Origin of the sequence: Rhizobium sp. OAE497 (assembly GCF_040546565.1) — a bacterium.
In the GTDB taxonomy this organism is placed as follows: Bacteria; Pseudomonadota; Alphaproteobacteria; order Rhizobiales; family Rhizobiaceae; genus Rhizobium.
Genome location: NZ_JBEPOA010000001.1, coordinates 1,555,781 through 1,609,677, shown reverse-complemented (window position 1 = coordinate 1,609,677; position 53,897 = coordinate 1,555,781). Strand labels below are relative to the sequence as shown.

At 60.8% G+C, this 53,897-nt stretch carries 61 protein-coding genes, 3 tRNA genes and 1 pseudogene (1 of these 65 cut by a window edge); 44 read left to right on the top strand and 21 right to left on the bottom strand.

Annotated features, from left to right (window positions below; genetic code table 11):
- Positions 1–143 precede the first annotated feature (143 nt).
- Together ABIE40_RS08385 and ABIE40_RS08380 are read left to right on the top strand one after the other, a co-directional pair.
- Entirely contained in the window at positions 144–368 is a 225-nt protein-coding gene (locus ABIE40_RS08385) for a hypothetical protein (protein ID WP_112711562.1), read from the top strand.
- Between the two features lie 69 nt (positions 369–437).
- Positions 438–581 (top strand): hypothetical protein, encoded by a 144-nt coding sequence (locus tag ABIE40_RS08380; protein ID WP_165402571.1) that lies wholly within the window; start codon positions 438–440, stop codon positions 579–581.
- Between the two features lie 29 nt (positions 582–610).
- Here ABIE40_RS08380 and ABIE40_RS08375 read toward each other — a convergent pair whose 3' ends face one another.
- Positions 611–844: a hypothetical protein gene (locus ABIE40_RS08375; protein ID WP_199629395.1), complete on the bottom strand. Its 234-nt coding sequence runs from the start codon at positions 842–844 to the stop codon at positions 611–613.
- Between the two features lie 148 nt (positions 845–992).
- On the opposite strand from ABIE40_RS08375, the gene ABIE40_RS08370 reads away from it, so the two are divergent.
- From ABIE40_RS08370 to ABIE40_RS08350, 5 genes are all read left to right on the top strand, one after another.
- Positions 993–1,066 (top strand) — tRNA-Cys (locus ABIE40_RS08370).
- 200 nt (positions 1,067–1,266) lie between these two features.
- Positions 1,267–1,500 carry a hypothetical protein gene (locus ABIE40_RS08365; RefSeq protein WP_130278454.1) on the top strand — a complete coding sequence of 78 codons (234 nt, stop codon included), beginning with the start codon at positions 1,267–1,269 and terminating at the stop codon, positions 1,498–1,500.
- Between the two features lie 56 nt (positions 1,501–1,556).
- Positions 1,557–1,724 (top strand): hypothetical protein, encoded by a 168-nt coding sequence (locus ABIE40_RS08360; protein ID WP_199629396.1) that lies wholly within the window; start codon positions 1,557–1,559, stop codon positions 1,722–1,724.
- A gap of 146 nt (positions 1,725–1,870) precedes the next feature.
- Complete coding sequence (locus ABIE40_RS08355; RefSeq protein WP_112711559.1) at positions 1,871–2,512, top strand: DUF47 domain-containing protein; 642 nt, start codon at positions 1,871–1,873, stop codon at positions 2,510–2,512.
- Positions 2,512–3,516, top strand: a complete 1,005-nt coding sequence (locus ABIE40_RS08350; protein WP_112711558.1) for an inorganic phosphate transporter — start codon at positions 2,512–2,514, stop codon at positions 3,514–3,516. The genes ABIE40_RS08355 and ABIE40_RS08350 overlap by 1 nt, the downstream gene beginning before the upstream one ends.
- Before the next feature lie 9 nt (positions 3,517–3,525).
- Here ABIE40_RS08350 and ABIE40_RS08345 read toward each other — a convergent pair whose 3' ends face one another.
- Entirely contained in the window at positions 3,526–3,825 is a 300-nt protein-coding gene (locus ABIE40_RS08345; protein WP_199629455.1) for a hypothetical protein, read from the bottom strand.
- A 117-nt stretch (positions 3,826–3,942) separates the two neighbouring features.
- Between ABIE40_RS08345 and ABIE40_RS08340 the strand changes: the two genes are divergently transcribed.
- Positions 3,943–4,017, top strand: a tRNA-Asn gene (locus tag ABIE40_RS08340).
- Between the two features lie 116 nt (positions 4,018–4,133).
- Positions 4,134–4,364, top strand: coding sequence for a hypothetical protein (locus ABIE40_RS08335; protein ID WP_199629397.1), 231 nt, complete (start codon positions 4,134–4,136; stop codon positions 4,362–4,364).
- Here ABIE40_RS08335 and ABIE40_RS08330 read toward each other — a convergent pair whose 3' ends face one another.
- A complete protein-coding gene (locus ABIE40_RS08330; RefSeq protein ID WP_199629398.1) occupies positions 4,365–4,661 on the bottom strand; it encodes a hypothetical protein in 297 nt (98 codons plus the stop codon).
- Between the two features lie 210 nt (positions 4,662–4,871).
- Between ABIE40_RS08330 and ABIE40_RS08325 the strand changes: the two genes are divergently transcribed.
- The 6 genes from ABIE40_RS08325 (at position 4,872) to ABIE40_RS08300 (ending at position 11,666) form a co-directional block, all read left to right on the top strand.
- Positions 4,872–5,183 (top strand): hypothetical protein, encoded by a 312-nt coding sequence (locus ABIE40_RS08325; protein ID WP_199629399.1) that lies wholly within the window; start codon positions 4,872–4,874, stop codon positions 5,181–5,183.
- A gap of 153 nt (positions 5,184–5,336) precedes the next feature.
- On the top strand, positions 5,337–6,788 hold the full coding sequence (locus ABIE40_RS08320; protein WP_199629400.1) for a cryptochrome/photolyase family protein: 1,452 nt from the start codon (positions 5,337–5,339) through the stop codon (positions 6,786–6,788).
- Positions 6,785–8,131 carry an NAD(P)/FAD-dependent oxidoreductase gene (locus ABIE40_RS08315; RefSeq protein ID WP_199629401.1) on the top strand — a complete coding sequence of 449 codons (1,347 nt, stop codon included), beginning with the start codon at positions 6,785–6,787 and terminating at the stop codon, positions 8,129–8,131. Before ABIE40_RS08320 ends, ABIE40_RS08315 begins: the two co-directional genes overlap by 4 nt.
- Before the next feature lie 2 nt (positions 8,132–8,133).
- On the top strand, positions 8,134–8,982 hold the full coding sequence (locus ABIE40_RS08310) for a DUF1365 domain-containing protein (RefSeq protein WP_199629456.1): 849 nt from the start codon (positions 8,134–8,136) through the stop codon (positions 8,980–8,982).
- A gap of 80 nt (positions 8,983–9,062) precedes the next feature.
- Positions 9,063–10,322 (top strand): SAM-dependent methyltransferase, encoded by a 1,260-nt coding sequence (locus ABIE40_RS08305; RefSeq protein ID WP_199629457.1) that lies wholly within the window; start codon positions 9,063–9,065, stop codon positions 10,320–10,322.
- 9 nt (positions 10,323–10,331) lie between these two features.
- The gene (locus ABIE40_RS08300; protein ID WP_199629402.1) at positions 10,332–11,666 is read left to right on the top strand and encodes an MFS transporter; all 1,335 of its coding nucleotides are present in this window, start codon (positions 10,332–10,334) and stop codon (positions 11,664–11,666) included.
- Here the strand turns inward: ABIE40_RS08300 and ABIE40_RS08295 are convergent, their stop codons facing one another.
- Together ABIE40_RS08295 and ABIE40_RS08290 are read right to left on the bottom strand one after the other, a co-directional pair.
- Complete coding sequence (locus ABIE40_RS08295; protein ID WP_199629403.1) at positions 11,667–12,503, bottom strand: SDR family NAD(P)-dependent oxidoreductase; 837 nt, start codon at positions 12,501–12,503, stop codon at positions 11,667–11,669. It abuts the gene before it with no gap.
- A 100-nt stretch (positions 12,504–12,603) separates the two neighbouring features.
- A complete protein-coding gene (locus tag ABIE40_RS08290) occupies positions 12,604–13,254 on the bottom strand; it encodes a ChrR family anti-sigma-E factor (RefSeq protein ID WP_199629404.1) in 651 nt (216 codons plus the stop codon).
- Between the two features lie 218 nt (positions 13,255–13,472).
- Between ABIE40_RS08290 and ABIE40_RS08285 the strand changes: the two genes are divergently transcribed.
- The 5 genes and pseudogenes from ABIE40_RS08285 (at position 13,473) to ABIE40_RS08265 (ending at position 17,309) form a co-directional block, all read left to right on the top strand.
- Positions 13,473–14,513 carry a cysteine synthase A gene (locus tag ABIE40_RS08285; RefSeq protein ID WP_199629405.1) on the top strand — a complete coding sequence of 347 codons (1,041 nt, stop codon included), beginning with the start codon at positions 13,473–13,475 and terminating at the stop codon, positions 14,511–14,513.
- A gap of 6 nt (positions 14,514–14,519) precedes the next feature.
- Positions 14,520–15,258, top strand: a pseudogene (locus tag ABIE40_RS08280) (alanyl-tRNA editing protein).
- A gap of 43 nt (positions 15,259–15,301) precedes the next feature.
- Positions 15,302–16,171 carry a 3-mercaptopyruvate sulfurtransferase gene (gene sseA / locus ABIE40_RS08275; RefSeq protein WP_199629407.1) on the top strand — a complete coding sequence of 290 codons (870 nt, stop codon included), beginning with the start codon at positions 15,302–15,304 and terminating at the stop codon, positions 16,169–16,171.
- Positions 16,172–16,176: 5 nt separating this feature from the next.
- Entirely contained in the window at positions 16,177–16,737 is a 561-nt protein-coding gene (locus ABIE40_RS08270) for a GNAT family N-acetyltransferase (RefSeq protein ID WP_199629408.1), read from the top strand.
- Between the two features lie 71 nt (positions 16,738–16,808).
- A complete protein-coding gene (locus ABIE40_RS08265) occupies positions 16,809–17,309 on the top strand; it encodes a DUF1203 domain-containing protein (RefSeq protein WP_199629409.1) in 501 nt (166 codons plus the stop codon).
- Between the two features lie 16 nt (positions 17,310–17,325).
- Here the strand turns inward: ABIE40_RS08265 and ald are convergent, their stop codons facing one another.
- Complete coding sequence (gene ald / locus ABIE40_RS08260) at positions 17,326–18,444, bottom strand: alanine dehydrogenase (RefSeq protein WP_199629410.1); 1,119 nt, start codon at positions 18,442–18,444, stop codon at positions 17,326–17,328.
- Between the two features lie 157 nt (positions 18,445–18,601).
- Here ald and ABIE40_RS08255 point away from each other — a divergent pair, with 157 nt between their 5' ends.
- From ABIE40_RS08255 to ABIE40_RS08240, 4 genes are all read left to right on the top strand, one after another.
- Positions 18,602–19,063 carry an Lrp/AsnC family transcriptional regulator gene (locus ABIE40_RS08255; protein ID WP_199629411.1) on the top strand — a complete coding sequence of 154 codons (462 nt, stop codon included), beginning with the start codon at positions 18,602–18,604 and terminating at the stop codon, positions 19,061–19,063.
- 72 nt (positions 19,064–19,135) lie between these two features.
- Positions 19,136–20,017: a DMT family transporter gene (locus ABIE40_RS08250; RefSeq protein WP_199629412.1), complete on the top strand. Its 882-nt coding sequence runs from the start codon at positions 19,136–19,138 to the stop codon at positions 20,015–20,017.
- A gap of 86 nt (positions 20,018–20,103) precedes the next feature.
- A complete protein-coding gene (locus tag ABIE40_RS08245) occupies positions 20,104–20,439 on the top strand; it encodes a PilZ domain-containing protein (RefSeq protein WP_112711541.1) in 336 nt (111 codons plus the stop codon).
- Between the two features lie 140 nt (positions 20,440–20,579).
- Complete coding sequence (locus tag ABIE40_RS08240; protein ID WP_199629413.1) at positions 20,580–22,568, top strand: bifunctional 2',3'-cyclic-nucleotide 2'-phosphodiesterase/3'-nucleotidase; 1,989 nt, start codon at positions 20,580–20,582, stop codon at positions 22,566–22,568.
- A 36-nt stretch (positions 22,569–22,604) separates the two neighbouring features.
- Here the strand turns inward: ABIE40_RS08240 and ABIE40_RS08235 are convergent, their stop codons facing one another.
- Entirely contained in the window at positions 22,605–23,567 is a 963-nt protein-coding gene (locus ABIE40_RS08235) for a LysR family transcriptional regulator (protein ID WP_199629414.1), read from the bottom strand.
- Between the two features lie 136 nt (positions 23,568–23,703).
- On the opposite strand from ABIE40_RS08235, the gene ABIE40_RS08230 reads away from it, so the two are divergent.
- On the top strand, positions 23,704–24,318 hold the full coding sequence (locus ABIE40_RS08230; RefSeq protein WP_112711538.1) for an FMN-dependent NADH-azoreductase: 615 nt from the start codon (positions 23,704–23,706) through the stop codon (positions 24,316–24,318).
- Between the two features lie 51 nt (positions 24,319–24,369).
- Here ABIE40_RS08230 and ABIE40_RS08225 read toward each other — a convergent pair whose 3' ends face one another.
- Complete coding sequence (locus tag ABIE40_RS08225; RefSeq protein ID WP_199629415.1) at positions 24,370–24,954, bottom strand: TetR/AcrR family transcriptional regulator; 585 nt, start codon at positions 24,952–24,954, stop codon at positions 24,370–24,372.
- Positions 24,955–25,061: 107 nt separating this feature from the next.
- Here ABIE40_RS08225 and ABIE40_RS08220 point away from each other — a divergent pair, with 107 nt between their 5' ends.
- Complete coding sequence (locus ABIE40_RS08220; protein ID WP_112711536.1) at positions 25,062–25,838, top strand: SDR family NAD(P)-dependent oxidoreductase; 777 nt, start codon at positions 25,062–25,064, stop codon at positions 25,836–25,838.
- A gap of 2 nt (positions 25,839–25,840) precedes the next feature.
- Here ABIE40_RS08220 and ABIE40_RS08215 read toward each other — a convergent pair whose 3' ends face one another.
- From ABIE40_RS08215 to ilvA, 3 genes are all read right to left on the bottom strand, one after another.
- Positions 25,841–27,109 (bottom strand): GGDEF domain-containing protein, encoded by a 1,269-nt coding sequence (locus ABIE40_RS08215; RefSeq protein WP_199629458.1) that lies wholly within the window; start codon positions 27,107–27,109, stop codon positions 25,841–25,843.
- 157 nt (positions 27,110–27,266) lie between these two features.
- On the bottom strand, positions 27,267–27,599 hold the full coding sequence (locus ABIE40_RS08210; RefSeq protein ID WP_199629416.1) for an HlyU family transcriptional regulator: 333 nt from the start codon (positions 27,597–27,599) through the stop codon (positions 27,267–27,269).
- A gap of 38 nt (positions 27,600–27,637) precedes the next feature.
- Positions 27,638–28,894, bottom strand: a complete 1,257-nt coding sequence (gene ilvA, locus ABIE40_RS08205; protein ID WP_199629417.1) for a threonine ammonia-lyase — start codon at positions 28,892–28,894, stop codon at positions 27,638–27,640.
- A 178-nt stretch (positions 28,895–29,072) separates the two neighbouring features.
- Here ilvA and ABIE40_RS08200 point away from each other — a divergent pair, with 178 nt between their 5' ends.
- The 4 genes from ABIE40_RS08200 to ABIE40_RS08185 all read left to right on the top strand — a co-directional run bounded on the left by ABIE40_RS08200 (position 29,073) and on the right by ABIE40_RS08185 (position 32,639).
- The gene (locus ABIE40_RS08200; RefSeq protein WP_199629418.1) at positions 29,073–29,468 is read left to right on the top strand and encodes a VanZ family protein; all 396 of its coding nucleotides are present in this window, start codon (positions 29,073–29,075) and stop codon (positions 29,466–29,468) included.
- Between the two features lie 1,270 nt (positions 29,469–30,738).
- Positions 30,739–31,344 carry a hypothetical protein gene (locus tag ABIE40_RS08195; protein WP_199629419.1) on the top strand — a complete coding sequence of 202 codons (606 nt, stop codon included), beginning with the start codon at positions 30,739–30,741 and terminating at the stop codon, positions 31,342–31,344.
- 48 nt (positions 31,345–31,392) lie between these two features.
- Positions 31,393–32,211 carry a glycosyltransferase family 2 protein gene (locus ABIE40_RS08190; RefSeq protein WP_354540987.1) on the top strand — a complete coding sequence of 273 codons (819 nt, stop codon included), beginning with the start codon at positions 31,393–31,395 and terminating at the stop codon, positions 32,209–32,211.
- Between the two features lie 342 nt (positions 32,212–32,553).
- Positions 32,554–32,639: transfer RNA gene (locus ABIE40_RS08185), tRNA-Leu, on the top strand.
- A 5-nt stretch (positions 32,640–32,644) separates the two neighbouring features.
- Here ABIE40_RS08185 and ABIE40_RS08180 read toward each other — a convergent pair.
- From ABIE40_RS08180 to wrbA, 4 genes are all read right to left on the bottom strand, one after another.
- The gene (locus ABIE40_RS08180; protein ID WP_199629421.1) at positions 32,645–33,052 is read right to left on the bottom strand and encodes a GFA family protein; all 408 of its coding nucleotides are present in this window, start codon (positions 33,050–33,052) and stop codon (positions 32,645–32,647) included.
- A gap of 70 nt (positions 33,053–33,122) precedes the next feature.
- Positions 33,123–33,389, bottom strand: a complete 267-nt coding sequence (locus tag ABIE40_RS08175; RefSeq protein ID WP_199629422.1) for a hypothetical protein — start codon at positions 33,387–33,389, stop codon at positions 33,123–33,125.
- 329 nt (positions 33,390–33,718) lie between these two features.
- Positions 33,719–33,880 (bottom strand): hypothetical protein, encoded by a 162-nt coding sequence (locus ABIE40_RS08170; RefSeq protein WP_199629423.1) that lies wholly within the window; start codon positions 33,878–33,880, stop codon positions 33,719–33,721.
- A gap of 134 nt (positions 33,881–34,014) precedes the next feature.
- Entirely contained in the window at positions 34,015–34,611 is a 597-nt protein-coding gene (gene wrbA, locus ABIE40_RS08165; protein WP_112711518.1) for an NAD(P)H:quinone oxidoreductase type IV, read from the bottom strand.
- Between the two features lie 223 nt (positions 34,612–34,834).
- On the opposite strand from wrbA, the gene ABIE40_RS08160 reads away from it, so the two are divergent.
- From ABIE40_RS08160 to ABIE40_RS08120, 9 genes are all read left to right on the top strand, one after another.
- Complete coding sequence (locus ABIE40_RS08160; RefSeq protein ID WP_199629424.1) at positions 34,835–35,611, top strand: competence/damage-inducible protein A; 777 nt, start codon at positions 34,835–34,837, stop codon at positions 35,609–35,611.
- A gap of 111 nt (positions 35,612–35,722) precedes the next feature.
- Positions 35,723–36,565: a universal stress protein gene (locus ABIE40_RS08155; RefSeq protein ID WP_130278479.1), complete on the top strand. Its 843-nt coding sequence runs from the start codon at positions 35,723–35,725 to the stop codon at positions 36,563–36,565.
- 159 nt (positions 36,566–36,724) lie between these two features.
- Positions 36,725–37,219 carry a xanthine phosphoribosyltransferase gene (gene gpt / locus ABIE40_RS08150; RefSeq protein WP_112711515.1) on the top strand — a complete coding sequence of 165 codons (495 nt, stop codon included), beginning with the start codon at positions 36,725–36,727 and terminating at the stop codon, positions 37,217–37,219.
- 197 nt (positions 37,220–37,416) lie between these two features.
- The gene (locus tag ABIE40_RS08145) at positions 37,417–38,010 is read left to right on the top strand and encodes a hypothetical protein (protein ID WP_130278480.1); all 594 of its coding nucleotides are present in this window, start codon (positions 37,417–37,419) and stop codon (positions 38,008–38,010) included.
- Positions 38,011–38,600: 590 nt separating this feature from the next.
- Positions 38,601–42,425, top strand: coding sequence for a vitamin B12-dependent ribonucleotide reductase (locus ABIE40_RS08140; protein ID WP_199629425.1), 3,825 nt, complete (start codon positions 38,601–38,603; stop codon positions 42,423–42,425).
- 97 nt (positions 42,426–42,522) lie between these two features.
- Positions 42,523–43,515 (top strand): DUF4062 domain-containing protein, encoded by a 993-nt coding sequence (locus tag ABIE40_RS08135; protein WP_199629426.1) that lies wholly within the window; start codon positions 42,523–42,525, stop codon positions 43,513–43,515.
- A 275-nt stretch (positions 43,516–43,790) separates the two neighbouring features.
- A complete protein-coding gene (locus tag ABIE40_RS08130; protein ID WP_112711510.1) occupies positions 43,791–44,003 on the top strand; it encodes a hypothetical protein in 213 nt (70 codons plus the stop codon).
- A 90-nt stretch (positions 44,004–44,093) separates the two neighbouring features.
- On the top strand, positions 44,094–44,687 hold the full coding sequence (locus tag ABIE40_RS08125; protein WP_199629427.1) for a carboxymuconolactone decarboxylase family protein: 594 nt from the start codon (positions 44,094–44,096) through the stop codon (positions 44,685–44,687).
- Between the two features lie 113 nt (positions 44,688–44,800).
- Positions 44,801–44,980: a DUF1508 domain-containing protein gene (locus tag ABIE40_RS08120; RefSeq protein WP_130282445.1), complete on the top strand. Its 180-nt coding sequence runs from the start codon at positions 44,801–44,803 to the stop codon at positions 44,978–44,980.
- Between the two features lie 107 nt (positions 44,981–45,087).
- Here ABIE40_RS08120 and ABIE40_RS08115 read toward each other — a convergent pair whose 3' ends face one another.
- From ABIE40_RS08115 to ABIE40_RS08100, 4 genes are all read right to left on the bottom strand, one after another.
- Positions 45,088–45,279 (bottom strand): hypothetical protein, encoded by a 192-nt coding sequence (locus ABIE40_RS08115; protein ID WP_199629428.1) that lies wholly within the window; start codon positions 45,277–45,279, stop codon positions 45,088–45,090.
- 19 nt (positions 45,280–45,298) lie between these two features.
- Complete coding sequence (locus ABIE40_RS08110; protein WP_354540986.1) at positions 45,299–46,294, bottom strand: alpha/beta hydrolase; 996 nt, start codon at positions 46,292–46,294, stop codon at positions 45,299–45,301.
- Between the two features lie 116 nt (positions 46,295–46,410).
- Entirely contained in the window at positions 46,411–47,256 is an 846-nt protein-coding gene (locus ABIE40_RS08105) for an oxidoreductase (protein ID WP_199629430.1), read from the bottom strand.
- An 89-nt stretch (positions 47,257–47,345) separates the two neighbouring features.
- Positions 47,346–48,233 (bottom strand): LysR family transcriptional regulator, encoded by an 888-nt coding sequence (locus tag ABIE40_RS08100; protein WP_199629431.1) that lies wholly within the window; start codon positions 48,231–48,233, stop codon positions 47,346–47,348.
- A gap of 128 nt (positions 48,234–48,361) precedes the next feature.
- Between ABIE40_RS08100 and ABIE40_RS08095 the strand changes: the two genes are divergently transcribed.
- On the top strand, positions 48,362–49,195 hold the full coding sequence (locus ABIE40_RS08095) for an oxidoreductase (RefSeq protein ID WP_199629432.1): 834 nt from the start codon (positions 48,362–48,364) through the stop codon (positions 49,193–49,195).
- A 56-nt stretch (positions 49,196–49,251) separates the two neighbouring features.
- Here the strand turns inward: ABIE40_RS08095 and ABIE40_RS08090 are convergent, their stop codons facing one another.
- Positions 49,252–50,241 (bottom strand): zinc-dependent alcohol dehydrogenase family protein, encoded by a 990-nt coding sequence (locus ABIE40_RS08090; protein WP_210341220.1) that lies wholly within the window; start codon positions 50,239–50,241, stop codon positions 49,252–49,254.
- 101 nt (positions 50,242–50,342) lie between these two features.
- Here ABIE40_RS08090 and ABIE40_RS08085 point away from each other — a divergent pair, with 101 nt between their 5' ends.
- A complete protein-coding gene (locus tag ABIE40_RS08085) occupies positions 50,343–51,200 on the top strand; it encodes a LysR family transcriptional regulator (protein WP_199629434.1) in 858 nt (285 codons plus the stop codon).
- A gap of 15 nt (positions 51,201–51,215) precedes the next feature.
- On the opposite strand, the gene ftsZ is transcribed toward ABIE40_RS08085, so the two are convergent.
- The gene (ftsZ, locus tag ABIE40_RS08080) at positions 51,216–52,238 is read right to left on the bottom strand and encodes a cell division protein FtsZ (protein WP_112711502.1); all 1,023 of its coding nucleotides are present in this window, start codon (positions 52,236–52,238) and stop codon (positions 51,216–51,218) included.
- 201 nt (positions 52,239–52,439) lie between these two features.
- Here ftsZ and ABIE40_RS08075 point away from each other — a divergent pair, with 201 nt between their 5' ends.
- The 3 genes from ABIE40_RS08075 to ABIE40_RS08065 form a co-directional block, all read left to right on the top strand.
- A complete protein-coding gene (locus ABIE40_RS08075; protein ID WP_130282461.1) occupies positions 52,440–52,658 on the top strand; it encodes a hypothetical protein in 219 nt (72 codons plus the stop codon).
- 87 nt (positions 52,659–52,745) lie between these two features.
- Positions 52,746–53,747: a ketopantoate reductase family protein gene (locus ABIE40_RS08070; protein WP_199629435.1), complete on the top strand. Its 1,002-nt coding sequence runs from the start codon at positions 52,746–52,748 to the stop codon at positions 53,745–53,747.
- Between the two features lie 102 nt (positions 53,748–53,849).
- Positions 53,850–53,897 carry the 5' portion of a hypothetical protein gene (locus ABIE40_RS08065; RefSeq protein ID WP_199629436.1) on the top strand. It continues 108 nt past the right edge of the window, so 48 of the gene's 156 nt are visible here — the first part of the coding sequence; its start codon is at positions 53,850–53,852; its stop codon lies off the right edge, out of view.

Genomic DNA, 53,897 nt, shown 5'->3' with positions numbered 1-53,897 from the left:
TTCGTACATTTGACGTTCTTCGACCTTTTCATCGCTGTGGCGCTCGTCGGCGTACTTTGCTGCGGGCTCGTCAACAGCCGGACGAGTTGAAGATAAACACAGCGCAGCAGGCAGGAATCAGACGGCCCGCTCTTTAGGTTTGAATGCGAAGCACGGGTTTTACGATTTTCATTCTGCTGCTGATCGCCGCCGCGAGCGTCATCCTCGCGGGCGTGCTGTCCTTGCGGCTATCCGTGGCGGGAACGCTCGGAGATTGCTTCGAAGGCGCTTGCGGCTACACGACCGTGTTCGTGGCCTGGCCGGGCTTTACGCTGATCTTTTTCGCCGTCGGCAGCTATCTCTACCTGAAATCCGGCCCGAAGCGCTGATGCAGCCTTCAGGAATCCGTCAGCTTTGTACAGCATAAGCTAAAAAACAAAGGCAGAGACGGAGCCCGCATGAACAGATCCCTGATGCTCGGCGCCTGCTTCATCGGCGGGCTCATCGTCATCATTCTCTGCATTCCGCTGATTGCGTCGAGCGCGCCCGGTGTGATCACCGGCGGCATCTCGCCCCTGCCCTCGCTCAGAAGCGTGAATTGAAAACCTGCCCTCGCCTACGGGCGGCAGAATCAGCGCATCGTCTTCAGAAGCGCCATGAGAGCGGCGGAATCGGCGCGCGCCATAAGGTCCTGGATATGGCCCTCGACCAGTTCGCCGACGGCATCCACGGATTCCTGCTCGCTCCACCCCGCCTCAACCGCGGCCTCGATCAGATCGCGGAACGCATATTGAAGCGCATCCTGACAGCGTATGTGCCGGTCCGGATCATCCCTGGTGACAAAGGGTTTTGAGATATTCCTCATATAAGGATAATGAGCGGATTCGCCGAATGATCAAGCGCATTGAATGCGACGGCCTGATGACGGCCCGATTTTTTTCGGAAAACACCTCTTGCGGTTTCCTTTGGATCATTCTAAATCCGCGCCACCACTGAACAAGTCGTTCACGGATGGCCTCGTGGCGGAGTGGTGACGCAGAGGACTGCAAATCCTTGTACCCCGGTTCAATTCCGGGCGAGGCCTCCAACTTCAAACAATCCCCGCTTGAATGATTCCGAATATAATCGCGATGATTTCATCGCGCGGGATCGTATTGCCCATTTTTGGGATAATGCTGTTTTAGGCTTATCTTATTTGTGAATAGACCAATCCTCAACTTCTGATAATATAGACAGATATAAGATCCCATGTGACGTTGTATCTTGCGTATAGCGGCAGGATAACACATGGCGAAAACACGATATATTTTCGATCATCGATCCGAAAAGGCCGTTCTCTATCAAGCCGGCAAGTTTCTCTTCCCGATCGGCGGCAGCAAGGCCGAGCATTGGGTGGATGGCGACTATGTCTTTTCTCTTGCGACGCAGAAGATCACCTACTGGATTCTCGGCAAGGATTTGTACGGCCATCTCGGCAATGGCGAATTAACGCGCGATCCGGTTTTCTACTTCGGTGAGTGAAGCTCTTGACATTTGCATTCATGAGAACAAAATAGGAACAAGCGACGGAGGTTCCTATGACGCATGCCGAGCAGGTTATCGCAAATGCCCTCGCGACCGTCGCCGCCAGCCGGGCGGAACGGGAGAAGGACGAGGAACGCCGCAGGCGGGTTTTCGGCAAGATCGAGATCGGCCTGCCACTGCCACAGATCAAGAACAGGCAGCTGACGCTCGATCTTCACTGAGACTGTGACAGCTGCGGCCGCCTGTGTGATCTCAGCCGCAAACGCGTGGAAAAGCCCGAGGCTGCAGCCCTTCCCGGCCAGCTTTTATTGCAACAGGACCCCATTTGTGACAGTTGCGTGACAACTCAAGCATCCACGGGGTCACCATGTTAAGCTGGTTTCGCAAACTTCTTCCGCGCGAAGACCGATTCTTCGATCTCTTCGCTCAGCATTCCCGCACCGTCGTCGGCGCCGCAGAAGCGCTGAACGAACTTCTGGCCGGGAATGATCCGGAGCGCCATTGCGAGCGCATCGTCGCGCTCGAAAACGAGGCGGACGATATTACCCGCGACGTTCTGCTCGCGGTCCGCCGCAGCTTCATCACGCCCTTCGACCGCGGCGACATCAAGGATCTGATCCAGTCGCTCGACGATGCGATCGACATGATGCACAAGACGGTCAAGACCATCCGGCTGTTCGAGCAGAAGAGCTTCGATCCGGGCATGCAGGAGATGGGCAAGGAAATCGTCAAGGCGGCGCATCTGATCGCCGAGGCCGTCCCGCTGCTCGACCGGATGGGCGCCAACGCGCCGCGGCTGACGGCGATCGCCGAAGAGGTGACGCGCGTCGAGGGCCGGTCCGACGAGCTCTACGACCTCGGCCTCAAGGATCTCTTCCGCCGCCACGGCGCCTCGAACCCGATGGCCTATATCATCGGCAGCGAGATCTATGCCGAGCTCGAGAAGGTCGTCGACCGTTTCGAGGACGTCGCCAATGAAATCAGCGGCATCGTGATCGAGAACGTCTGATGGATGCCACCCTCGCCTTTCCGCTGCTTGCCGGGCTGATCGCCGTCGCGCTGTTCTTCGACTTCCTGAATGGACTGCATGACGCGGCGAACTCGATCGCCACGATCGTCTCGACACGCGTTCTCAGGCCGCAATATGCGGTGATGTGGGCGGCGTTCTTCAATTTCATCGCCTTCCTGTTCTTCGGCCTGCATGTCGCCGAGACACTCGGCACCGGCATCATCAATCCTGAGATCGTCAGTCCGATGGTGATCTTTGCGGCGCTGATGGGCGCGATCATCTGGAACATCGTCACCTGGGTCTTCGGCATACCGTCAAGCTCTTCGCATGCGCTGGTCGGCGGCCTCGTCGGCGCCGGGCTTGCCAAGGTTGGTTTCAGCTCGATCGTCTGGGGCGGCCTGTTGAAGACGGCCGGCGCCATCGTGCTGTCGCCGATGATCGGCTTCCTGCTGGCACTGTTCCTGGTGCTCGCGGTCTCCTGGATCTTCGTGCGCCAGACGCCCTTTGCCGTCGACAGCACCTTCCGCATCCTGCAATTTGTCTCGGCCTCGCTCTATTCGCTCGGCCATGGCGGCAATGATGCGCAGAAGACGATGGGCATCATCGCCGTGCTGCTCTATTCGCAGGGCTATCTCGGCGGCAGCTTCCATGTGCCGCTATGGGTGGTGCTGTCCTGTCAGGCGGCGATGGCGCTGGGCACGCTCTTCGGCGGCTGGCGAATCGTCCATACGATGGGCTCGAAGATCACCAAGCTCAATCCGATGCAGGGCTTCTGCGCCGAGACCGGCGGCGCGTTGACGCTGTTCGGCGCCACATGGCTCGGCATTCCGGTCTCGACGACGCACACGATCACCGGCGCGATCATCGGTGTCGGTGCTGCCAAGCGCGTCTCGGCCGTCCGCTGGGGGCTTGCCGGCAATATCGTCGTTGCCTGGGTCGTCACCCTGCCCGCGGCAGCGCTGATCTCGGCGCTGTTCTATTGGGCCGCCAGCCTCTTCGCCTGATGTGAGGCCTCAGTTACCGGCGGGCTTGCCCCGCCGGTGCCACCAGACCGACAGCCTGCGGCGCCAGCGCCGGGCGATCGGCAGGTCGTGCGACAGCACGATGAAGCCCAGCGGCAGCATCCAGAAGCCGAGGATGGGCAAAAATCCCAGCAAACCGCAGATGATCAGCAACAGGCCGATGGCCATGCGTGCGATGCGCGAGCGCGGCAGCGGTATGCGCCATGACCCAAGAATGAGTTCTCCGGTCGCGTGATCGATGCCGAAACGCTTTTCGCGCTTTTTATCCGTGTTGTTTTTCCCGTCAGTCATCCACAGGAGATGGGGATAAGTCCAATAATTGCAAGGAGATGTCATTTTTTTGAAAAAACCGCTTGGCAAATCGAACAAGCATTTGTATTAGCCCACTCACACCGCGGCAAGCGGTGATCCCTGGTAGCTCAGCGGTAGAGCATTCGACTGTTAATCGACAGGTCGCCGGTTCGAATCCGGCCCGGGGAGCCAGTTTCGTCAGCGATAAGCTGACAGATTGAATGAGCCGGTTCGACCACGAACCGGCTCTTCTTTTTTCCACGACATCGAAACTCGGAACAATCATCCGCCTCGCCTCTTAGAGCTTTATGGCAGATGACTTTTCAGAACGTTGCGAGCAGGCGCTCCACGCCTTCATGCGGGAGTTCGGTATCACCGACCGCGACCGGGCGATGCGCCATATCGTCAAGGACTGGCTGATCAGCCACGGCTATACGAAGCCCGCAGATGAGGCTGACGGCACGCAAGAGCGCGCGGACGGCCGCGATCCTGAATTCGTGCAATACCCAAGCTATTACAAGGATGGCGGCAACCTGTGATCAGAGCGCCGAGGCGCCGATCAGGTCGCAATCGATTCTGAGGCCGATATTGCTGACGCAGGCGGCTCCGGCATCGGCGGCGACCTGCGCCGGATCATTGGCGGCGAAGCGGAAGGGTGCGGGCACCCGTGTCGGCTCGGACGGCCAGAGGACCGGCCGGGAAAGGTCGAGGCGGGTGGTCTCCGTCGCCTCGGTCTTCAGCATCGCGGTGGCGGCCATCATGCCGCCGATCGTCACGGCGACCGACAGGGCTGCCTTGAACGACATATCCGCTGCTTCGAAAAAAGAAATGACCATTGGAGACCCCGGCACTGCATCATGCGGCTGAGGGCTTCCTAGCGGCGCCCAGACGCGTCTGCCAGCGGCTTTGCCTGTTAAGGTTTACGCGTAACCACGCTGCCCTGCGGCGCCTGAAACCTCTGCGGGAAAGTTCGGAACAATGACGCGGCCCGCGGGTTCCGTTTCTGTCACCCCTAGAGAAAAAGCAGACCAAGGAGGAGTTTCTCCATGCGTAAGACATTTGCCGCAGCCTCGCTGCTCGCCCTCGGCCTTGCCGCTCCGGCCTTCGCCCAGTCGGCACCGGCTTACGACACCACGGCGCCCGATGCGCCGCTCTATTCTTCTGACGCGAGCAACGACAGCAACGGCTCCCATCCTGTCCGCATCGAGCGCGTCGATCCGACAACGACACAGAGCATTGCGGAGCCCCGCGGCGTTCTGGAATGCCCGAACATGCCGCGTCAGGGCCAGGGTGTGGATAGTCGCGCCGGCCAGGGCGGCGCTTCGATCAGCGAGCGCTGCCGCGAATACGACAACTGATCTCCGGATCAGCCAAGCGAAAAGGCCGGTTCTCACCGGCCTTTTTCATGTGCGCGGCAAGGCGAATAAAACTGTCTTCCCAACTGAAACTTTTGATCCAAGCCTACCGTAGATACGTAGCAGACCAAAAGAACGGGACAGGGAACGAAAGCATTGGCGAAGGCAGCGGAAAAACCGGTTATTCTCTGGTTTCGCAAGGATTTGCGTCTCGACGACAATCACGCGCTGCACGAAGCCTGCGCCTCCGGCCGCCCGATTATCCCCCTTTATATCCGCGAGCCTGAAACGTCGGGCAACGGGCCTTTGGGTTCGGCCCAGGCATGGTGGCTGCACCATTCGCTGGAGGCGCTGGAGACCTCGCTGCACAAGCACCACGGCAGGTTGGTGCTGATCACAGGAAATGCGCTGGAGGTGCTCCAGGCGCTGGTCAAATCCACCGGCGCGGAGACGGTGCTCTGGAACCGGCGCTACGATCCGCCGGGCATTGCCGTCGATATGAGGATCAAGCACGAGCTGGAGCGGCAGGCCGTCGAGGCGCGCAGCTTTGCCGGGCAGCTGCTGCATGAGCCTTCGAAGCTGAAGACCGGCGGCGGTACGCCCTATCGCGTCTACACGCCGTTCTGGCGGGCACTCGAAGGCTCGGGCGAGCCGCCGCATCCGCTCGATGCACCGAAGAAATTCTCTTTCCCCAGCCATTGGCCGCATTCGGAGCCCCTCGCCTCCTGGAAGCTGCTGCCGCTCAAGCCCGACTGGGCATCGGAATTCAGCGATATCTGGACGCCGGGCGAAGATGCGGCGCTGGAGAAGCTGCAGGATTTCGTCGACGAGCGGCTGAACGGCTACAAGAGGGATCGCGATTTCCCGTCGGTTGCCGCGACCTCGATGCTCTCGCCGCATCTTGCACTCGGCGAAATCTCGCCGGCGCGAATCTGGGAGGCGACGCGCGGTCTCTCCAAGCGGGTACCGTCAGACGATCTCGTGCATTTCCGCAAGGAGCTTGCCTGGCGCGAGTTCTGCTACCACCTGCTCTTCCATTTCCCGAAGCTTCCCTATGCCAACTGGAACGACCGTTTCGACGGCTTCGAATGGCATAATGACAAGGGACATTTCAAAGCCTGGACGCGTGGCCTGACCGGCTACCCGATCGTCGATGCCGGCATGCGCCAGCTCTGGCGTCACGGGATCATGCACAATCGCGTCAGAATGATCACCGGCTCGTTCCTGATCAAGGACCTGATGATCGACTGGCGGCGCGGCGAGAAATGGTTCCGCGACACGCTCGTCGATGCCGATCCGGCAAGCAATGCCGCCAACTGGCAATGGGTGGCGGGATCGGGCGCTGATGCCTCGCCGTTCTTCCGGATATTCAATCCGATCCTCCAGGGCGAGAAATTCGATCCCGATGGAGATTATGTGCGGGAGTTCGTCCCGGAGCTCGCAAAGCTCGACAACAAATATATCCACCGCCCCTTCGAGGCGCCGGCGGCCGTGCTTGAAAAGGCCGGCATCGTGCTCGGCGAGACCTACCCGAAACCGATCGTCGATCACGCCAAGGCCCGCGACCGGGCGCTGAAGGCCTATAACGCCATAAAGGACGCTGCATGAACGCGCATTTTCATCTCGCCCGGCCGCCCGAAAGCCGCTTGAAGATCGCCGTCATCGGCTCGGGAATATCCGGGGCATCGGCTGCCTGGGCGCTGAACCCGGTGCATGACGTCACGCTGTTCGAAAAGAGCAACCGGCCCGGCGGGCACACGGCAACGGTCGATATCGACTATGATGGACAGCCTGTTTCAGTCGACACGGGCTTCATCGTCTATAATGAACATTGCTATCCCAATCTGACCGCGCTGTTTGCCGAACTCGGCGTCGCCACGCATGCCAGCGACATGAGCTTCTCGCTGTCGCTGGATCAGGGCCGCCTCGAATGGAGCGGCTGCGGGCTCTCCTCGCTATTCGCCCAGAAGCGCAACCTGCTGCGTCCCTCCTTCCTGCTGATGATCCGCGAGATCCTGCGCTTCAACCGGACCTGCCTCGAAGACCGGGCGGCCGGCCACCTCGCCTCGCGCTCGATCGGCGACTATCTCGACTGGCGCGGTTTCTCGCCGGGGTTCACCAACAATTATCTGGTGCCGATGGCGGCAGCGATCTGGTCGACGCCGTCGCAGCGGATGCTGCAGTTCCCGGCCGAGCATTTCGTCAATTTCTTCGACAATCACCGGCTGATCTACAGCAAGCAGCATCAGTGGCGCACGGTGACTGGCGGCAGCCGCAACTATCTCGAAAAGCTGCTGGCGCCGCTCGGCAGCCGCCTGAAGCTTTCCTGCGGCGTGCGCGGGGTGATGCGGCATGCCAATGGCGCGACCGTCATCGACGAGAGCGGCAACGAGCAGCATTTCGACAAGGTGATCTTCGCCTCGCATAGCGACCAGACGGCGCGGATGCTCGTCGATGCCAGCGACCGCGAAAAGCGGCTGCTCGCCGCGGTTCCCTACCAGCCGAACCGGGTCGTGCTGCATCGCGACACGGCATTGATGCCGAAGCGGCAGAAGGTCTGGGCCTCCTGGAACTACCTGCGCTCCAGCCAGGAGGATGGCCGGGCCGATGTCGCCGTTAGCTACTGGATGAACCGTCTACAAGGGATCGACCAAAAACTGCCGCTGTTCGTGACGCTCAACCCGGACCGCGAGCCCGATCCTTCCAAGGTCTTTGCCGAGTTCAGCTACGAGCACCCGCAATTCTCCGCCGATGGCATGAAGGCGCAGCAGGAGATCGGGGCGATCCAGGGCAAGAACAATTGCTATTTCGCGGGCGCCTGGACCGGCTACGGGTTCCATGAGGACGGGCTCGTATCCGGCCTGGCGGCGGCAGAGGCTCTGGGCGGGGTCATTCCCTGGCGGACTACCGGAGCCTCCTCCCGCGCCCCTCTCCTGGAGGCCGTTGCGTGACGATGCGGCCGCAGAGTTCTGGTGCCAGCATGGAGCGGAACGGTCCGCCACCCGACGCGCCTGCCGTGCTCTATTGCGGCCATGTCATGCACCAGCGGATGAAGCCGTTCGGCCACCGGTTCCGCTACAGCGTCTTCTCGCTGATGGTTGATCTCGACCGTCTCGATGAGGCTGACGGTCTCTCGCCGCTCTTCTCGGTCAATGGCCGCAACCTCATTTCCTTTCATGAGGCCGATCACACCGGCGATGCTGCTGTCGCGTTGCGGACCTATGCCGACGGGCTGCTCGCGGATGCCGGAGTTGCGGAACGCGCGGCACGCATCCTGCTCGTCTGCTATCCGCGCATCCTCGGCTACGTCTTCAACCCGCTCTCCGTCTATTACGCCTATGACGGAGCCGATGATCTGATCGCTCTCATCTACGAAGTGCGCAATACCTTCGGCGAGCGGCACACCTATGTCTGCCCGGTGATACCAGGCGAGTTGACTGACAGCGGCCTGCGCCAGAGCTGCGGCAAGCTTTTCCATGTCTCGCCCTTCATCGGCATGGATATGGACTATCACTTCCGCATGCTGCCGCCCGGCAACGAGCTCCGCTGGCGTATTCTGGAGACCGATGCGGAAGGGCCGCTTCTCGCTGCCACCTTCTCGGGGAAGAAGGTGCTGCTTACCAGCCGGGCGCTGGCGCGGCTGACGGCGCGCATCCCGTTCCTGACCTTCAAGATCGTTGCCGGCATCCATTGGGAGGCGCTGAAACTCTGGATCAAGGGTGCCAAATACATCTCCCGCCCGGCTCCCCCGCCACCGGTGAGTGTGCGCCGTCCGCGGCATATTGCAGAAGCTGCTGAATGACATTAGCGTTCTCTACAAATGCCGGGGGGGCTGGCTCATGCAATCGCTGTCCTTAACCGGCTAAGAGGCTGGAGGAGCCGATCATGACTGCAGAAGACTGGAATTCCTTTGCCCGCGGCGCGGTGGCGCTGACGGCCGAGAATGTCGGGCGCTTCACGAAGGGGTTGCCGCTCAAGGCGAAGCTGGCGCTCCGCGGTCTTCTACAGATGCAGCACGGCGCGCTGGCGATCGAACTTCCGGATGGACGCAAGGCCCTGATCAGGGGCAGCGTCGAGGGACCGCAGGCGGCCGTGAGGCTGAACAACTGGAACCTCGCCAGCCGGGCGATGAACAGCGGAACGATCGGCGTTGCCGAAACCTATATGGATGGCGACTGGCAGAGCCCCGATATCACGGCTTTCCTCGAGCTTTTCCTGATCAACAGTGAATCGGCGGACAGGCATTTCAACGGCAAGCAGGGCATCATGCGCGTCGTCGAGCGCGTCCGGCACTGGATGAACGCCAATACCCGCAAGGGCTCGAAGCGCAATATCTCGGCGCATTACGATCTCGGCAACGACTTCTACAAGCAGTGGCTCGATCCGACGATGACCTATTCGTCGGCACTCTATTCCACCGGCGCCAACGATCTGCAGTCGGCGCAGAATGCCAAATACCGGGCGCTTGCCGAAGCGACCGGCATCCGGCCGGGCGATCACGTGCTGGAGATCGGCTGCGGCTGGGGCGGGTTTGCCGAGTTTGCTGCGAGCGAAATGCGCTGCAAGGTGACCGGGCTGACGATCAGCCGCGAGCAGCTGGCTTTCGCGCAGGAGCGCATCCGAAAGGCCGGTCTTTCCGATCGCGTCGATCTGCGCTTCCAGGATTACCGCGACGAGAAGGGCCTCTACGACCGGATCGTCTCGATCGAGATGTTCGAGGCGGTCGGCGAGAAATACTGGCCGGCCTATTTCTCCAAGCTGCGCGAATGCCTGAAGCCGGGCGGCAAGGCCGGGCTGCAGATCATCACCATCAAGCCCGAGGCTTTCGACCAGTATCGCAGCAATCCTGATTTCATCCAGAAATACGTCTTCCCCGGCGGCATGCTGCCGACGCCGGATCATCTCGCCGAACTCGGGCGCAAGGTCGAACTGTCGATAGTCAAGGATTTCGGCTTCGGGCTCGACTATGCCCGTACACTCGCCGAATGGCGCGAGCGCTTCTGGAACGTCTGGGAGCGCGTGCGGCCGCTCGGCTTCGACGATCGCTTCAAGCGGCTCTGGGAATTCTATCTCTTCTATTGCGAGGCGGGTTTCCGGGCGAAGAATATCGACGTCCGCCAGGTCGTCTTCTCGCGCAGCTGACGGCTACGGATGGGAAAGCCGCGGCAGAGCGAGAATGTGACACCCGGCACGCGCCTCGCCTACGCTCTTCCCGCCGCCCCGCTCGCAGCCCTGGGCCTGCCGCTCTATGCCGTCGTGCCCACCTATTACACCGAGACGCTCGGCCTGCCGCTGGCGGCTGTCGGTTTGACGCTGCTGCTGGTCAGGATTTTCGATGCCGTCTGCGATCCCGTGATCGGCGTGATTGCCGATCGCTACCGGCCGCCAATGGGGCGCAGACGCTTCTTGTTTGCGCTGGCATTGCCGGTGGCCGCTATATCGGCGCTGGCGCTCTATGCGCCGCCTGCGGGCGCGGGCGTCCTCTGGCTTGGCCTCTGGGGCTGCGTTCTCTCCCTCGGCTTTACGCTCGCGACCGTTCCCTATTCCGCCTGGGGTGCGGAACTCGTCAGCGACTATACCGGACGCACCTCGCTGGCCGCACTTCGGGAGGGAACGACGCTGGTGGGCACGCTGATCGCCATCGTCGTGCCCTTCGCGATCGGGCTTGATCCGCCGGGCAGGCTTTCGGGGCTTGCCGTGCTCGGCATCATCGTTGCCATCGCTCTGCCGCTCACGGGCGCACTAGCGGTCGCCAAGGTATCTGAACCGGCGGAGCATACGGCCGCGATCGTCGGACTACGCAAAGGGCTTGGCTATCTCGCGGCGAACCGGCCGTTCATCCGCCTGCTCGCCGCCTATTTCCTGAATGGCTTTGCCAACGGCATACCGGCAACGCTGTTCCTGTATTTCGTTTCCGACCGGCTCGGGATGCCCGAAGCGCGCGGGCCGCTGCTGTTTCTCTATTTTCTCTCCGGTATTGCTGGCGTGCCGCTGGCAACGCTGACCGCAAGACGCCTTGGCAAGCACCGCGCATGGTGCATGGCGATGATTGCCGCCTGCGCGGTCTTCGCCGCCGCACCGCTTCTGCAGCCCGGCGCGATCTATGCCTTCGCCTCTATCTGCGTGCTCACAGGATTGATGCTCGGTTTCGACCTGTCGCTGCCGCCGGCAATGCAGGCCGATGTCATCGATGAGGATACCGCCAATTCCGGTGAGCAGCGCAGCGGCCTCTATTTCGCGGCCTGGGGGCTCGCGACCAAGGCGTCGCTTGCGGCCGGGGTCGGGCTGGTCTTTCCGGCGCTCGCCGGTTTCGGCTTCGACGCTTCCAAAGGCATGGCAAATGCGCCAGACGCATTGACGGCGCTTGCCATCATCTATGCCTGGCTACCGATTGCGCTGAAACTCGCGGCCGTCGCCCTGATGTGGAATTTCCCGCTCGACGAGGCGAAGCATCGAGAACTGCGCCAGCGGATCGAGAACCGCTGATCACTCCGCAGGATGCGGTGTCGCCGGATGGTGACCATGCTTGACGAGCGGCCGTTCGCGCCATCCCGTCGAGCGGTTCAGCAGCCAGAAATACAGGCTGTAGGGCAGCATACCCAGCAGCTTCAGCTGATAGGTGAAGCGCTTCGGGAAGCTGATCTCAAAGGATTGCGACTTGAGCCCGGCGGCGATTTCGCTGGCGGCTTCATCGACCGAAATCAGCGACGGCATCGGGAATTCGTTCTTCTGTGTCGCCGGCGTATCGACGAAGCCGGGGCAGATGACCTGGATGCGGATGCCCATCTTGTCGAGATCGAATTTCAGGCTCTCGGCCATATTGATCAACGCCGCCTTGCTGGCACCGTAGGCTGCACTCGTCGGCAGGCCACCATATCCGGTGACCGAGGAGACGATGGCGATCTGGCCCTGCCCCTTTGCCTTCATGTGCCGGACGGCGGGGACCAGGCAGTTGACGACGCCCGACAGGTTGACGGCAAAGGTCTTCTCGAAATCGTCGCGATTGAGATCTTCGGCATGGACGGGCAGGTAGACGCCGGCATTGAAGATCGCCATGGCGAGAGCGCCGTGCTCGTATTCGATCGAGGCAAAGGCATGTTCCATGTCTTCGGGGTCGGTCACATCGCCGTCGAGCACGATGATGCTGCCGGAAAGACCGTTCACCTCGGCCTGGAGATCGGCGAGTTTTTCATGATCCCGGGCGGTCACGGCGACCTTGTAGCCCTCGCCTGCGAGCTTCAGTGCCAGCGCGCGCCCGATTCCCGAGCTTGCACCGGTAATCCAGACGATGCCGTGTTCGGGGCGGGCAATGAAATCGCGCATGATGCAATCCTCCGGAACTTCAGATTCAACACGAAACCATGTCCGGAAGTTCCTCACTGCCTCCCGGATTCAAGCCTCTATCACGCTAATGTGGCTGCTTTCAGCCGATCAGGTCGCCGATCAGCTGGCGGAAGGAACCGGTGAGCTTGATCGGCGCATCAAGCACCGAGAAAGCGATGCAGGGACGGTCCTTTTCGGCGACCGGGCGGTGGTTGAGGGTCTCGTCGGCGACGGAAATGTCACCCGGGCCGAAACGGCCGCGTTCGTCGACGAAGGCGCCGTCGAGGATGAGTATCAGCTCCATGCCCTTGTGGGTATGCGCGGGAAGCGCGCGGCCCGGCCGGATCCACATCAGGCTGACCTCGCAGCCGTCGATATCGACGGAATATTCCTTGAAGCCCGGCAGCTTCGTCTTCCACGGCACCGTATCGGCATCGAAGCCGACGAGATCGCGGATCGGGCGCGGAAAGACGCCCTGTTGCTTATCCTTTGTCGCGCCTGCCGGCGCGCTTGAAGCGAAGATCGCGGCGAGGCGTTCGTCGCGGCCGGTTATCGGCGTGCCCGCCGTATCCTCGAGCGCTTCACCTGCCAGCAGTTCCAGATCCTGAACCAGGGCACGGTTATCCGGCTTAATTTCAAGATGAGATTGCACGAGAACCCGCGCCGGTTCAGGTAAAGAACCGGCGACATAATGCGCCATCAATGCATCGACCGTGTCGATATGCTCGTGAACCATGTCGGGTTCGGCCACGCCTTTTTCCTGCGTTCCGCGTTTGCTTTGTCGTCGTGCATACGCCGAAAGTCAATCTTCGGATCACCTGCCACTTTTGGGCGGACTGCGGGACTTCCTCAAGACGAAGACTAATTTTACCGGCGCGGGCGAAGGCGTGGAATAGCATTTCTTGCCAACCCTGCCTTGTGAAGGGAAAAGACCGTTCTTACAGTAAGAGCTCCAAAGAGGCAGATTCCATGACCTTCTACCCCTCCGTGATCGAGGCGATCGGCAACACCCCGCTCATCAAGCTCAAGGGCGCTTCCGAAGCGACCGGCTGCACCATTCTCGGCAAGGCGGAATTCCTCAATCCCGGCCAGTCGGTGAAGGATCGCGCCGCGCTCTACATCATCCGCGATGCGGAAAAGAAGGGCCTGCTGAAGCCGGGCGGCGTCATCGTCGAAGGCACCGCCGGCAATACCGGCATCGGCCTCACCGTCGTTGCCAAGGCGCTCGGCTACCGCACCGTCATCGTCATTCCTGAGACGCAGAGCCAGGAAAAGAAGGACGCGCTGAAGCTACTCGGCGCCGAGCTCGTCGAAGTGCCTGCCGTGCCCTACAAGAACCCGAACAATTACATCAAGGTCTCCGGGCGTCTGGCCGAACAGCTGGCGAAGAGCGAGCCGAACGGCGCGGTCTGGGCCAACCAGTTCGACAATGTCGCCAACCGCCAGGCGCATATCGAGACCACCGCCAAGGAAATCTGGCGCGATACCGACGGCAAGATCGACGGCTTCATCTGCGCCGTCGGCTCCGGCGGGACGCTCGCCGGTGTAGCGGCCGGCCTCAAGGGCTTCAGCAAGGATATCAAGATCGGACTTGCCGATCCTGAAGGTGCAGCCCTCTACGAATTCTATAAGAACGGCGAACTGAAATCCTCCGGCAACTCGATCACCGAAGGCATCGGCCAGGGCCGCATCACCGCCAATCTCGAAGGCTTTGCGCCCGACTTCGCCTATCAGATCAGCGATGCGGAAGCCCTGCCCTACGTCTTCGACATGGTCGAGCACGAAGGCCTCTGCCTCGGCGGCTCCAGCGCCATCAACATTGCCGGCGCGGTGCATCTCGCGAAAGATCTCGGCCCGGGTCACACCGTGGTGACGATCCTCTGCGATTATGGCAACCGCTACCAGTCGAAGCTTTTCAACGCCGATTTCCTGAAGTCCAAGGGCCTGCCGGTCCCCTCCTTCATCAAATCGTCGAGCGACCTCAAGATACCCTACGAACCTGCAGCGTGAGACCCGATGCCAGTCAATGCCCTCTATCGTGACGACTTCTACCTTTCGACATGCGAGGCGGTCGTCACCGCCGTTCACGAAGACGGGGGCATCGAGCTGGATCAGACCTGCTTCTATGCAACATCGGGCGGGCAGCCGGGCGATACCGGCTTCCTGGAACGCGCCGATGGCTCGAAGATAGCGCTGGGGCAGACGAAGCACGGCGCCACCAAGGATATCGTCATCCACGTGGCGCTCGAGGGTGAGCAGCGTCCCGATATCGGTGAGAAGCTGGTGCTGCACGTCGACTGGCCGCGCCGCTACAAGCTGATGCGCATGCACACCGCCTGCCACCTGCTCTCCGTCGTCTGCTCCTACCCGATCACCGGTGCCGCCGTCGGCGAGGACGAAAGCCGCGTCGATTTCGACATGAGCGAGACGATCGACAAGGACGAGGTGACGGCGAAGATGATGGAACTGGTGAGCCAGAACCATCCCGTCTACCTGCAATGGATCACGGACGAAGAGCTTGCGGCCAACCCCGGTATCGTCAAGTCGAAGAACGTCCGCCCGCCAATGGGCCTCGGGCGCGTCAGCCTCGTCTGCATCGGCGAGAACTCTTCAATTGACAGCCAGCCCTGCGGCGGCACACATGTGTCCGAAACGCAGGAAGTCGGTCAGAATTCACATCGCCAAGATCGAGAAGAAGGGCAAGGAAAACCGCCGCTTCCGCATTCGCTTCGGCGCTCCCGGCGACGAGGCGTAAGGCAGTCCCCGCGACTGCGACCGTGTATTCTAGGGAGATTGGAATGAGTGACGAGAAAAGCCGCTTCGTGGTTTCGGCCGACTGGCTGCAGGGCGAACTCGGAAAGCCGGATCTGCGCGTCCTCGACGCCTCCTTCTATCTCCCGGCGCAGAAGCGCGATGCCGACGCCGAATATGCCGCTGGGCATATCCCGGGCGCGATCCGTTTCGATCAGGACAAGATCGCCGACCACTCCACCAACCTGCCGCACACCATTCCCTCGGCCGATCAGTTCGCCACCGAAGTGGGTAAGCTCGGCATCAGCGAAAACGACCGGATCGTCGTCTATGACGGCATCGGCATGTTCGCCTCGCCGCGGGTCTGGTGGCTGTTCCGGGTGATGGGCGCCAGGAACGTCTTAGTGCTCGACGGCGGCCTGGATGGCTGGAAGGCCGAGGGCCGTGCGCTGGAAACGGTTATGCCCGCCTACCCGGCCGCGACCTTCAAGACGAATTATGACGAAGCCCGTGTCGTAACGCTCGAGCGGATGCGCGACATCGTTTCCAGCGGCGCACTGCAGATCGCCGATGCCCGCAGCGCCGGCCGTTTCGCGGCAACCGAACCCGAGCCCCGCGCCGGCATGCGCTCCGGCCATATGCCGGGCGCCCGCAGCCTGCCGTCGGGCTCCTTCGCCACGCAGGGCCGTTTCAAGTCTTTGCCCGAGCTGAAGCAGACCATCGAGGACGCCGGTATCGACCTGTCGAAGCCCGTCGTCACGTCCTGCGGTTCCGGCATCACCGCAGCGATCATCACGCTGGCGCTGGAATCACTCGGCCATAGCGACAACAAGCTCTATGACGGCTCCTGGAGCGAGTGGGGCAGCCGAGACGACACGCCCGTCGTCACCGGCCCTGCTGATCCGATCAAGGTTTGAGTGGCATGGCGAAATCTCCAGCGTCGCTGACGGCCCACATCACCCGCCTTGAAATGACGGCGCGGCCGAAGAGCAGCCTGCCAATGCCGGTCAATATCCAGACGGCAATCATGCGCACCAGCGAGATCCCGCTGTCCTTCTACCGCCATCTCTACCGGCAGGTGGGCGCGCGCTGGCAATGGGTCGACCGCCTGCGGATGAGCGACGAGGAACTGACAGCGGCGCTGCACGACAAGCGCAACAATATCAGCGTGCTCTACGTCAACGGCGCGCCGGCCGGGTTCTACGAGTATTTCTGTCAGGACGAGGACACGATCGAGCTGTCGCATTTCGGCCTGATCGAGCATGCGCTCGGCCTCGGCATCGGCAAATGGTTCCTGCTGCAGGCGCTCTACGCGATCTGGACGCTGAACCCGAAGCGCGTGCTGACCACCACCAACAATCTCGACCATCCGCGCGCCCTGCAGCTCTACCAGATGTTCGGCTTCTCGCCGGTTTCGACCGGCACCGGCATCGTCCGGCCGCTGAGCGACAAGGAATTGCTGGAGATCGCGCGTAAAAGCTGAGCCCGCAGGAATCGGGTGGTTTCGGCCGCCCGATCGGCGCATTTCATGGTGGAACCCAAGAGGAGACCGCCATGACCGATATCCGTTTTTCCGCAATGCCGACTGCCGACGCCGATCATCTCTGGAATGGCGGCAGCGATTCCTATGGCTTTCTGCCGGAGACCATGGTCTCCGATGGGCCGGGCCATCCCTGCCGTCACTGCCTTGGGAATATCGATGCGGGCGAAGAGCTGCTAGTCTTTGCCTATCGTCCCTTCCCGGAGATGCAGCCCTATGCCGAGACCGGGCCGATCTTCCTGCACAAGCAGCGCTGCGCGCGCTATGCCGCCGAAGAGATTGCGCCGCCGGCGCTGAGCAGCAGCGACTATATCGTGCGCGGCTATGGCGAGAACAACCGCATCGTCTATGGAACGGGCGCCGTCACGCCGACGCGGGAGATTGCCGCTTACGCCGGTGGCCTGCTCGCAAGGGCCGACATTGCCTATGTGCATGTTCGCTCGGCACGCAACAACTGCTTCCAGTGCCGCATAGAAAAGGCGCCGGATTACAAGGAATCCGGCGCCTTCATCTAACGTAACGCGATGGGAATTACGCTACGTTAAGTACACTTTCCGGTGCGAAGGCTTCGTAGCCCAGCGCCTCGGCGACCGGCTTGTAGGTAACGCGGCCCTTGTGGACGTTCAGGCCGTTGCGCAGGTGCTTGTCTTCGGCAATGGCGCGCAGGCCGCGATCGGCGAGCGCCAGGCCGTGGACGAGCGTGGCGTTATTCAGCGCATGGGCCGAAGTAACCGGAACGGCGCCCGGCATGTTGGCAACGCAATAGTGGACAATGCCATCGACTTCATAGGTGGGCTCGGAATGCGTCGTCGCATGCGACGTCTCGAAGCAGCCGCCCTGGTCGATCGCGACGTCGACGATGACGGCGCCCTTCTTCATGCCCGAGAGCATTTCGCGGGTGACGAGCTTCGGTGCTGCAGCGCCCGGGATCAGCACGGCGCCGATGACGAGATCGGCAGTGAAGACTTCTTCTTCCAGCGCCTGGATGCTGGAATAGCGGGTGTGGACGCGGCCGCCGAAGATATCGTCAAGCTGGCGCAGGCGCGGCAGCGACCGATCGAGGATGCTGACATCGGCGCCGAGACCGGCCGCCATCTTCGCAGCATGCAGACCGACGACGCCGCCGCCGATGATCGCGACCTTGGCCGGCAGAACGCCGGGGACGCCGCCGAGCAGGATGCCGAGGCCGCCATTGGCCTTCTGCAGCGCAGTCGCACCGGCCTGGATCGACAGGCGGCCGGCAACTTCCGACATCGGCGCCAGCAGCGGCAGGCCGCCGCGCTCGTCGGTGACGGTTTCATAGGCGATCGCGGTGACGCCGGAGGCGAGCAGGCCCTTGGTCTGCTCCGGATCCGGAGCGAGGTGGAGATAGGTGTAGAGAAGCTGGCCATCGCGAAGCTGCGCCCATTCGGAGGGTTGCGGCTCCTTGACCTTCACGATCATATCGCACTTCTCGAAGATATCCTTGGCGGAGGCGGCAATCTTTGCGCCAGCGGCAACATAGGCGGCGTCATCGGCACCAATGCCGGCGCCTGCCTTGGTTTCGACCCAGACCTCGTGGCCATGGGCGACATATTCACGAACTGAAGCGGGTGTCAGACCGACACGATATTCATGGTTCTTGATTTCCTTCGGGCAACCGACACGCATACTGCGTTCCTCTCATATATGCCCGCTTGGCGCGGGACGTTTTCAATGGACAAATCCAACCACCGCCGCCACGAAATGTCCTTGCAAAGAGGCATTGCCTGAAAGCTATTTTTCGAAGATTGTGCGGTTTGATCAAACCAAATCGAAGGTTCTTCGAATGTCAGAACTCGACAGTATCGATCTTGCGATTCTGAGAGCACTTCAAGCAAACGCCCGGATCACCAACGCCGAACTCGCCAGCAAGGTCGGCCTCTCGGCTTCGGCCTGCTCGCGGCGTCTCGACATCCTGGAGAAGAACGGCGCAATTGCCGGCTATCACGCGCGCCTTTCCAACAAGGTGCTCGAATACAAGATGATCGCCATCGTCCACATCTCGCTTTCAGGGCAGTTCGCCAAGACGCTCTCGGAATTCGAGGCGGCGGTGAAGCGCTGCCCGAACGTGCTGGTCTGCTACCTGATGTCGGGCGAGTATGACTACATCCTGCGGGTCGCCGCCCGCGATCTGGAAGACTACGAGCGCATTCATCGCGACTGGCTTTCGGCGCTGCCGCATGTGGTGAAGATCAATTCCAGCTTTGCGCTGCGCGAAATCTTCGATCGACCCAATGTTGGCTTTTGAGACCTTGCAAAGGATCGGGAATCCTGACCAAGTTTTGCCGATGCGGATGCTCCCTCCGCCTGACGGCAAGACATGAAATCCAAGACGCAAGGCTATATCTTCGTCCTCCTGGCGCTGACGATCTTCTCGACGCAGGATGCGATCTCCAAGCATCTCGGCGGCCTCTATCCGCCGATCTTCGTGACGATGATCCGCTACTGGGCCTTTGCTCTGTTCAGCATTCTTCTCGCGTCGAAGATGCGCGGCGGCATCCGGCAGACGGCAAAAACCAAGCGCCCGCTGCTGCAGGTGACGCGCGGCGTGTTGCTCGCCGTTCAGGTGGTGCTCGCCATCACCTGTTTCGCGGTCATCGGGCTCGCGCATTCGCAGGCGATCTTTGCGGCAACGCCGATCGTCATTGCGCTGCTGTCGATGCCGATCCTCGGCGAGCGTGTGGGATGGCGGCGCTGGACGGCGATCGGCGCCGGGCTGTTCGGCGTGCTGCTGATCCTGAAGCCCGAAGGCGAATTCTTCGATCTGAAGCTGCTGCTCGCCATCGTCTCCTGCTTCATCTTCGCCTTCTATGTGATCGCCACGCGCCTCGTGTCCCGCGACGATTCATCTATGACCAGCTTCTTCTATACCGGCGTCGTCGGCGGCGTCACCATGACCCTGATCGGGCCGTTCTACTGGACATGGATGTCGCCCGGCGACTGGGGCTGGATGGCGCTGGTTTGCATGACCAGCATCTCCAGCCATTATTGCCTGATCCGCGCCTATGACATGCTGGATGCAGCAGCCGTTCAGCCGCTCACCTACCTGCAGCTCGTCTATGCCTCGATCCTCGGCGTCACCATCTTCGGCGAGAGCATCAGCCTCAATACGGTGATCGGCTCCGTCATCGTCGTGGCGGCCGGGATTTTCACCATCTGGCGCGAACACGTGGTCTCGCGGCAGGCGGCAAAAGCGCATTAGATTTTCGCGCAATTTTATCGAACAGTCTAAACGGATTTCAATTTTTCGTTGCTACGGTCTCTGCAGTATATTTTCGGAGACCCTGCATGCAACGCAATCTCAACATCATCACCCGCAAGTCGGAGCGCAAGTATTGCCGTCTCTTCGGCAAGCTGCGTTACCTGAACCAGGAGATCGACGCCCGTATCGTCAACCTGTCGACGACAGGCATCGCCGTCGACCTCAGGACACCGGTTGCCGCCGCATCCGGCAGCCGGGTTCGCATCGAAGCCGAGGATCTCGGTTCGCTCGAAGGCATCATCCGCTGGAGCCACAACGGCCGCCTCGGCATCCACTTCGACCCGAATTCCAACGCCCGCGCCCAGGTCGCCTCCTACTTCCGTTTCTTCCACAGAGACGTGAAGCCGGTGCTGGCGCGCTAGACGACACAGAGAGTTGAACGGCAGTGGGCGCGCTCGACAGAACGGGCGCGCCCACTGTCATTTTACGGATGCACTCCCGTGCAAATCATTCTACGTTCGACCACGGGCTGGGCGTTGCGTGATTTTGAAGGAGTGTTTTGATGTCTTCCATTCTCGATTTGCACCCGATCAGCCGCAGGTCTCTGCTGAGCGGAATCGCTGCCACCTCGGCCCTCGTCCTGCTCCATCCCTTCACCGCCCGCGCTGCCGCCAACCAGGCGCATCTCCGGCTGATGGAAACGACGGATATCCACGTCAACGTCTTCCCTTACGACTATTACGCCGACAAGCCGAACGACACGATGGGCCTCTCGCGCACCGCGACGATCATCGATTCGATCCGCACCGAAGCCGCCAATTCGCTGCTGATCGATAATGGCGATGTGCTGCAGGGCAACCCGATGGGCGATTACATGGCCTATCAGCACGGTATGAAGGATGGCGACGTCCACCCTGTCATCAAGGCGATGAACACGCTCGGCTACACGGTCGGCACGCTCGGGAATCACGAGTTCAACTACGGCCTCGATTTCATGTTCAAGGTGCTCGGCGGCGCGAACTTCCCGTTCGTCTGCGCCAACCTGACGAAGGGGCAGCTTGCCGCCGATCCCAAGAAGGACGACCTGTTCTTCAAGCCCTACATGATCGTCGAAAAGCAGATCAAGGACGGCGCCGGCAACGAGAGCCCGGTCAAGATCGGCTTCATCGGCTTCGTGCCGCCGCAGATCATGCTCTGGGATATCAAGAACCTCGAAGGCAAGGCGCAGACGCGCGATATCGTCGAGGCTGCCAAGGCCTGGGTGCCTGTCATGAAGGAGGAAGGTGCCGATATCGTCATCGCGCTTTCCCATTCCGGTATCGACGGGGCAGCACCATCCGAGAAGATGGAGAACGCCTCGCTCTATCTCGCCGCGGTCGACGGCATCGATGCGATCTTCACCGGCCACCAGCATCTGGTCTTCCCCGGCCCGAAGACTTGGGACGGCATTGCCAATGCCGATCCGGTCAAGGGCACGCTGCACGGCAAGCCGACGGTGATGGCCGGCTTCTGGGGCTCGCATCTCGGCCTGATCGACCTGCTGCTCGAAAAGGACGGCAAGAGCTGGAAGATCGTCGATTTCACCGCCGAGGCGCGGCCAATCTATCATCGCGACGACAAGAAGAAGGTGATTGCCGACGTTGCCGACAAGAAGGAAGTGGTGGAAGCGGCCAAGGCCGAGCATGAGGCGACGCTCGCCTATGTCCGCACCCCCGTCGGCAAGACATCGGCACCGCTCTATTCCTACTTCTCACTCGTCGCCGATGACCCCTCGGTACAGATCGTCAGCCAGGCACAGACCTGGTACATCAAGCAGATGCTCGCCGATACCGAGTTCAAGGATCTGCCGGTGCTCTCTGCAGCAGCCCCCTTCAAGGCGGGCGGCCGCAACGGTGCCGACTACTATACCGACGTTCCCGCGGGCGACGTGGCAATCAAGAATGTCGCCGACCTCTACCTCTATCCGAACACCGTGCAGGCCGTCGTCATCAATGGCGAGCAGGTGAAAAACTGGCTCGAAATGTCGGCCGGGATGTTCAACGAGGTGAAGCCGGGCTCCAAGGACGCTCCGCTGCTGAACAACGAATTCCCGTCCTACAATTTCGATGTCATCGATGGCGTCACCTACCAGATCGACCTTTCGCAGCCGCGCAAATACGACAATGACGGTAAGGCGATCAACGAGAGCTCGAACCGGATCCAGAACCTGCAATTCGAGGGCAAGCCGATTGATCCGCAGCAGAAGTTCGTGGTGGTGACCAACAATTACCGCGCCGGCGGCGGAGGGCATTTCCCTGACATCGCTGCCGACAAGGTGGTGTTCCAGGCGCCGGATACGAACCGCGACGTCATTGTCCGCTTCATCCACGACCAGGGCACGATCAACCCGTCTGCCGACGGCAACTGGACCTTCAAGTCCCTGCCCGGCACCACGGCCGTCTTCGAAAGCGGACAGAAGGCCAAACAGTTCATGGCCGACGTCAAGGGCGCCAAGATCGAGGAAGCCGGCGACGCTGCTGAAGGCTTTGCCAAGTTCCGGCTGGTGCTCTGAGATTTGATCGACAACGGGGCCGGCGGCGACGCCGGCCTATTCCGCCGCTTCCTGCATCGAGGTCAGCGCGGCAAGCTGCTCCTGGAATTCACTGTGGCTCGGGCACATGGAGAGGAGATTGCGGAAGCGGTCGATCAGCCAGGCCGTCGCTGGTCCCGGGGGATTGGCGATCTTGTGCAGGCTGTAGATCGGATATTCGCCCTGCTCGTAGGCCGGAAGATCGAGCTGCACCAGCTTGCCGGAATTCAGATCGTCGCGTGAGACCGAAGCAGGCAGACCGCCCCAGCCGAGGCCGCCGGCAATCAGCTGGTGCTTGATGGCGATGTCGCTGACCCGCCAGGTGCGGTAAGAGAGCACGTTGAAATCGCGCCCGTTGGTGATGCCAGAGGTATCACGCACGACCATCTGAACCTCTTCGCGCACATCCGAAAGCGTCAACGGCCTCCGGAGCTTGGCAAGCGGGTGAAAGGGTGCGGCGACGGGAATCATGAAGGAATGGCCGATCCGCTCGGCAACCAGCGTATCGTCCTGCTTCATAAGCGCGCCGCCGATGCCGACGGTCGCTTCCCCGGTTGCCACCATGTTCATGACTTCGCCGAGCTCGCCGACCATCAGGTTGACAGTCACCGACGGGAATTTGGTGCGGAACTCGCGCAGCACCATCACGACGGCCTGCGACGGCACCATGACGCTGATGGCGATCGAGAGTTCGGCTTCCAGCCCCTCTTTCAGGTTTTTCACGCGGGCACGCATGACTTCGAGATCGGCGACAAGCCGGCGCGCATCGGCCAGCATGGCGTGGCCGGCCTTGGTCAGCTTCGGCTGGCGGGCGCCGGAACGCTCGAAAAGCTCGACCTCCAGCTGCGCCTCCAGATTGGCGATCGTGTAGCTGATGACGGACTGCGCGCGGTTGAGAACGCGCGATGCGGCGGAGAAGCTGCCGGTATCGGCGACCGTCAGAAACACCTGCAGCTGGTCGAGTGTCGGGTTCGGGAGCATATCTAATCCATCGATAGTTTCGATCTATATTATCCCAGTTTTTTCGATAGCAGGCCAGTCCTATTTCTCTCCTCGAAGCCACGGCGAACCTCCCCCGACAGCCGCGGCAAACCCAATTCGAAATGAGGAGCCTGCCATGTCTTCCATCCTTCTTCTGACCTCCAGCCCGCGTGCTGAATCGCTGTCGACGACGATCGCTGCCGATCTCGCCAACAAGATCGCCGCCCAGAACGCAGGCAGCGTCGTGGTTCGCCGCGACCTCGCCGCCAACCCGCTGCCGCATATCGACGACCTCTTCACCGCCGCGATCCGCAAGCCGGCAGACCAGCGCACCGCGCAGGAAGCCGAAGCCGTCAAGACCTCCGACGCGCTGGTTGACGAGCTGCTCGCCGCCGACACCGTCGTCATCGGCACCGGCCTCATCAACTTCAACATCTACTCGTCGCTGAAGACCTGGATCGACAACGTTGCCCGCGCCGGCCGTACCTTCAAGTACACGGAAAGCGGCCCGGTCGGCCTCGCTACCGGCAAGAAGGTTTATGTCGTTCTGGCTTCGGGCGGCGTCTATTCGCAGGGTCCGGCCGCCGGCATGAACCACGCCGTCCCGTACCTGAAGTCGGTTCTCGGCTTCCTGGGCATCGCCGATGTCGAGACCATCTATGTCGAAGGCCTGGCCTTCGGTCCGGAAGCTGCCGAAAAGGCAATCGGTGCGGCCAAGGCTCGCGCCGAAGAGATCGCGCTCGCAGCCTAATCGGCGCAACGCATATTCGAGGAAAACGGCCGGTTCATTACCGGCCTTTTTTCATTTCCCGGCGAAGTCGTTGACGAAGCTTTCGGCGGTTTTCAAGATCTCGGCGGCGAATGCCTCGTCATTGGCGACCCGCGCCAGGCCGACCGCACCGGTCATCAGCGCGCTGAGGATGATTGCCTTGCGGCGTGCATCGGCATCCCCCTCGTCACCGCCGGAAATGCGCGCCGTCATCCGTCCGACATTGGTCTTCAACTGATCGGTCGCCAGCGTCCGGCATTCGTCGCCGGAGCGCGCGAGATCGGCCGTCAGCGCCGCAAACGGGCATCCTTCGCCAACACCCTCGCGATGATCCCCGCCGAGATAGGTTGCCGCATAAGCGCTGACGGGAATATCGGCCGGGTCGACGCCTTCGGCCCGAACCTTCGCCTCCCAGGAGCCGAAGGCCAGCTGCATCGCCTCACGAACCAGCTGGTCGCGTGATTCGAAGTGCTTGTAGAAGCCGCCGACCGTCAGCCCCGCTTCCTTCATAAGGTCGGCGACGCCGATGCCTTCGAGACCCTTTTCCCGGAGACGGCGGGAAGCGATCTCGACGATCTTCTCGTGCGTCTTCTGTTTTTCGACCTGCGAATGACCCATGCGACGCTCCCGCAATGCTGCTTGACAATTCTGGATTACACTCATAATCCTATTTGTGGATTTCAATCATAATCCAGAACGCAGTCAATTCCAAGAGGAGTGCTCCCATGCGTCTCAAGAACAAGGTCGCCCTGATCACCGGCGGCAATAGCGGCATCGGCCTTGCAACGGCCAAGGTCTTTCTCGCCGAAGGCGCCAAGGTGATCATCACCGGCCGCAACCCCGATACGCTCGCCGCCGCCGTCAAGACGCTCGGCGATGGCGTGCTCGCCATTTCGCTCGAGCTCACCGATGTTGCCGCGATCGACAAGGCTTTCGAGGAAGCCGCCGCCAAGTTCGGCAAGTTCGATATCGTCTTCGCCAATGCCGGCATCGGCGGCGTCACGCCGCTCGGCCAGACGTCGCTCGAACAGTTCGAGCGCTTCGTCAGTACCAACCTGACCTCAGTGTTCTTCACGGTTCAGTCCGCCCTGCCGCATCTCAATGACGGCGCTTCGATCATTCTCAACGGCTCGGTTCACGCCGTGCTCGGCGCTCCGGGCTGGACGGCCTATGCAGCCACAAAGGGCGCGATCCGCGCCATGACGCGCACCATGGCCTCGGAACTCGCCCCGCGCGGCATCCGCGTCAACCAGGTGACACCCGGCGGCACGAAGACGCCGATCTGGTCGCCCTTTGCGCCGACGGCGGATGCGAGTGCTGCTCTCGAAGAAAAGCTCGGCAGCCTCAGCGCGCTCGGCCGGATGAGCGAAGCCGAGGAGATCGCCAAGGCGGCGCTCTATCTGGCGTCTGACGATGCGGCGAATGTCACGGCGATCGAGATCACCGTCGATGGCGGCATGACCAATGCGCCTTCAGGCGCGAAACTGTTCCGTGAAGGCTGATATCAGCCGACCTTGACGAGACCGGAGCGGCCGACAACGCAGTTGCGGCCGCTTTTCTTTGCCTGGTAGAGCCGGTCGTCGGCGGCAGCGAGAACGGTGGTGAAGCTGACGCCGTCCTCGTCGGCAGTGGCGACGCCGATGCTGACGGTGACGGGCTTGCCATCGGGGGTCTTGACGCTCGTCGCGATCGTCCAGCGCAACCGCTCAGCGACAATCAGGCCTTCCTCGTGATCCGTCCCTGGGCAGACGGCGACGAATTCCTCGCCGCCGAAGCGGAAGACGCGGTCGGCTGAACGCAGGATGGTGCCGAGCCGCCCGGCGATCGCCTTGAGCACCTCGTCACCCTGCAGGTGGCCGAAATTGTCGTTCATATCCTTGAAGTGGTCGGCATCGATGATGATCACGGTGCCGTAGAGACCCTGGCGCTGCGCCTCGCGGATCATCACCGGCGCTTCCAGCTCCATGCGGCTGCGGTCATAGACGCCGGTCAGGATATCGCGGCCGGTGCGGTCGAGGAGATCGTTGTAGCGCTCGCGGAAGGTCAGGTCGCCGAAGACGTCGCTGATCGAGCGGGCGGCGGCCGGCACGCCGTCGCGGCGGACGTAGATCTCGTAGAGCGCAAACAGCACGGTGTAGACGCAGACGGCGAACATCTTCGCCTTCCAGCCATCCCAGAAGGCCGACAGCGGCACGCCGAGGAAATAATGCAGGCCGCCGAAGAAGCCGACCTGGTCAAACGTCAGCAGCACGAAGCCGCAGATCATGAAGCGCAGGATGACCTTGCGCTTGATGTAGCGGCCGAGTCTCTCATAGAGCAGGATGATGCCGATGGAATCGAGATAGAGGATGGCGGTACCCCAGATCATCAGCCATCCCATTTCCTTGAGGAAACCGAAATCCGCCTCGTTCCCCGGCGACATCTCGATCGTGTGATGCAGCTGCAGGATCCAGGCGATCGCCACCGTCAGCAGGTTGCCGATGAACAGGCCGTAGATCGGCTGGCGGACTGTCGAGGCATCCTCCTGCAGATAGAGCATCAGGATCATCATCAGCTTGCCGGCGAAGAAGACCGACGAACCCGGTGACGCGACGCCGAACGGCAGGTTCACGTAGAAGACCGCCGCCAGATAGGTTTCCATGAAATGCATGACGCCGAGCGCGGTGACGAACACACCGAGGCCGAGGCGATTACGGAAATGCAGGAGTGTCACCATCAGCCCGAAGTAGCCGATAGCTTCAAGAACGAAGAGACCGAGATTGGTGGCCTCTATCATGCGCCGGAAACCCTGCCCTGGCAGAACTGCCAGCGGCGCTTCATTCCGGTCTTGGGACGGGCTGCAACAACCACGAAATGATCCTGCGATTCCTTTCGCAGCACCTTTGACGGCAATCACTTAAAATTAAGTGACAAAGCAGCCGCTTGTGGACTTACACCTGACGCTGCTTGACACCATCGCCGAACAGCGAGGCGCCGTGCTGATCGATGATCTGCTGGGCCTTGCGCACCGTGCATTCGTTGGCATCGTCGAGCGAGGAGAACATGTCGGCACGGATGAAAGTGCGCACAAGCACCTCATCGCCGGATGTCTTTTCGATGCGGCCGGCAAGGCGATACTGGCCGCCTTCCTTCTGCGGTTCGGCATAGATCGCGCAGTCTCCGTAGAGCTGCGGCTCTACCGACTTGGCGCTGCTGCCGCCGCCTTCGCTGGGCTTTGCGCCACCTGAGAATATCGAGACAATGCTGGAGAATATCGAAGCCATGTTTTCGCCTTTAACACGCGGGACTTGCTGCCGCAAAGTCAAATGATGAGGTTTGCCAGGATCTCGTTTTCGGTAATGTCCTCGAAGCCCATGCCCGACTTCTCGAAATTTTCGACCAGTGTGGCGAAATTCTCCGGGGCCTTGGTCTCGATGCCGATCAGGATCGAGCCGAAGTTGCGGGCGGTCTTCTTCAGGTATTCGAAGCGGGCGATATCGTCGTCGGGGCCGAGCAGATTGAGGAAATCGCGCAGTGCGCCGGGGCGCTGGGCAAGCCGCAGGATGAAGTATTTCTTCAGGCCCGCATAGCGCATGGCGCGCTCCTTGACATCAGGCAGGCGCTCGAAATCGAAATTGCCGCCGGAGACGACGGCAACGATGGTCTTGCCGCGGATATCGTCCGGGTTCATCGACGCCAGCGCAGTCAGCGACAGGGCGCCTGCCGGCTCGAGCACGACGCCCTCGACATTCAGCATTTCGGAGATCGTCACGCAGATCGCGTTCTCCGGCATCAGCATCACCTGATCCGCCGGGAAATCCTTGAGCGCCGCGAAGTTCAGATCGCCGATACGGGCAACCGCGGCGCCGTCGACGAAATTGTCGACCTTGGCGAGCGTCACCGGTTCGCCGGCCTCGATGCTGCGCTTCAGGCTCGCGGCACCCGCGGGCTCGGTGAAGACGAAGCCCGACTTTGCGACGATGCCGTCGAGATAGCCTGTGATGCCGGCTGCCAGACCACCGCCGCCGACAGGCATGACGATCATGTCAGGCACCTTGCCATCCGGAAGCTGCTGCATGACCTCGGCGGCAACAGTCGCCTGCCCCTCGATGATATCTTCATGATCGAAGGGCGGCACCATGACGCCACCCGCCTGCTCCGCATGATCGCGCGCTGCCTGGTAGCACTGGTCGAAGAAGTCGCCGTAGAGCTTGATGGTGATGAATTCGGCGCCGAACATGCGGGTCTTGTCGATCTTCTGCTGCGGCGTCGTCACCGGCATGAAGACGACGCCCGGCACGCCGAAATGACGGCATACGAAGGCGAAGCCCTGGGCGTGATTGCCGGCCGAGGCGCAGACGAAGGTGCGCCCCTCGCCGCCTTCAGCGATCGCCTTGCGGAAGAAATTGAAGGCGCCGCGGATCTTGTAGGAACGGACCGGAGAAAGGTCTTCGCGCTTCAGCCAGATATCGGCGCCATAGCGTGCCGAAAGATGATCATTGAGCTGCAGCGGCGTAGCCGGGAAAAGGCTGCGCAGCGCTTCCTCGGCGTTTTCAACATCCTGACGGTTGACGGTCATCGGTCCATTCCTCATTTCGCCCGCCCGCTATGGCACAGAGCGGCGCCCGAAAGAAAGCCTCAAACCGGGCAAGCCGGTTCGCCCTTCGCGAAAGCACTTCTTAAGCTCAGCCGCCGAACACGCGGTGGACACGGCTTTTTGCAGTGCACCACGCGGCGCGCCCTGCTAATATGACAGGATGATAACACCGAAATTCATGAGGCCGCTGGCCTGGCTGGTGCTGGCCGGCATCGTCTTCGTCACGATCTCCCCGATCGGCCTGCGCCCGCACACCGTGACCACCGTCGATTTCGACCGGGCGCTCACCTACGCCGTGACCGGCTTCATCTTCGTGCTCGGCTATCCCAAGCAGTGGAAGCTGATCGTGCTGCTGCTGGCCGTCGGCGCGATCGCCATCGAAGCGCTGCAATATTTCTCGCCGACCCGCCACGCCCGCCTGCATGACGGCATCATCAAGGGCATGGGTGCGGCCATCGGCGCCATGGCCGCCCACGGCCTCCTGAAAATCCGCGCCCGCAAGGCCGCGCCCAAAGCCCCCGCCGAACCCGCCTCCTCCAGCGCCGCCCTTGACTGAATCGCCGATGTCGTTGATTGAGAAGCGCGCGCTGCGGGCGGGGTACTTTTCAAGCGAATGGCTGCCTAACGATCAATAGGAAACGCCTCGTGAGGATATCAATTCATTGGGCTCAGAGGCGTGTAATTCGCAAACCTGCGGCGACGCTTTCCTACAAGGTTCAGACGACCTCTGTTTGCGCGCAGCGTTATCGCCTTGTAAAAACAAGCTTTTTTCCAAGATTTTTACCCTACCCGAGAAAAACGGCCCATATCTAGATAAATCAAGAGGCCGCTTTCCCCAATGGTGCCTCCCCTGCTTCCGCAGATACCTTAAGTCGCGCTTGCGAAACGGCTTTTCAACGAAATTATAGGTACCGGAAAGCAACGATTGAAAAGAGCGTGATCAGCAGAGGACAGTGCTACATTTCCAGTATACCGGGGTACCTTGTTCGCGCCAACGCAAAGACTGGCCGATGCCAAAGATAGAAGTTGCAGCTTTCCAGCGAGATAAATACTAGCGGCCGCCTCCCCAGCAATTCCCACATATTTCCCTTAAAAGAAAGAGGCGTAGAGCCCCCCCCTGATCAATCTCATCCTTGATTATTTTGGTGATCAAGAACCAAATTACTACAACAGACACCCACTCTCTCGTAGCCACCGCTGATGCAGGACTACAGGAACAACCGCCAAGACACGGAGCCATCGATCTCACGTCCACATTTTTATTTTCGACCTGCCAAAGAGGAGAATTCCGCTTGGCGGGTATGACAGGTCGGGCGAAATCTGAAATGATACAACTAGGAGAGTTGCCTGTTGCGCGCCGCGGCATGCGCTTGGAAAACTCCGCGTTCGGCTTAGGTTCATATTCGCTTCAATAAAAATGGTTGCAACGAAGGAGGACATCCCGATGAAGACAACGGTTCTGTTTGTCATTGCACTTGGTCTTTTGACACCCGCCGCGGCAACGGCCCAAACACGCAGCTACTATGATGATAACGGCTACAATGCGTGGCGAGGAGGATGGAGGGGAGATGACTATCGCGAGCAACGACGGGTTTGCACGCCAGAACGCGCTTTGAGAATTGCAAAAGCGCAGAGGTTCCCAGGTGCCAAAATCGGGCGGACGAGTGCGGAGTGGATCGAGATTCGAGGAAGCCACAGGCAAACGCTAATTTTTGGCCGCGCGGGTTCATGCCCGATATTGGGCTACAATCGTTAGTGCTGAGGAACCAGTTCATATCTCGTTGGAAGCCGTTGAATGCGACCTTGTCGTGAGGTAGGCATCGAGAATGGCAAAGAAGAGCAAAATTGCTGTAGACTCAGGAAATTTTGCGAAAGAGGTCACCATTCGCGTGCAACCAGGCGAGTATTTTTGCCCAAGGGCGTGCGACGACTACTCCTCATCAGATTTCCTGGAAAAGCTTTCGGACACTTTGGACCGCCACCCCGAAAAGCTCGTTGCAGCATCCGACACCAAAGCATGCGGACAGAAAATCACTCGATTAAAGCGACCGACGCCTTCCGGCGTGAATCTTCATGAAAATTGCGTTAACAGCAAAACATCTAGAGATTTGACGTTTTCTGCTAAGTGGATCTACATCTACACCGGTCGGGAGCGCAATTTATGCTTGAGAAAGCGGTTTGAGCTGGGTAAACCGTGGGCGTTCGCGTCCTATGTCGTGGCCGCCTTTGTCATGCGCGACATAGTCGTATATGCAAATGGACCGGCCTACGACTTCACGGAAGGATCTGGCTCCGAACGAAAATACGATGCAAAGCGTTTCCGAGATAACCTCCTAAAGCAGCTGCGATATACACTTGGATGCTTGAATATTCATCGCGAACGTCCTCAGTCATCGTTGCTAATGAAGGCGAGATTTTTTCGCATGTATTGAAATTACGCGCGCCGTAAAACTCGCTATAAACTGTTTTGGATATTCTGAATGCGCTACCCACTCCGTTCCAATTTCGTTTTCCCGACGCGCGGAATAGTCGATAAGTTGCTGACTATGTGGGAAGATTTTCGTGTAGGGCGACGGGAGCGGAGAAATCGCAAACGCGTCGATCTACGGCAGCTCTCGCCAAAGCGCGAGCCGCTTGTTCACAATGAGCTGCCTCTTGTTTTCGTCACGCGAAACGAACTTACAATCCTACCCGCATTTCTGAATCATTATCGGTTGTTGGGTGTCACGCGGTTCATTTGCGTCGACGATCAGTCCACAGATGGAACTTCAGAATTTCTGATGTCACAACCAGATGTCGACGTGTGGACGTCGGGAGTTCGATTTGTTGAAGCTCGACGCGGAAGGCTGTGGCGTGAACAACTTTTCGAAATCTATGGCGTTGGTCGCTGGTATATCAATGTCGATGCTGATGAACTATTGGTCTACGATCAGTGTACAAAATATAGCTTAAAGGATCTCACCAGGCGACTGGAGCAATTGGGCGAAACTCGCATGCCGGCACCTATGATAGACTTCTATGGCGATGGCGCTGAAATTCAAATCTCGGGCGAAGATAACCTTAAGCCTTGGAAGACGGCCAAGTATTTTGATCCCGAGGGCTACGAAGTGCTCCTCGAAAAAAGAGGCATCAGTGTTGTTGGCGGGCCACGCGCGCGCGTCTTTGGCGACGTTCCTCAGCTTATAAAATATCCCGTTATCTATTGGGACACCGCGTGCCAATTTGGGAGCAGCATTCACCGCCCGTTGCCCTACAGCAGAAAACTTCTCTTCGACCTGGGGTGTGCTCCTGCACTTTAAGTTTTATGTAAACTACCGCGATAAAATTCAGGAGGCAGCCGCCGGTAGGCAGCATTATAACGGCGCAAAGCACTACGCGGCCATGGCGGACGCCATCGATAAGATCGGATATCTTGATCTCCGATATGACCGGTCAACCGAATTCATTGACCCGGATCAGCTTACCGAGCTCGGATTTATGCCGCATATAATGTACAATGTGAGACGTCACGTCTAGGTTGCCAAAAGAATGGTGAAGTAGTTTTAATCCTCCAAAACTTCATGCACAAAATCGTCGAAACGAAAATCCCACCGAGCAACGCTTCCCAAATCAAAAGCGCTAAGCTATTGGGAACATTGAATGCGGGCGTGGCGAAACTGGTAGACGCAAGGGACTTAAAATCCCTCGGCCTTAGGCTATGCGGGTTCGATCCCCGCCGCCCGCACCAAGCGTTCATTCCGGATCCTTGTCGTAGACGGTGATGCCTTCGGGCAGCTGCACCCAGCGGTGCCTGCGGCAGTCGTAGACGGAATCCTGGGGCGGCGGGAAATCCGGATCGGCGAAGGCACCGATGGCGACTGCGACCGAGCGGTGATCCCCGCCTTCTTCCGTATGAAAGAGATTGCTGCCGCAGACCGGGCAGAAGCGGAAGCGGAATTTGGCGCCCTGATCGCCGGTGCGGACATAATCGGTGGCGCGGCCGGTTACCTTGTAGCCGGGGCCGAAGGCTGCGAGGGCGGCGAAGACGCTGCCGGTGCGGCTCTGGCAGGCGAAGCAGTGGCAGACGCCGACGCCGAGAGGCTCGCCCTCGACCGTGATCTGCAGCTGGCCGCAGGTGCATTTGGCAATTCTTGTCACCATGGCGCGAAACTCCGTGGGCGGGATCTGCCCGAAAGCTGGCGCGGATGGCGGTGAAGTCAAACCGCCGATCTCACCAGTGGCGGATCTTCCAGTAGTCGGAACCGGTGCGGCGCGAGATCAGTTTCAGCGTGCCATCGGGCTGGACGACATATTTCTCGAAGACGCGATAGCCGAATTTATCGGGGAATTCGTGGTCGACGACATGGCCGGGCGCCGCCCCATAATAGACCACCCGGCCGCCATAAGTCAGGCTGCCGCGCATGGGTTCGGGCGGCGGCATGGTGGTGTTGCAGCTCGCAAGAGCCAGCAAAAGCATCAGCGAGACAATGGCGCGCATCGGCGAATCTCCTTTTCATTCAGCCATATAGGAGCTTCGCGCAGGGTGTCAGCGGCGATTGCCCCATTTTTGAGCAAGCGGGTGATTTGCCGAAGGCTTTATCATGCTGTTCGAATGTGCTTGTATACCGGGGAAAACGAGGCCCGGGCGGTTGAATGCCGGGTTCAGCATGCAAGAATGACGATGCGGCGTATGGGTAAAGCTAGTCTTGTGGGAGTAAGACGGTGGTTTACGATTGGGATGGCGTCAGAACGAAGCGTTTGAAATTCTATAAGACGACGATGGCCTGCCTGTTTGCAACGGCGGTTGTCGCGGTTTCGTTCTTCGCGTTAGCTTCGCAACTTCACAATCTCGGCGGGTGAACCCGCCTTCAGCTTGGCGCTTTCATCGTCCTTACCGTCGAAATCGATAGTGAGCGCGAGAAGGATCACCGAAAGGCACACCAGCCCGGCGATCACGCAAGCCAGCAGTTTCATCATATAGCGGTCCATCAGGGCCTCCTTACGCGTCTCCTTATGATTTTATCATATACGCATGGAATGCGCCAAAACGCCGCCCGCACGAAGACGTGAAAACGGCGCAGCCTCGGGCCGCGCCGTTTTCAATTTTTCAGGCCGTATGAAGCTTAGGCGAGCTTCGCAGCGATCTTGGCGACATGGGCGCCCTGGAAGCGTGCACCTTCGAGTTCGATCTCGGAAGGCTGGCGCGAGCCGTCACCGTTGGTGATCGTCGACGCGCCGTAGGGCGAGCCACCCTTGACTTCTTCAGTGCCCATCTGGCCCTGGAAGGCGTAGGGAAGGCCGACATAGGCCATGCCGTGATGCAGGAAGGTCGGCACGAAGCCGAGGATCGTCGATTCCTGGCCACCGTGCTGCGTAGCGGACGAGGTGAACATCGAGCCGACCTTGCCGACGAGCTTGCCGCCAAACCACAGACCGCCGGTCTGATCCCAGAAATTGCGCATCTGCGAGGCAACAGTGCCGAAGCGGGTGCCGGCGCCGACGATGATCGCGTCATATTCTGTGAGTTCGTCTACCGTTGCGATCGGAGCCTTCTGGTCGAGCTTGTAGTAGGAAGCCTTGGCGACTTCTTCCGACACGAGTTCCGGAACGCGCTTGACGGTTACGTCGGCACCAGCCGACTTCGCGCCTTCAGCAACGGCATAGGCCATGGTTTCGATGTGGCCGTAAGCCGAATAGTAGAGAACGAGGACTTTTGCCATTTTCAAGCTCCGTCTGGGTTGATGTGCATTTAAACCGGCGATGGTTCTATCAGCGCGACGGTGATGGCGCATCCCTTCCGGCAAGAACTCACTGTTCACTCAGCGGAGACGCGAAAGTGCTTGCTGTCTTATTTTTGTGATATTGCTTTGCCGTTCAGCCGCATTTGCAAGCGGGGAAATCGGCGCTACCTATAGCGGACCCATTTCATTCCGGACGTTTTCCATGACCAATCAGACCATCGTTACCGCCGCCATGCTCGCCATCGGCGACGAACTGCTTTCGGGCCGCACCAAGGACAAGAATATCGGCTACCTCGCCGATCTGCTGACGCTGTCGGGCATCGACCTCAAGGAAGTCCGCATCGTTGCCGACGAGGAGGATGCGATCGTCGAGGCGCTGAATGCGCTGCGCGCCCGCTACGAATATGTCTTCACCTCCGGCGGCATCGGCCCGACCCATGACGACATCACCGCGGACGCGGTTTCAAAGGCTTTCGGCCTGCCCTGCGAGCATGACGCGAAAGCGATGTCCCTGCTCGGAGACATGTACAAGCGACGCGAACTGGAGTTCACCGAGGCGCGCCAGCGCATGGCGCGGATGCCGCGCGGTGCCGCCCATATCGAGAACCCGGTCTCGACGGCGCCCGGCTTCATCATCGGCAATGTCTATGTGATGGCCGGGGTGCCGCAGGTGTTCCAGGCGATGATCGGCAATGTGCTGCCGACGCTGAAGACCGGCGCCAAGGTTCTGTCGCTGGCGATCGCCTGCCCTTACGGCGAAGGCGATATCGGCACGCCGCTCGCGGCTATCCAGAAGGCGCATCCGGACACCAGCATCGGCTCCTATCCGCGCTATGTCGGCCAGAAGTTCTCCACCGAGATCGTCGTGCGCGGCCGCTCGCAGGATGTCATCGAGGCTGCCGGCAAGGATGTCGAGGCGATGATCGAGGATATCCGCAAGGCCAAGGAAATTGCCGAGAACCATTCGGCGGAAGCGTAAGCCCCAGCCCCTCTCCTCTCAAACCATTGATCTCAGTCAAGGAACCGCAACGCAGGCCAACGCATTCTTTTCATGCGGAAGTTCATTTCAGCCGCCCAAGGAGAATTTGATATGTCCTACAAAACCATACTCGCCATTCTCGATACTGCCGATAACAGCGGTGCCGTCGCCGATTTTGCGATGACGCTTGCTGCTGCCCACGGCGCGCATGTGATCGGGCTGCATGCCGAGACGATCTCGGCCGTGCCGCTGGTGGCGCCGATGGAGATTCCCGATCCCGTCGCGGTGCAGGCGCTGCAGGACATGGCGCATTCGGAGACCATAGAGGTCGAGCGGATCTTCAAACAGAAGGCGGCGGCGAGCGGCGTCTCCTTCGAGTGGCGCAGCTTCGCCACCTCCACCGGCTACGGCTCGGCGCCGCTGATCGAAACCGCCCGCAGCGCCGATCTGCTGATCGCCTCGCAGGCCGATCCGGCGCGGCCCTCCGACAGCCATGTCGATGTCGACAACTTCCTGTTCGAAAGCGGCCGCCCGGTGCTGATGATCCCCTACATCATCCGCAACCCCAAGCCGATCAAGCGGGTGCTGATCGCCTGGAACGGCTCGAAGGAAGCGGCGCGCGCCACATTCGACGCGCTGCCGATCCTCAAGGGTGCCGATGCGGTGGAGATCTTCTCCGTCGATCCGGTCGATAGCGCAACGCAGAGTGCCGGTCTCGCCGGCGCCGATATCGCCGCCACCCTCGCCCGCCATGGCGTCAACGCGACGCTTGCGACTGCCGAGAGCGCCAGCAAGAGCGCGTCGTCGGTCATAGAGAACCGGCTTTCCGACAACAGCATCGATCTTCTGGTGATGGGCGCCTACACGCATTCATGGCTCTGGCAGACGATCTTTGGCGGCACGACCAAGTCTCTCTTGCAATCGATGACGGCGCTGACGCTGCTATCCCGTTGATGATTGCGTGCCGGGACTTGCGTTCCGGCCGCAAATGCCGCTATTTCAGGCGACCGGTGACGGGCCCCGGCAATCATTCGCGCAGCTCCGGCTGCGCGATTTGCGTTTGTGGTCGCCCTGAGGTCGCCGGCGGTTTCCATCATGCCGCGGAGCAGTCCCATGTCCCTTCCCGATAAAGCCTTTCCCGTTTCCTGGGACCAGTTTCACCGCGATGCGCGCGCGCTCGCCTGGCGGATCGCAGGATTGAACAAGGAATTCACAGGCATCGTCTGCATCACCCGCGGCGGCCTGGTTCCGGCAGCGATCATCTGCCGCGAGCTCAACATCCGCCTGATCGAGACGGTTTGCGTCGCCTCCTACCACGACTATGTGAACCAGGGTGACATGGTCGTCTTGAAGGGCATCGCGCCCGAGCTGCAGGAAAATGGCGGCGAAGGCATTCTCGTCATCGACGACCTGACCGACACCGGCAAGACGGCGGCCCAGGTGCGCGGCATGCTGCCGAAGGCGCATTTCGCCTGCGTCTACGCCAAGCCCCAGGGCGTGCCGACCGTTGATACCTTTGTCACGGAAGTCAGCCAGGATACGTGGATCTATTTCCCGTGGGATATGGGCTTCACCTATCAGGAGCCGATTGCAAAAGGCCCGAAATAAACCTAAAGATGATAATATCCGAAGCAGCAGCCGCTGCGGGTATTGATTGTTATCTTAGTAATATTGCGAATGTATAGTGGGTGCTCGGCAAGGGCATCCACAGTTTACCGGCATCAGGGCGCGCCGGAAAACATGCCCCCCGCTGCATAGACTATATGGGCAACCGCGTGCCGTCAGGCGCGCAGCAAGGAAGGGCAATGCGCTACGGGGGTTGGGTCATTGCGGTCGTGGCTTCAGGGCTTTCGATCTCGCCATTTGCGCTGCCCGCGCCGTCCTATGCCGAACCTGCCTATATCTCCGTCGTGCGCGAATATGTGGATACCGTGGTCCGGCCGATGGTCAACAATCCCGTCGTGCTGAAAGCCATCAAGGACCAGAACGTCCGCTTCGGCGATGTCAGCAAGACCGATATCCAGGTGCTGGACGGCACCTACCGCTCCGAGGTCGAGACCGGCCAGTTCCAGATGATCTCGAAGCTGATGATGAACCCGGTCTCCCGCTATCTGAAATCGAAGCAGGACAATTCCCAGGGCGTCATCATCGAGTTCTTCGTCACCGACAAGAACGGATTGAATGTCGGCGAGAGCCGCACGACGATGGATTACTGGCAGGGCGACGAGAACAAATATCTCCGAACCTTCGCGCGTGATTCGGATGAGACCTTCATCGACCGCGCCGAGCGCGATGACGTGACGCAAATCCTTGAAACACAAGCGAGTTTCACGATCCGGGACGAGACCGGCAAGGCCATCGGCATCGCCACCGTGACGATCGCGCTGGACGCAATCTGAAGCTTCTTCGCGTTTCGAATCGCTAGACCGATTTGCCGACGAAACACCATCGCTAGATTTAAAATTTCGTGTTTTTTTGATGACATCGGTATCATTTCCCGGCTTGACCGCGCCAAGCCCTTGAAAAACAAGGCCTCCAGGCTTTTCCCCAGTGTCCACAGCCCCATCCACAATATGTTGTGGTGAACGCTTCGTTAAAAACCACCCCTTGACGGAATCGCGTGTTTCAAACTTAATGGGATCCGATGTTGCGGCGGCAACTGGACCGGAATTAACGAGGCCGGTTCTCTTCAAAATTCAAGCGTGGAATCAGGGCGTTGCATCTATGACGGATGACCGCTGCGTGGCATTCCCTGCGCAAATTTTTGACCGCCCGGCAGTGACATTGGGGCTGGCGAAAAATAGCTGTTAATACTATATTTAGTGCTAGCAGCCATCATCACCACAATATACAGAAAGGACATCTCCGGATGACACCCCTGTCACAATACGGATACGAGAACTGGCTGCGCCCTTCCTGGCGCGCTGCCGGATGAGGAAACTTGCGCCTTGGTCATCGGGGACGGGCGCGCAGATTAGAGGTTGGCGACATGCGCATTGAACGGCGTTTCACGAAAGCGGAACAAGGTGCCTATGGGGAAATCGAATTCCGCAAGGCGACCAGCGAGATCAAGAACCCCGACGGTTCGATCGTCTTCCGCCTCGAGAACATCGACGTTCCCGCGCAGTTTTCGCAGGTCGCCGCCGATATCCTGGCGCAGAAGTATTTCCGCAAGGCCGGCGTTCCCGCCCGCCTGAAGAAGGTCGAGGAAAACGACGTTCCGTCGTTTCTGTGGCGCTCGGTTGCCGATGAAGCAGCGCTAAAGGATCTGCCGAAGGACCAGCAGTACGGCTCGGAAACCGACGCCCGTCAGGTCTTCGACCGCCTCGCCGGCACCTGGACCTACTGGGGCTGGAAGGGTGGCTACTTCTCGTCGGAAGAAGATGCGTCGGCCTTCAAGGACGAGCTCGCCTACATGCTCGCCACGCAGCGCGTTGCCCCGAACTCGCCGCAGTGGTTCAACACCGGCATGCATTGGGCATACGGCATCGACGGCCCGGGCCAGGGCCACTATTACGTCGATCCGTTCACCGGCAAGCTGACCAAGTCGAAGTCCGCCTACAAACATCCGCAGCCGCATGCCTGCTTCATCCAGTCGGTTGAAGACGATCTCGTCAACGAAGGCGGCATCATGGACCTCTGGGTGCGCGAAGCGCGCCTCTTCAAGTACGGCTCCGGCACCGGCTCCAACTTCTCCATGCTGCGCGGCGAAGGCGAAAGGCTTTCCGGCGGCGGCCGCTCCTCCGGCCTGATGAGCTTCCTGAAGATCGGCGACCGCGCTGCCGGCGCCATCAAATCGGGCGGCACCACCCGCCGTGCGGCCAAGATGGTCGTGGTCGACATCGACCATCCGGATATCGAGGAATACATCAACTGGAAGGTCAAGGAAGAGCAGAAGGTTGCCGCTCTCGTCACCGGCTCGAAGGTCGTCGCAAAGCATCTGAAGGCGATCATGAAGGCCTGCGTCAATTGCGACGGCGGCGATGACGGCGAGTGCTTCGACCCGGCCAAGAACCCGGCCCTGAAGCGCGAAATCCGCGCTGCCAAGAAGGACCAGGTTCCGGAAAACTATATCGGCCGCGTCATCCAGTTCGCCCGCCAGGGCTACACGGACATGGAATTCAAGACTTATGACACGGACTGGGATAGCGAAGCCTATCTCACCGTTTCGGGCCAGAACTCCAACAACTCAGTCTCGATCAAGGACGACTTCCTGCGCGCTGTCGAAAACGACGGCGACTGGCACCTGACCGCCCGCAAGGACGGCAAGGTCATGAAGACGCTGAAGGCCCGCGACCTCTGGGAGTCGATCTCCTACGCCGCCTGGGCATCGGCCGATCCGGGCCTGCACTTCAACACGACGATGAACGACTGGCACACCTCGCCGGCCGGCGGCCAGATCCGCGGCTCGAACCCGTGCTCGGAATACATGTTCCTCGACGACACCGCCTGCAATCTTGCTTCGCTGAACCTCTTGCAGTTCAAGGACAAGGCAACGAAGCGCATCGACATCGCCGACTACGAACACGCCGTCCGCCTCTGGACCGTCGTTCTCGAAGTTTCGGTCATGATGGCACAGTTCCCGTCGAAGCGGATCGCTGAACTCTCCTACGAATACCGTACGCTCGGCCTCGGCTACGCCAATATCGGCGGGCTGCTGATGTCTTCCGGCATCCCCTATGACTCGGCAGAAGGCCGCGCCATTGCCGGCTCGCTGACGGCGATCATGACCGGCATCTGCTACGCAACCTCGGCTGAAATGGCCTCCGAGCTCGGCCCGTTCCCGAACTTTGCGCCAAACCGCGAGAGCATGCTGCGCGTCATGCGCAACCATCGCCGCGCCGCTTACGGCGAGACCTCGGGCTACGAAGCCCTGTCGGTCAACCCGGTCGCGCTGATCCACTCGGAAAACCCGGATCAGGACCTCGCCGCTCACGCCAAGAGCGCCTGGGACAAGGCGATCGAACTCGGCGAAAAGCATGGCTACCGCAACGCGCAGGTCTCGGTCATCGCTCCGACCGGCACGATCGGCCTCGTCATGGACTGCGACACGACCGGCATCGAGCCTGACTTCGCACTCGTCAAGTTCAAGAAGCTCGCCGGCGGCGGCTACTTCAAGATCATCAACCGCGCCGTTCCGGATGCGCTGCGTTCGCTCGGCTATTCCGAAGCGCAGATCGCCGAGATCGAGGCCTACGCTGTCGGCCACGGCAACCTGAACCAGGCGCCCGGCGTCAACCCCTCGACCCTGAAGACCAAGGGCTTCACCGACGAGAAAGTGGAAGCCGTCAACGCCGCGCTCAAGAACGCCTTCGACATAAAGTTCGTCTTCAACCAGTGGACGCTCGGCACAGATTTCCTCAAGGACACCCTGAAGGTTTCCGACGAGCAGCTCGCCGACATGAGCTTCAACCTGCTCGACCACATGGGCTTTTCGAAGAAGGACATCGAGGCCGCCAACGTTCACGTCTGCGGCGCGATGACCCTGGAAGGCGCACCGTTCCTGAAGAACGAGCACCTGCCGGTCTTCGATTGCGCCAATCCCTGCGGCAAGATCGGCAAGCGTTATCTCTCGGTCGAGAGCCACATCCGCATGATGGCGGCTGCCCAGCCGTTCATCTCGGGTGCGATCTCCAAGACGATCAACATGCCGAACGACGCCACCGTTGAGGATTGCAAGAGCGCCTACATGCTCTCCTGGAAGCTCGGCCTGAAGGCAAACGCCCTCTACCGTGACGGCTCCAAGCTGTCGCAGCCGCTGAACGCTTCGCTGATCGAAGACGAGAGCGACGAGGATGCACTCGAGGAACTGCTGCAGCAGCCGGTCGCGGCCCAGGCCGTTACCGTCACCGAGAAGATCATCGAGCGCGTCATCGAGCGTGTGACCCGCGAACGCGAGAAGCTGCCGAACCGCCGCCAGGGCTACACCCAGAAGGCAGCGGTCGGCGGACATAAGGTTTATCTGCGCACCGGCGAATTCGGTGACGGCCGCCTCGGCGAAATCTTCATCGACATGCACAAGGAAGGCGCTGCTTTCCGTGCGATGATGAACAACTTCGCGATCGCCATCTCGCTCGGCCTGCAGTACGGCGTGCCGCTCGAGGAATATGTTGAGGCCTTCACCTTCACCAAGTTCGAGCCGGCCGGCATGGTCATCGGCAACGACGCGATCAAGAATGCCACGTCGATCCTCGACTACGTGTTCCGCGAACTCGCCGTCTCCTATCTCGGCCGTCATGACCTGGCGCATGTCGATACGTCCGACTTCTCGAACACGGCACTCGGCAAGGGCATCCAGGAAGGCAAGACCAACCTCGTCTCGACCGGCTGGACCCGCGGCTACAAGCCGACGCTCGTTCCCGGCACCGGCGACCGCCTGGTCGGCGAACCGAAGGGCGCATCGGCAGCAACGCCTGCCCGCGCCTCCTCGGCCGGCACGGTCACCGCCTTTGCTGGCTCTGCTGCCCGCAAGCTCGAACCGGCAACCGCCGTCGCCACCTCCGAAATCGTCGCCTTCAAGCGCGATTACGAGGAGCGCGCCAAGGAACTGGCCGAAGAGATCGCCGAGGAAGTGAACGAAGAGCTCGCTTCCGAAGCCCAGCAGCAGGCCACCGCCCTCTTCTCCGACAAGGCCGCCGCCGATGCTGCGACCGCCAAGACGGAAGCCAAGAAGGTCGAAGCCGAACGCCGCGCCCGCTCCATCATGCAGGGCTACACGGGCAATATGTGCTCCGAGTGCCAGAACTTCACGATGGTCCGCAACGGCACCTGCGAGAAGTGCGACACGTGCGGAGCGACAAGCGGCTGCAGCTGAGTTCCGGTAGCCAGCCACTCATTCTACGGTCAAGTGAGCAACACGTGTAGAGCATACCCGCGGCGATTAATTTTGCCGCGGGTATTCGAGGTAACCGATGGATAATAAGATATATCAAGTCTTCATTAGCTCGACCTTCAAAGACCTTGTCGACGAGCGTCGCTCCGTCGCCGAGGCCATCTCAAAGTCAGGACAAATTCCTGCAGGAATGGAGTATTTTCCGGCGTCGAGCCAGCAGCAATTTCAGTATATAAAACGCATAATTGATCGATGCGATTATTATGTACTGTTAATTGCGGGCATGTATGGCTCTCTATCGACTTCAGGGTTATCGTTCACAGAAGAAGAATATCGATATGCCGTCTCGAAGGGCATCCCAGTCCTTGCGTTTCTACACGGAGACCTGCGCGCCATGCCGTCGGCGAAAGTAGAAACGGACCCCGAACGATTTCAGTTACTGAGCGATTTTCGAGATCAAGTCTCAGAGAATCGAATTGTCGATTTTTGGACCGATGCTCGAGAGCTTCCTGGAAAGGTCGCAATCGCGGTGACTCAAGAGATCAACGTGAATCCTGGTCGGGGCTGGGTACGTGGCGATACGCAGATTTCGCCGGAGGTAGTCCATGAACTAGCGAGCCTCAGAAACGAGAACAGCCGATTGAAGAGCGCTTTGTCACAAATTGAAAGTCGGCCCGACACAGCGACCTCGTCGATCGACCGAACGTTGCAACTCGAATACGAGCCAGGAACCCTCCTGAACTCGATAGGATTGAACTACGGGTCGAATAACGCGCTACCTAAGCGTCAATTCTCCATTTCAATAAAATCGATTCTAGAGAAAATTAATACCGAGCTAATCGCACAGCGGCCAACAATTACAATAGACAAGATAATTCCAGGATACGATCACGGAATTTCTTCAGGAAAGACAAAGCATCGCCTTACGAGAGAAAGCAAAGAGAAGCTGATGTTTTCATTGAAGGCGATGAACATAGTCGACGGCACTATTGACCACAACGGAGACATCAAAAATATAATTCTTTTGGAAGAAGGACGAAAAATTCTCCTCGATATATTCTCGCCGCAGTAAGGCGTCAATTTACTGCTGATACCGTCAAAAGCAGGTCTGTACCAAACAGTTTGCACAGAGGTCCGTCACCATGAAGGCTTACACAGGCGGGACATTCGGTCCAAAGCTTTGGCTGTCAAGTAGGAGACGCCTGAGCCCCTAGGGGCCAACGGCATGACGTGGCTGTTACCCTATCGTTTCCCCTAGAAACACCCCGCAGCCTCATGCCATATGCACACAGCGCCAGCCTCCTCGCGAAGCAAGCGCCCCGATAGCCGGCTCAGTTGGATAGGATCATGGACGAAAAACAATTCCTCGCACTTTGCAAGAACGGGCAGTTCAAGGAAGCGCTGGCGCTGGCGAATGAGGGCCGTGAGGACCAGAAGTTTACGCCGAGCCGGTTCTCGATGGACAAGAAGACCAAGAAGCCGATCTTTTATCGCGGCAACAAGCGCGTCGAAGTCGATGAAAACGGCGAATGGCAGATTTCCAAGAATACGCATGATTGAGCGCTTGCGGTGACCGGCGGCGCGCGAAGCGCATAGGCGAAAAGGCCATTCTGGAATATCCTGATCGGACCAGAAACGGAGGATCGCGCCATGGCCTTCATTCACACTCCCGATGCATCCACAAATGACAAGACGGCATCGATGTATGCCGCGGCGGAGGCGAGTTACGGTTATCTGCCGAACATGTACCGCGCCTTCGGGCACCGGCCGGAGGTGATGGAGCACTGGGGCGCTCTGCTGTCGAGCATCCGCAGCCATATGACGCTCAGGCGCTACGAGCTGGTGACGCTGGCTGCCGCCAAGGAGCTCAAATCCTCCTATTGCATGCTGGCGCACGGTTCCGTGCTGCTGCGCGAAGGCTTTACCAATGACGGGCTGGCGGCAACCGCCGATGGCGGCGAGAAGGCGCCTGTCGATGCGGGCGAGCGGGCGATCATGGCGTTTGCCGCCAAGGTGGTGCGCGACGCCACCAGTATCACCCAGCAGGATGTCGACGCGCTGAAGAAGCACGGGCTCTCGGATGCGGAGATCTTCGACGTCACGGCAGCGGCCGCCGTTCGCTGTTTCTTCTCGAAGATGCTCGATGGTCTCGGCGCGGCACCGGACCATGCCTATGCCGAACGGCTCGATCCCAATCTACGCAAATCGCTCGCCATCGGCCGGCCGATCGACGGGCTCGTCTGACGCTGCAATCGGCCTCTCCCCGTCCACCACCTTCCGGCTGTGGTTGGTTCGTGGAGCATGCGGCTTTTCTCGCTTAGGTTCCTTGCGTCACTCAACGCTGACGGGAGGGAATGATGGCAAGCTGCAAAGAAGCGAACGGCGATACCTGGGATATCTATCAGAGCGACGGATGGCGTTGGCGGCGAACAGCCTCCAACGGCAAGATCGTTGCGGCATCGACGGAATCCTACGTCAACAAGAGCGATTGCATCGCCAACGCGCGGCGTAGTGGGATGACTTGCAATCCGGTATGAGAGGTCTGCTCTAGCGGAAGCTGTTGTAATTGCATGAGTCATCCACGGCACCGACGCGCGGTGAATGGATTCCTGTGACGAGCACTGGAATGAGGGAGGCGGCGGTTTCAGACCCGCCGTCTGGCGAGCGCGATCACCGCGACGCCGACGATGGCGGCCAGCGCGCCCCAATAGATCCAGGGCGTCTGGTCGATCATGAAGCTCTCGGCGGGATAGGGGAAGTAGCCGCTGCCCTGCCCCATCCAGACGAGGCCGACGAGGATCAAGAGTATTCCGAGCACATAGGCGGCCTTGGTCATTGGCGGTCTCCTGCCTGCGTCACTGCTGCGGGCTGTCGGCGAAATGGCGCATGGCGAATTCGGCGATGCGCTGGTTGGATTTGTCAGCATCCTCGAGCAGATGCGGGAAGAGCTGCCAGCCGTGGATCAGGCCGGGCCAGACTTCGAGCGTCACGTCGACACCGGCCTGGCGCGCCTTGTCGGCAAGGCGCAGGCTGTCGTCGAGCAGCGCTTCGCTACCGGAGACCTGCAGCAGCATCGGCGGCAGGCCGGAAAGATCGGCGAAAAGCGGCGAGACGGCCGGATCTTGCGGCGCGGTGGCGCCGAGATAGGGCTTGGCGAGCGCATCGATCACCGCCTTGCTGATCACCGGATCGGTCGCGGCATTGGCTTGCATCGAGGCGCCGCTGGCGGACAGATCGGAAACCGGGCTGATGGCGACGAAGGCTGCGGGAAGCTGGCGGCCCGCCGCCTTCTGCCGCAATACCGCTTCGAGCGCCAGATTGGCGCCGGTGCCATCACCGGCGACGACGATATTGCCGCTCTCGTAGCCGTTTTCGAGCATCCAGCGATAGGCGGTCCTGATGTCGTCGATCTGCGCCGGATAACGCCCCTCCGGTACGAGACGGTAGTCGATCAGCAGCACATCCGAGGAGGCTGCCTTGGCGAGCGATCCGGCCAGCAGCCGGTGCGTGCGCGGCGAGCCACCGTGAAAACCGCCGCCATGGACATAGAGAATGCCGCGGCGGCCGAGCGGATGGTGAAGGCGGGCCGGCCAGATGAGATCGGCCTCAACGCCATCGGCATCCATATGGCGGATCTGCACACGGGTCGGTTCGGGATTGTCGGCCATGAAGCTGCGGAAGGCGGCGGCCCGCTTTTCCGGCGTTGCGGCCTCGGAGAAATGCTTGGTCCAGCGGGAGCCCAGCGTCTCGACCTCGGTCTTCGACTTGGCGCTCTGCGGCGGCACATCGGCGGCGATCGCGAGCCCGGCCAAAGCAGGCAGCAGCGCAAGCGCCAGAACGGCCGTCCTCATCGCCCTCGCCTGAGATATTAACCGGTCACGCATCCAACCCTCCGAAAACCGCGGCCGCCCTGCCCGATCATCGGACAGGACGGCCGCAGAAGTCAAAGGGTTGCTCGGGATTGCCCTCAGCTTTTCGGGAAGTCGGCGCCGATGCTGGTATCCTTCCAGGCTTCGACGAGCGCCAGCCGCTCGGCAAGCTTCTTGGTCACCGCCTCATAGCCGAAGGCGCCGAGCACGAGATGGCGGGGCGCCTTCTCGACCTCGGTGATCTTGATCATCGCCTCGGCAGCACGCACGGGATCGCCCGGTTGCTGGCCGCTATAGCCCGACGTCTGCTTCATGCGCCCGGCAGCGGTCTCGGCATAGTCGGCGATCTTGCTCTCCGTCTGGCGCAGCGAACGGCCGGCCCAATCGGTGCGGAACGGGCCGGGTTCGACGCAGGTAACCTGGATGCCGAGGGCAGCCGTCTCGGCCGCCAGCGAATCCGAGAAGCCTTCGACGGCGTGCTTGCTGGCCGAATAATAGCCGGATGCCGGGAAGCCAATGAAACCGGCGACGGAGGTGATGTTGATGACATGGCCGCGGCGGCGGGTACGCATGCCGGGCAGCACGGCGCGGGTCATGGCAAAGAGGCCGAAGACATTGGCTTCGAACTGATCGCGGATTTCCTGATCGTCGCCTTCCTCGATCGAGGACTGGTAGCCGTAGCCGGCATTGTTGACGAGAACGTCGATGCGGCCGAAGCGCTCCTCGGCTTCCTTGACGGCCGAGGCGATCTGTCCCTTGTCGGTGACATCAAGTGCGATGGCCAGCGCATTGTCATGACCTTCGGCGAGATCGGCGACGCGCGCCTTGTCGCGGGCAGTGACGATGGTCGGCCAGCCGCGGGCAATGGTGAGCTTGGCAAGCTCGCGGCCAAAGCCTGTCGAGCAGCCGGTGATGAACCAGACGGGGGCGTTGTCTTGGGACATGGTATTTTCCTGATCTTTTGGGAGGTGCCTCGGAAGGCAAGAGGTAACAAGACTGATGTAGGGCGAAACGGCCGGATTTCCAGACCAGCCTACTCCGCCCGGATCGCCTCGATGAGCGCCCGGAAGCCGGCCGACATGTGGCGGCGGCTCGGATAATAGAGGTAGAGCGGCTCCTCGGGCTGGCACCAGTCGTCCAGCACCTTGATCAACCTGCCGGCGGCGACATGCTCGGCGACGCGGTTTTCCCAGACATAGGCGAGCGCGACGCCGCCCAGCGCAGCCTGGGTCATCAGTTCGTGATCGTCGAGCGACAGCGGCCCGTTTGGATGGAAGGTGACCGGCTGGCCGTCGCGCGCGAAATCCCAGGGATAGCGCACGCCCGAGGGATACATGTTCTGGATACAGAGATGGCGCTTCAGATCGTGTGGTGTCAGCGGCTTCGGGCGATGCTCGAAATAGGCGGGCGAGCCGACGACGACGAGGCGCAGGCGCGGGCGGATGCGCAAGGCAATCATACCCTCGGTGACGCGCTCGCCGAAGCGGATGCCGGCATCGAAGCCTTCCTCGACGATATCGACCAGCCGGTCCGTGGCGCTGATTTCCAGCTGCAGATTGGGGTTCTTCGACAGCAACGGGCCGATGATATGGCCGACAACGAAGGGTGCGATCGAATTGGCGACGTTGAGGCGCACCTTGCCGAAGGGCGTGTCGCGGAACTGGTTCAGGGCATCGAGCGCCGAGCTGATCTCGCCGAAGGCGGGATCGAGGTGGGATTTCAGGAGCTCGCCGGCCTGGGTCAGCGAGACGCTGCGGGTGGTGCGGTTGAGCAGGCGGATGCCGATCCGTTCCTCGAGATTGAGGACGGCATGGCTGATCGCGGAAGCGGTCACGCCCCGCTCCTCGCCTGCCTTGCGGAAACTGAGATGCCGGGCAACGGCAGCGAAGGCTGCCATTTCGGAGAGATCGGTCGCACGCATTGATGAATCTCACTCAGCATAATTTGGAAAATAACGAATCTTATGCAGGAGCGGCTTTCAGGTCAAATTCCCCTCACCGGCACAGAGAGACCGGCACACAACGAAGAGAGATCTGAAAGGAACGTGTCATGAAAGTCTGGTTCATCACTGGTGCATCGCGCGGTTTTGGCGCGCTGATGACCAAGGAAGCCCTGGCCGCAGGCGATGCCGTCGTTGCCACCGCCCGCAATCCGAAGACCGTCGTCGATGCCATCGGCGAGCATCCCAATCTGCTTGCGACAGCCCTCGATGTCACCGATGAGCGACAGGCGCAGGAAGCCGCAGCAGCAGCCGTCCAGCGCTTCGGCCGCATCGACATTCTGGTCAACAATGCCGGCTACGGGCTGCTCGGCGCCGTCGAGGAGGCCACGGCCGAGGAGATCGAGAAAATCTATGCGACCAATGTCTTCGGGCTGCTGAAGGTCACCCGCGCCGTGCTCCCCCATATGCGCCGCCAGCGCTCGGGCCGCATCCTGAACTTCTCGTCGATCGGCGGCTATGCCGGCTATCCCGGCTGGGGCGTCTATGGCTCGACGAAGTTTGCGGTAGAGGGCCTGTCGGAATCGCTCGCCACCGAAGTCGAGCCGTTCGGCATCAAGGTCACGATCGTCGAGCCCGGCTTCTTCCGCACGGATTTCCTGGCCGACAATTCGCTGTCGATCAGCCCCGCCTCGATCCCCGACTATGTGGGAACGCCGGCCGGCGACATGCGGGACTTTGCGGCCAGCGCCCATCATGCGCAGCCCGGCGATCCCGCAAAGTTTGCGGCCGGCATCGTGACGCTTGTCAATGCCGAGAACCCGCCGCTGCGCATGCCCTTCGGCAGCGATACGGTTGCCAAGCTCGGCGAGAAGAATGCCTTCGTCGAGCAGGAGCTTTCGGCCTGGCGGGCGCTTGCTATCTCGACCGACTTCGCGGCCTGAGGGCAGACCTCATCGCCAAAACGCCGCCCGCGGATTGCGGACGGCGTTTTCATGTCTCAGGCGATGTCGATCACCAGCTTGCCCTTGGCCTGGCGCTCCTCGATCAGGCGGTGTGCTTCGGCGGTTTCTTCAAGCGTGAAGCGGCGGGCATCGAGGCGCGGGACGAGCTTCCCCGCTTCCGCAAGCCTGGTTGCTTCCTGCATGATTTCGCCGTGGTGCTCGCGGCCCTCGCCGGTCAGGAGCGGCAGCAGCGTGAAGACGCCGGAATAGCTCGCAGCCTTGAAGGAGAGCGGCGCCAGCGCATGCGTACCCCAGCCGAGGCTGGTCACCACATGGCCGAAACGCTTGACGGCCTTGAAGGCGGCATCGAGCCCTGCCCCGCCGACCGTGTCATAGACGAGATCGAAGCCCTTGCCGTCGGTATATCTGGCGACATAGTCCTCGACGCTTTCGACAGTGTGGTCGATGGGGGTCGCGCCGAGGCTGCGGATGTAATCGGCCTTCGAGGCGCCATCGGCAGCGTAGACGTCGGCGCCAAATGCCTTGGCGATCTGAACCGCGACATGGCCGACGCCACCGGCTCCGCCAAGGACCAGAACGCTCTGACCTGATTTCACGGCAGCGCGATCGACAAGGCCTTCCCAGGCGGTGATGAAGACCAGCGGCAGGGCTGCCGCCTCGCGCATCGTCAGGTTCGCGGGCTTGATCGCCAGCAGGCGGGCATCGACAGCGGCGAATTCCGCCAGCGAGCCCTGCACGCCGCCGACGCCGCCGGTCATGCCGTAGACCTCGTCGCCGGGGCGAAAGCCGGAAACGCCCTGGCCGACCTCTTCGACGACACCGGCCATGTCGATGCCGAGAATGGCAGGCAGCGGCTGGCGGGCATGTTCTGCGGCACCGGCGCGGATCTTGGTATCGAGCGGGTTGACGCCGCTCGCCTTGATGCGGACGAGGACTTCGCCGGCAGCAGGCTTCGGGCGGGCGATCTCGGCCAGCCGGAACGGTGCATTGTGGTTTTCAAGGATCAGGGCTTTCATCGTGCTCATGTCGGTCACTCCGGTTTCGATGGCCGGATGATCTCCCCAACACGATTGAATGAAAATCAAAGATATCGCATGATCTCCATTCATTATTGAATGAGGCGATCATGGAATGGAGCGATGTCAGGATCTTTCTCGCGATTGCCCGCGAAGGCACGCTCGGCGCTGCCGCCCGAAAGCTCGGGCAGACGCAGCCGACCATGGGGCGGCGGCTGAAGGCGCTGGAGGCGGCGACCGGCCACATGCTGTTCCAGCGAACAGCCGACGGCTTCGTGCTGACCGACGAGGGCAGCATCGTTCTGCAGCATGCATTGCGGATGGAGGAAGAAGCCGTTGCGCTGGAGCGGCAACTGCAAGGCAGCACGCGATCGCTCGAGGGCATGCTGCGGATCTCGTGCTCTGACTGGTTCGGCCTTCACATGCTGACGCCGGTTCTGGCGGAATTCTCGCAGGCACATCCGAAGGTTTCGGTCGAATTGCTCACCGATGCGCGGCTCCTCAACCTCTCACGGCGCGAGGCCGATCTGGTCTTCCGCATCCGGCCGTTCACCGAACCTGAGGTGATCTCACGCAAGCTGATGCATATCGGCTATGGGCTCTACGTTGCGAAAGGCACGCCTCACCCAACGGCGGGAGACGGCAGCGGCTTTACCATCGTCACCATGGACGAGGCCTTTGCCGAAATGCCCGATGTGCATTGGGTGACGCGGACCTTCCCCAACGCGACGATCACCATGCGCAGCAACAATCGCGATGTGCAGGCGGCCCTTTGCGCCCGCGGTGCGGGAATGGCCGTTTTGCCGCGGCCGCTCGGCGATCATTTTCCGGGATTGGAGCGCGTCGACGTGCCCGAAGCGCCGCCGGGGCGCGATACGTTCCTCGGCTATCACCGCGATCTGAAGCGGCTACCGCGGCTGCGGGCATTCATGGATGTGGTGATCAGCCGGCTCACTCCGGCCGGCTGATCGCTGGACAGTGACTTACTGCAGGGTGCGTGTCGGGATCGCCTGCGCGGCAACGCCCGGAGCAGCAGCCGGAACGCCGTTGCCATCGAGGCCGGTCGCCACGACGGAGACCCGGAACTTGCCATCGAGATTGCGGTCGAAGATCGCACCGACGACGATGTCGGCATCGTCCTGAACCTCGTCGCGGATGCGGCTTGCGGCTTCGTCGACTTCGAACAGCGTCATATCGGAGCCGCCGGAGATCGAAATCAGCACGCCCTTGGCGCCCTTCATCGAGATATCGTCGAGCAGCGGGTTGGCGATTGCCGCTTCGGCGGCCTTCATCGCACGGCTCTCACCGGCCGCCTCGCCCGTACCCATCATCGCCCGGCCCATGCCGCGCATGACGGATTTGACGTCGGCGAAGTCGAGGTTGATCAGACCTTCCTTGACGATGAGATCGGTGATGCAGCCGACACCGGCGTAGAGAACGCGGTCGGCGGTCATAAAGGCATCGGCGAAGGTGGTCTTCGCGTCGGCGATGCGGAACAGGTTCTGGTTCGGGATGACGATGACGGTATCGGCGGCCTGACGCAGGGCCTCGATGCCGATCTCGGCCATCTTCATGCGGCGGTTGCCTTCGAAGGTGAAGGGCTTGGTGACGACGCCGACGGTCAGGATGCCGGCCTGGCGCGCGGCGTGAGCGATCACCGGCGCTGCACCCGTTCCGGTGCCGCCGCCCATGCCGGCGGTGACGAAGCACATGTGCGAACCGGCCAGGTGATCCATGATCTCGTCGATCGATTCCTCAGCGGCCGCATGACCGACCTCCGGGAGCGAACCGGCGCCGAGACCTTCGGTGACATGGGCACCGAGCTGGATGCGGCGCGAGGCCTTGGAGGTGGCGAGCACCTGGGCATCGGTATTGGCGGCGATGAAATCGACGCCCTCAAGATTTTCCGCGATCATGTTGTTGATCGCATTGCCGCCGCCGCCGCCGACGCCGATTACCGTAATACGCGGCCGCAGTCCCGAAATGCCGCTCTTGGCGTCCGTCATCCCATTCTCCTTTGATGCAAAGTGTATGCCCCGCCCTCGTTGCGGAACAGCGAATCGAGCGTCAGGTTATGGCTGCAAGAAGGCAGAGGCAGGGCGAAAGAACAAGATGGAGACCATCCGAAATAAAATACGGAACCTTTTCCACTGTCGTGCATTGTGACGGATTCATGTCACCATCTAACGGAGAGGAGAAAAGCTGAAATGCCTAGCATTGCCGCACGCCAGACCGTCGCCCCGCCGCATGATCACGTCCTGACAGTCCAGGAGGCGCTCGAGCCGCTGTTCCTGGCGCTCGAACAGGAAGTCGAGGTCAAGATGGTGGCCGCAGCCCTTCGCGCCGGCTGGTCAGCCGAAGACGCGGTGGCCGCCATCGACGAGCTGCGCCGCAACGAACTCGTCGACCCTCCGGCCACGCATTAATTTGATGGCCCGCGAAAAATTGTCATTCGCCATCGCGCGCGAATGACCTAAGTCTAGCGCGACACTTCATGTTCGCGGAGCCTCCCCATGTCCTTCAAATCGATCTGCGTTTACGGCGCCGGTGCGCTCGGTGGCGCCATTGCGGCAAAGCTTGCCGTCGCCGGTAACGGCGTCACCGTCTCCGCCGTCGCCCGCGGTGCCCATCTCAAGAGCATCCGCGAAAACGGCTTGAAGCTTTACGAAGCCGGCGCCGAAAAGCCGATCAAGGTGGAGATCACCGCGACCGACGATCCCTACAGCCTGCCGAAACAGGACCTGATCATCACCGGTCTCAAGGGTCACCAGCTTGGCGATGCGGCCGAGGGCATTGCTGCGCTCCTGAAGGACGGCACGCGGGTGATGATGATCCTGAATGGCATTCCCTGGTGGTATTTCCACCGCGACAGCCAGAGCCCGCATGCCGAACTGCAGTTCGAAGAGCTCGACCCGGCGGGACGCCTGTGGCGGCTGATCGGACCGGAGCGCGTGATCGGCTGTGTTGCGATGCAGGGCGCCGAAGTCGTCAATCCCGGCGAGATCCAGCTTTCCAACAACGGCCGCTATATCCTCGGCGAGCCCTCGGGCGAGATGAGCGATGATCTCGAAGGCATCAAGGCGCTGCTGACGGCTGCCGGGCTCAACGTCTCGACGACGCCGCGCATCCGCGACGAGATCTGGAACAAGCTGACCGGCAACGCCGCCTTCAATCCGCTCAGCGCGCTGACACGAGCCCTGATGACCGACATCATGGCCGACCCGGCACTCTACGACATGGTCGGCAAGATCATGAACGAGGTGCGCGCCGTCGGCACAGCGCTCGGCGCGAAATTTTCGATCACCATCGAGGAGCGCCTCGAGCAATCCCGCCATATCGGCGCCGTCAGAACATCAATGCTGCAGGATCTTCTGGCCGGCAAAGCGCTGGAGATCGTGCCTCTGAGCGGCATGGTCGTGGCGCTCGGCCGCCTTGCCTCGGTGCCGACGCCCGTATCCGAGACGGTGCTGGCGCTTGTCTCGCAACTCGACATCGAGAACCGCCGCGGCGCCTAGCGCCCGGCCTTTTATGCTTTTCATATATGGCGCGTGACGGCCCGGAATGGATTTCCTACGGCCCGCGGGATTAGCCTTTGCCGGGAATGCAGAGGTAATCCCATGCGAGACGTCATGCCTGCCAATCCGCTTCCGCACCGCCCGCGCCGC

Bases quoted from the DNA above. Each gene is read 5' to 3' on its own strand.
- ABIE40_RS08380 (WP_165402571.1), top strand. From the start codon at position 438: ATGAACAGATCCCTGATGCTCGGCGCCTGCTTCATCGGCGGGCTCATC.
- ABIE40_RS08355 (WP_112711559.1), top strand. From the start codon at position 1,871: ATGTTAAGCTGGTTTCGCAAACTTCTTCCGCGCGAAGACCGATTCTTC.
- ABIE40_RS08255 (WP_199629411.1), top strand. From the start codon at position 18,602: ATGTCAGAACTCGACAGTATCGATCTTGCGATTCTGAGAGCACTTCAA.
- ABIE40_RS08335 (WP_199629397.1), top strand. From the start codon at position 4,134: ATGGCAGATGACTTTTCAGAACGTTGCGAGCAGGCGCTCCACGCCTTC.
- ABIE40_RS08160 (WP_199629424.1), top strand. From the start codon at position 34,835: ATGACCAATCAGACCATCGTTACCGCCGCCATGCTCGCCATCGGCGAC.
- ABIE40_RS08330 (WP_199629398.1), bottom strand. From the start codon at position 4,661: ATGGTCATTTCTTTTTTCGAAGCAGCGGATATGTCGTTCAAGGCAGCC.
- ABIE40_RS08240 (WP_199629413.1), top strand. From the start codon at position 20,580: ATGTCTTCCATTCTCGATTTGCACCCGATCAGCCGCAGGTCTCTGCTG.
- ilvA (WP_199629417.1), bottom strand. From the start codon at position 28,894: ATGACCGTCAACCGTCAGGATGTTGAAAACGCCGAGGAAGCGCTGCGC.
- ABIE40_RS08385 (WP_112711562.1), top strand. From the start codon at position 144: ATGCGAAGCACGGGTTTTACGATTTTCATTCTGCTGCTGATCGCCGCC.
- ABIE40_RS08110 (WP_354540986.1), bottom strand. From the start codon at position 46,294: ATGAGGACGGCCGTTCTGGCGCTTGCGCTGCTGCCTGCTTTGGCCGGG.
- gpt (WP_112711515.1), top strand. From the start codon at position 36,725: ATGTCCCTTCCCGATAAAGCCTTTCCCGTTTCCTGGGACCAGTTTCAC.
- ABIE40_RS08250 (WP_199629412.1), top strand. From the start codon at position 19,136: ATGAAATCCAAGACGCAAGGCTATATCTTCGTCCTCCTGGCGCTGACG.
- ABIE40_RS08100 (WP_199629431.1), bottom strand. From the start codon at position 48,233: ATGCGTGCGACCGATCTCTCCGAAATGGCAGCCTTCGCTGCCGTTGCC.
- ABIE40_RS08145 (WP_130278480.1), top strand. From the start codon at position 37,417: ATGCGCTACGGGGGTTGGGTCATTGCGGTCGTGGCTTCAGGGCTTTCG.
- ABIE40_RS08295 (WP_199629403.1), bottom strand. From the start codon at position 12,503: ATGCGCGATTTCATTGCCCGCCCCGAACACGGCATCGTCTGGATTACC.
- ABIE40_RS08345 (WP_199629455.1), bottom strand. From the start codon at position 3,825: ATGACTGACGGGAAAAACAACACGGATAAAAAGCGCGAAAAGCGTTTC.
- ABIE40_RS08300 (WP_199629402.1), top strand. From the start codon at position 10,332: ATGGGAAAGCCGCGGCAGAGCGAGAATGTGACACCCGGCACGCGCCTC.
- ABIE40_RS08190 (WP_354540987.1), top strand. From the start codon at position 31,393: ATGCGCTACCCACTCCGTTCCAATTTCGTTTTCCCGACGCGCGGAATA.
- ABIE40_RS08315 (WP_199629401.1), top strand. From the start codon at position 6,785: ATGAACGCGCATTTTCATCTCGCCCGGCCGCCCGAAAGCCGCTTGAAG.
- ABIE40_RS08070 (WP_199629435.1), top strand. From the start codon at position 52,746: ATGTCCTTCAAATCGATCTGCGTTTACGGCGCCGGTGCGCTCGGTGGC.
- ABIE40_RS08245 (WP_112711541.1), top strand. From the start codon at position 20,104: ATGCAACGCAATCTCAACATCATCACCCGCAAGTCGGAGCGCAAGTAT.
- ABIE40_RS08200 (WP_199629418.1), top strand. From the start codon at position 29,073: ATGATAACACCGAAATTCATGAGGCCGCTGGCCTGGCTGGTGCTGGCC.
- ABIE40_RS08230 (WP_112711538.1), top strand. From the start codon at position 23,704: ATGTCTTCCATCCTTCTTCTGACCTCCAGCCCGCGTGCTGAATCGCTG.
- ABIE40_RS08270 (WP_199629408.1), top strand. From the start codon at position 16,177: ATGGCGAAATCTCCAGCGTCGCTGACGGCCCACATCACCCGCCTTGAA.
- ABIE40_RS08360 (WP_199629396.1), top strand. From the start codon at position 1,557: ATGACGCATGCCGAGCAGGTTATCGCAAATGCCCTCGCGACCGTCGCC.
- ABIE40_RS08125 (WP_199629427.1), top strand. From the start codon at position 44,094: ATGGCCTTCATTCACACTCCCGATGCATCCACAAATGACAAGACGGCA.
- ABIE40_RS08210 (WP_199629416.1), bottom strand. From the start codon at position 27,599: ATGGCTTCGATATTCTCCAGCATTGTCTCGATATTCTCAGGTGGCGCA.
- ABIE40_RS08085 (WP_199629434.1), top strand. From the start codon at position 50,343: ATGGAATGGAGCGATGTCAGGATCTTTCTCGCGATTGCCCGCGAAGGC.
- ABIE40_RS08325 (WP_199629399.1), top strand. From the start codon at position 4,872: ATGCGTAAGACATTTGCCGCAGCCTCGCTGCTCGCCCTCGGCCTTGCC.
- sseA (WP_199629407.1), top strand. From the start codon at position 15,302: ATGAGTGACGAGAAAAGCCGCTTCGTGGTTTCGGCCGACTGGCTGCAG.
- ABIE40_RS08130 (WP_112711510.1), top strand. From the start codon at position 43,791: ATGGACGAAAAACAATTCCTCGCACTTTGCAAGAACGGGCAGTTCAAG.
- ABIE40_RS08170 (WP_199629423.1), bottom strand. From the start codon at position 33,880: ATGGACCGCTATATGATGAAACTGCTGGCTTGCGTGATCGCCGGGCTG.
- ABIE40_RS08350 (WP_112711558.1), top strand. From the start codon at position 2,512: ATGGATGCCACCCTCGCCTTTCCGCTGCTTGCCGGGCTGATCGCCGTC.
- ABIE40_RS08120 (WP_130282445.1), top strand. From the start codon at position 44,801: ATGGCAAGCTGCAAAGAAGCGAACGGCGATACCTGGGATATCTATCAG.
- ABIE40_RS08135 (WP_199629426.1), top strand. From the start codon at position 42,523: ATGGATAATAAGATATATCAAGTCTTCATTAGCTCGACCTTCAAAGAC.
- ABIE40_RS08265 (WP_199629409.1), top strand. From the start codon at position 16,809: ATGACCGATATCCGTTTTTCCGCAATGCCGACTGCCGACGCCGATCAT.
- ABIE40_RS08140 (WP_199629425.1), top strand. From the start codon at position 38,601: ATGCGCATTGAACGGCGTTTCACGAAAGCGGAACAAGGTGCCTATGGG.
- ABIE40_RS08175 (WP_199629422.1), bottom strand. From the start codon at position 33,389: ATGCGCGCCATTGTCTCGCTGATGCTTTTGCTGGCTCTTGCGAGCTGC.
- ABIE40_RS08075 (WP_130282461.1), top strand. From the start codon at position 52,440: ATGCCTAGCATTGCCGCACGCCAGACCGTCGCCCCGCCGCATGATCAC.
- ftsZ (WP_112711502.1), bottom strand. From the start codon at position 52,238: ATGACGGACGCCAAGAGCGGCATTTCGGGACTGCGGCCGCGTATTACG.
- ABIE40_RS08235 (WP_199629414.1), bottom strand. From the start codon at position 23,567: ATGCTCCCGAACCCGACACTCGACCAGCTGCAGGTGTTTCTGACGGTC.
- ABIE40_RS08220 (WP_112711536.1), top strand. From the start codon at position 25,062: ATGCGTCTCAAGAACAAGGTCGCCCTGATCACCGGCGGCAATAGCGGC.
- ABIE40_RS08115 (WP_199629428.1), bottom strand. From the start codon at position 45,279: ATGACCAAGGCCGCCTATGTGCTCGGAATACTCTTGATCCTCGTCGGC.
- ABIE40_RS08375 (WP_199629395.1), bottom strand. From the start codon at position 844: ATGAGGAATATCTCAAAACCCTTTGTCACCAGGGATGATCCGGACCGG.
- ABIE40_RS08180 (WP_199629421.1), bottom strand. From the start codon at position 33,052: ATGGTGACAAGAATTGCCAAATGCACCTGCGGCCAGCTGCAGATCACG.
- ABIE40_RS08155 (WP_130278479.1), top strand. From the start codon at position 35,723: ATGTCCTACAAAACCATACTCGCCATTCTCGATACTGCCGATAACAGC.
- ABIE40_RS08095 (WP_199629432.1), top strand. From the start codon at position 48,362: ATGAAAGTCTGGTTCATCACTGGTGCATCGCGCGGTTTTGGCGCGCTG.
- ABIE40_RS08365 (WP_130278454.1), top strand. From the start codon at position 1,267: ATGGCGAAAACACGATATATTTTCGATCATCGATCCGAAAAGGCCGTT.
- ABIE40_RS08225 (WP_199629415.1), bottom strand. From the start codon at position 24,954: ATGGGTCATTCGCAGGTCGAAAAACAGAAGACGCACGAGAAGATCGTC.
- ABIE40_RS08090 (WP_210341220.1), bottom strand. From the start codon at position 50,241: ATGAGCACGATGAAAGCCCTGATCCTTGAAAACCACAATGCACCGTTC.
- wrbA (WP_112711518.1), bottom strand. From the start codon at position 34,611: ATGGCAAAAGTCCTCGTTCTCTACTATTCGGCTTACGGCCACATCGAA.
- ald (WP_199629410.1), bottom strand. From the start codon at position 18,444: ATGCGTGTCGGTTGCCCGAAGGAAATCAAGAACCATGAATATCGTGTC.
- ABIE40_RS08310 (WP_199629456.1), top strand. From the start codon at position 8,134: ATGCGGCCGCAGAGTTCTGGTGCCAGCATGGAGCGGAACGGTCCGCCA.
- ABIE40_RS08285 (WP_199629405.1), top strand. From the start codon at position 13,473: ATGACCTTCTACCCCTCCGTGATCGAGGCGATCGGCAACACCCCGCTC.
- ABIE40_RS08105 (WP_199629430.1), bottom strand. From the start codon at position 47,256: ATGTCCCAAGACAACGCCCCCGTCTGGTTCATCACCGGCTGCTCGACA.
- ABIE40_RS08195 (WP_199629419.1), top strand. From the start codon at position 30,739: ATGGCAAAGAAGAGCAAAATTGCTGTAGACTCAGGAAATTTTGCGAAA.